This is a genomic window from Arthrobacter sp. ISL-85, from assembly GCF_018613675.1.
Lineage (GTDB): Bacteria > Actinomycetota > Actinomycetes > Actinomycetales > Micrococcaceae > Arthrobacter.
On the sequence record NZ_JAGGPQ010000004.1, the window covers coordinates 1 to 53957 of the forward strand.

At 67.1% G+C, this 53957-nt stretch carries 65 protein-coding genes, 1 pseudogene and 1 riboswitch (1 of these 67 running past the window's edge); of the genes and pseudogenes, 31 read left to right on the forward strand and 35 right to left on the reverse strand.

Annotated features, from left to right (window positions below; all coding sequences use genetic code 11):
* The 6 genes from J7I84_RS01965 to J7I84_RS01990 all read right to left on the reverse strand — a co-directional run.
* Positions 1-1126, reverse strand: a 1126-nt coding sequence (locus J7I84_RS01965) for an FAD-binding oxidoreductase (protein ID WP_214939946.1), incomplete at its 3' end; no start/stop codon positions are given.
* Positions 1127-1134: 8 nt separating this feature from the next.
* Positions 1135-1656: a 1,2-phenylacetyl-CoA epoxidase subunit PaaD gene (gene paaD, locus J7I84_RS01970; RefSeq protein WP_214939949.1), complete on the reverse strand. Its 522-nt coding sequence runs from the start codon at positions 1654-1656 to the stop codon at positions 1135-1137.
* A gap of 5 nt (positions 1657-1661) precedes the next feature.
* Positions 1662-2522 (reverse strand): 1,2-phenylacetyl-CoA epoxidase subunit PaaC, encoded by an 861-nt coding sequence (gene paaC, locus J7I84_RS01975; protein ID WP_214939952.1) that lies wholly within the window; start codon positions 2520-2522, stop codon positions 1662-1664.
* Positions 2519-2914 carry a 1,2-phenylacetyl-CoA epoxidase subunit PaaB gene (gene paaB, locus J7I84_RS01980; RefSeq protein ID WP_214939955.1) on the reverse strand — a complete coding sequence of 132 codons (396 nt, stop codon included), beginning with the start codon at positions 2912-2914 and terminating at the stop codon, positions 2519-2521. Before paaB ends, paaC begins: the two co-directional genes overlap by 4 nt.
* Positions 2911-3906 (reverse strand): 1,2-phenylacetyl-CoA epoxidase subunit PaaA, encoded by a 996-nt coding sequence (gene paaA / locus J7I84_RS01985; RefSeq protein WP_214939957.1) that lies wholly within the window; start codon positions 3904-3906, stop codon positions 2911-2913. The genes paaB and paaA overlap by 4 nt, the downstream gene beginning before the upstream one ends.
* Before the next feature lie 181 nt (positions 3907-4087).
* Positions 4088-4402, reverse strand: coding sequence for a hypothetical protein (locus J7I84_RS01990; RefSeq protein ID WP_214939960.1), 315 nt, complete (start codon positions 4400-4402; stop codon positions 4088-4090).
* On the opposite strand from J7I84_RS01990, the gene J7I84_RS01995 reads away from it, so the two are divergent.
* Entirely contained in the window at positions 4401-5420 is a 1020-nt protein-coding gene (locus tag J7I84_RS01995; RefSeq protein WP_214939963.1) for a hypothetical protein, read from the forward strand. The genes J7I84_RS01990 and J7I84_RS01995 overlap by 2 nt on opposite strands.
* Positions 5421-5445: 25 nt before the next feature.
* On the opposite strand, the gene J7I84_RS02000 is transcribed toward J7I84_RS01995, so the two are convergent.
* Positions 5446-6675, reverse strand: coding sequence for a glutamate--cysteine ligase (locus tag J7I84_RS02000; RefSeq protein WP_311381041.1), 1230 nt, complete (start codon positions 6673-6675; stop codon positions 5446-5448).
* Positions 6676-7050: 375 nt separating this feature from the next.
* On the opposite strand from J7I84_RS02000, the gene J7I84_RS02005 reads away from it, so the two are divergent.
* The 10 genes from J7I84_RS02005 (at position 7051) to J7I84_RS02050 (ending at position 14267) form a co-directional block, all read left to right on the forward strand.
* Positions 7051-7779, forward strand: coding sequence for a GAF and ANTAR domain-containing protein (locus J7I84_RS02005; RefSeq protein ID WP_214939966.1), 729 nt, complete (start codon positions 7051-7053; stop codon positions 7777-7779).
* Positions 7780-7874: 95 nt separating this feature from the next.
* Entirely contained in the window at positions 7875-8591 is a 717-nt protein-coding gene (locus J7I84_RS02010; protein WP_214939969.1) for a GAF and ANTAR domain-containing protein, read from the forward strand.
* 9 nt (positions 8592-8600) lie between these two features.
* The gene (locus tag J7I84_RS02015) at positions 8601-8906 is read left to right on the forward strand and encodes a hypothetical protein (protein WP_311381042.1); all 306 of its coding nucleotides are present in this window, start codon (positions 8601-8603) and stop codon (positions 8904-8906) included.
* Between the two features lie 96 nt (positions 8907-9002).
* Positions 9003-9764, forward strand: a complete 762-nt coding sequence (locus tag J7I84_RS02020; RefSeq protein ID WP_214939972.1) for a phosphatase PAP2 family protein — start codon at positions 9003-9005, stop codon at positions 9762-9764.
* Positions 9765-9773: 9 nt separating this feature from the next.
* Positions 9774-10544 carry a VTT domain-containing protein gene (locus J7I84_RS02025; RefSeq protein ID WP_311381043.1) on the forward strand — a complete coding sequence of 257 codons (771 nt, stop codon included), beginning with the start codon at positions 9774-9776 and terminating at the stop codon, positions 10542-10544.
* 5 nt (positions 10545-10549) lie between these two features.
* Complete coding sequence (locus J7I84_RS02030) at positions 10550-11221, forward strand: response regulator transcription factor (protein WP_214939975.1); 672 nt, start codon at positions 10550-10552, stop codon at positions 11219-11221.
* Positions 11218-12222: a HAMP domain-containing sensor histidine kinase gene (locus tag J7I84_RS02035; protein WP_214939978.1), complete on the forward strand. Its 1005-nt coding sequence runs from the start codon at positions 11218-11220 to the stop codon at positions 12220-12222. Before J7I84_RS02030 ends, J7I84_RS02035 begins: the two co-directional genes overlap by 4 nt.
* A gap of 73 nt (positions 12223-12295) precedes the next feature.
* Entirely contained in the window at positions 12296-12730 is a 435-nt protein-coding gene (locus J7I84_RS02040) for a VOC family protein (protein ID WP_214939981.1), read from the forward strand.
* A gap of 5 nt (positions 12731-12735) precedes the next feature.
* The gene (locus tag J7I84_RS02045; RefSeq protein ID WP_214939984.1) at positions 12736-13377 is read left to right on the forward strand and encodes a helix-turn-helix domain-containing protein; all 642 of its coding nucleotides are present in this window, start codon (positions 12736-12738) and stop codon (positions 13375-13377) included.
* Between the two features lie 68 nt (positions 13378-13445).
* Complete coding sequence (locus tag J7I84_RS02050; protein ID WP_214939987.1) at positions 13446-14267, forward strand: alpha/beta fold hydrolase; 822 nt, start codon at positions 13446-13448, stop codon at positions 14265-14267.
* 53 nt (positions 14268-14320) lie between these two features.
* On the opposite strand, the gene J7I84_RS02055 is transcribed toward J7I84_RS02050, so the two are convergent.
* Positions 14321-15325, reverse strand: coding sequence for an MIP/aquaporin family protein (locus tag J7I84_RS02055; RefSeq protein WP_214939990.1), 1005 nt, complete (start codon positions 15323-15325; stop codon positions 14321-14323).
* A 116-nt stretch (positions 15326-15441) separates the two neighbouring features.
* Here J7I84_RS02055 and J7I84_RS02060 point away from each other — a divergent pair, with 116 nt between their 5' ends.
* The 3 genes from J7I84_RS02060 to J7I84_RS02070 all read left to right on the forward strand — a co-directional run bounded on the left by J7I84_RS02060 (position 15442) and on the right by J7I84_RS02070 (position 17747).
* Complete coding sequence (locus tag J7I84_RS02060) at positions 15442-15837, forward strand: hypothetical protein (RefSeq protein ID WP_214939993.1); 396 nt, start codon at positions 15442-15444, stop codon at positions 15835-15837.
* A 377-nt stretch (positions 15838-16214) separates the two neighbouring features.
* Positions 16215-16592 carry an STAS/SEC14 domain-containing protein gene (locus J7I84_RS02065; RefSeq protein ID WP_214939996.1) on the forward strand — a complete coding sequence of 126 codons (378 nt, stop codon included), beginning with the start codon at positions 16215-16217 and terminating at the stop codon, positions 16590-16592.
* A 180-nt stretch (positions 16593-16772) separates the two neighbouring features.
* Positions 16773-17747, forward strand: coding sequence for a type IV toxin-antitoxin system AbiEi family antitoxin domain-containing protein (locus J7I84_RS02070; protein ID WP_214939998.1), 975 nt, complete (start codon positions 16773-16775; stop codon positions 17745-17747).
* Between the two features lie 369 nt (positions 17748-18116).
* On the opposite strand, the gene J7I84_RS02075 is transcribed toward J7I84_RS02070, so the two are convergent.
* From J7I84_RS02075 to J7I84_RS02085, 3 genes are all read right to left on the reverse strand, one after another.
* Positions 18117-19403, reverse strand: coding sequence for an ABC transporter permease (locus J7I84_RS02075; protein WP_214940000.1), 1287 nt, complete (start codon positions 19401-19403; stop codon positions 18117-18119).
* Positions 19400-20098, reverse strand: coding sequence for an ABC transporter ATP-binding protein (locus J7I84_RS02080; RefSeq protein ID WP_214940002.1), 699 nt, complete (start codon positions 20096-20098; stop codon positions 19400-19402). The genes J7I84_RS02075 and J7I84_RS02080 overlap by 4 nt, the downstream gene beginning before the upstream one ends.
* Positions 20099-20168: 70 nt before the next feature.
* Positions 20169-20759: a TetR/AcrR family transcriptional regulator gene (locus tag J7I84_RS02085; protein WP_214940004.1), complete on the reverse strand. Its 591-nt coding sequence runs from the start codon at positions 20757-20759 to the stop codon at positions 20169-20171.
* 189 nt (positions 20760-20948) lie between these two features.
* Here J7I84_RS02085 and J7I84_RS02090 point away from each other — a divergent pair, with 189 nt between their 5' ends.
* From J7I84_RS02090 to J7I84_RS02115, 6 genes are all read left to right on the forward strand, one after another.
* Positions 20949-21500: a hypothetical protein gene (locus tag J7I84_RS02090; RefSeq protein ID WP_214940006.1), complete on the forward strand. Its 552-nt coding sequence runs from the start codon at positions 20949-20951 to the stop codon at positions 21498-21500.
* Positions 21501-21510: 10 nt separating this feature from the next.
* A complete protein-coding gene (locus J7I84_RS02095; RefSeq protein WP_311381044.1) occupies positions 21511-22383 on the forward strand; it encodes a serine hydrolase in 873 nt (290 codons plus the stop codon).
* A gap of 74 nt (positions 22384-22457) precedes the next feature.
* A complete protein-coding gene (locus tag J7I84_RS02100; RefSeq protein WP_214940376.1) occupies positions 22458-23339 on the forward strand; it encodes an aldo/keto reductase in 882 nt (293 codons plus the stop codon).
* Positions 23340-23366: 27 nt separating this feature from the next.
* Entirely contained in the window at positions 23367-24395 is a 1029-nt protein-coding gene (locus J7I84_RS02105) for an aldo/keto reductase (protein WP_214940009.1), read from the forward strand.
* A gap of 40 nt (positions 24396-24435) precedes the next feature.
* Positions 24436-25266, forward strand: coding sequence for an oxidoreductase (locus J7I84_RS02110; protein WP_214940011.1), 831 nt, complete (start codon positions 24436-24438; stop codon positions 25264-25266).
* A gap of 233 nt (positions 25267-25499) precedes the next feature.
* Positions 25500-25934, forward strand: coding sequence for a hypothetical protein (locus J7I84_RS02115; RefSeq protein WP_214940014.1), 435 nt, complete (start codon positions 25500-25502; stop codon positions 25932-25934).
* A 7-nt stretch (positions 25935-25941) separates the two neighbouring features.
* Here J7I84_RS02115 and J7I84_RS02120 read toward each other — a convergent pair whose 3' ends face one another.
* From J7I84_RS02120 to J7I84_RS02135, 4 genes are read right to left on the reverse strand one after another with little or no spacing between them, the layout of a single operon-like run.
* Positions 25942-27309 carry an FAD-dependent oxidoreductase gene (locus J7I84_RS02120; RefSeq protein WP_214940017.1) on the reverse strand — a complete coding sequence of 456 codons (1368 nt, stop codon included), beginning with the start codon at positions 27307-27309 and terminating at the stop codon, positions 25942-25944.
* A 14-nt stretch (positions 27310-27323) separates the two neighbouring features.
* Positions 27324-27734 carry an arsenate reductase ArsC gene (locus J7I84_RS02125; protein ID WP_214940020.1) on the reverse strand — a complete coding sequence of 137 codons (411 nt, stop codon included), beginning with the start codon at positions 27732-27734 and terminating at the stop codon, positions 27324-27326.
* Positions 27731-28432 carry an aquaporin gene (locus tag J7I84_RS02130; RefSeq protein ID WP_214940023.1) on the reverse strand — a complete coding sequence of 234 codons (702 nt, stop codon included), beginning with the start codon at positions 28430-28432 and terminating at the stop codon, positions 27731-27733. The genes J7I84_RS02125 and J7I84_RS02130 overlap by 4 nt, the downstream gene beginning before the upstream one ends.
* Positions 28429-28800, reverse strand: coding sequence for a metalloregulator ArsR/SmtB family transcription factor (locus J7I84_RS02135; RefSeq protein ID WP_311381045.1), 372 nt, complete (start codon positions 28798-28800; stop codon positions 28429-28431). Before J7I84_RS02135 ends, J7I84_RS02130 begins: the two co-directional genes overlap by 4 nt.
* 120 nt (positions 28801-28920) lie before the next feature.
* Between J7I84_RS02135 and map the strand changes: the two genes are divergently transcribed.
* Positions 28921-29694 (forward strand): type I methionyl aminopeptidase, encoded by a 774-nt coding sequence (map, locus tag J7I84_RS02140; protein ID WP_214940026.1) that lies wholly within the window; start codon positions 28921-28923, stop codon positions 29692-29694.
* Positions 29695-29742: 48 nt separating this feature from the next.
* Here map and J7I84_RS02145 read toward each other — a convergent pair whose 3' ends face one another.
* Both J7I84_RS02145 and J7I84_RS02150 read right to left on the reverse strand, forming a co-directional pair.
* Positions 29743-30111 carry a hypothetical protein gene (locus tag J7I84_RS02145; RefSeq protein WP_214940029.1) on the reverse strand — a complete coding sequence of 123 codons (369 nt, stop codon included), beginning with the start codon at positions 30109-30111 and terminating at the stop codon, positions 29743-29745.
* Positions 30112-30192: 81 nt separating this feature from the next.
* The gene (locus J7I84_RS02150) at positions 30193-30711 is read right to left on the reverse strand and encodes a GNAT family N-acetyltransferase (protein ID WP_214940032.1); all 519 of its coding nucleotides are present in this window, start codon (positions 30709-30711) and stop codon (positions 30193-30195) included.
* Between the two features lie 71 nt (positions 30712-30782).
* Between J7I84_RS02150 and J7I84_RS21720 the strand changes: the two genes are divergently transcribed.
* From J7I84_RS21720 to J7I84_RS02160, 3 genes are all read left to right on the forward strand, one after another.
* Complete coding sequence (locus J7I84_RS21720; RefSeq protein WP_285291167.1) at positions 30783-30917, forward strand: hypothetical protein; 135 nt, start codon at positions 30783-30785, stop codon at positions 30915-30917.
* Between the two features lie 9 nt (positions 30918-30926).
* Positions 30927-31790, forward strand: coding sequence for an alpha/beta fold hydrolase (locus J7I84_RS02155; RefSeq protein WP_285291170.1), 864 nt, complete (start codon positions 30927-30929; stop codon positions 31788-31790).
* A 93-nt stretch (positions 31791-31883) separates the two neighbouring features.
* On the forward strand, positions 31884-32294 hold the full coding sequence (locus tag J7I84_RS02160; protein ID WP_214940038.1) for a hypothetical protein: 411 nt from the start codon (positions 31884-31886) through the stop codon (positions 32292-32294).
* Here J7I84_RS02160 and J7I84_RS02165 read toward each other — a convergent pair.
* The 4 genes from J7I84_RS02165 to J7I84_RS02180 form a co-directional block, all read right to left on the reverse strand.
* Positions 32263-34239 (reverse strand): amino acid transporter, encoded by a 1977-nt coding sequence (locus J7I84_RS02165; RefSeq protein ID WP_214940041.1) that lies wholly within the window; start codon positions 34237-34239, stop codon positions 32263-32265. The genes J7I84_RS02160 and J7I84_RS02165 overlap by 32 nt on opposite strands.
* A gap of 154 nt (positions 34240-34393) precedes the next feature.
* Entirely contained in the window at positions 34394-35077 is a 684-nt protein-coding gene (locus J7I84_RS02170; RefSeq protein ID WP_214940043.1) for a response regulator, read from the reverse strand.
* A complete protein-coding gene (locus J7I84_RS02175) occupies positions 35074-37650 on the reverse strand; it encodes a DUF4118 domain-containing protein (protein ID WP_214940047.1) in 2577 nt (858 codons plus the stop codon). Before J7I84_RS02175 ends, J7I84_RS02170 begins: the two co-directional genes overlap by 4 nt.
* Before the next feature lie 147 nt (positions 37651-37797).
* Entirely contained in the window at positions 37798-38052 is a 255-nt protein-coding gene (locus J7I84_RS02180; RefSeq protein ID WP_214940051.1) for a hypothetical protein, read from the reverse strand.
* Between the two features lie 537 nt (positions 38053-38589).
* Here J7I84_RS02180 and J7I84_RS02185 point away from each other — a divergent pair.
* Both J7I84_RS02185 and J7I84_RS02190 read left to right on the forward strand, forming a co-directional pair.
* Positions 38590-39171: a TetR/AcrR family transcriptional regulator C-terminal domain-containing protein gene (locus J7I84_RS02185; RefSeq protein ID WP_251045942.1), complete on the forward strand. Its 582-nt coding sequence runs from the start codon at positions 38590-38592 to the stop codon at positions 39169-39171.
* Positions 39172-39237: 66 nt separating this feature from the next.
* Positions 39238-39984, forward strand: a complete 747-nt coding sequence (locus J7I84_RS02190) for an ABC transporter permease (protein WP_214940054.1) — start codon at positions 39238-39240, stop codon at positions 39982-39984.
* A 118-nt stretch (positions 39985-40102) separates the two neighbouring features.
* On the opposite strand, the gene J7I84_RS02195 is transcribed toward J7I84_RS02190, so the two are convergent.
* Entirely contained in the window at positions 40103-40648 is a 546-nt protein-coding gene (locus J7I84_RS02195; protein WP_214940058.1) for a YceI family protein, read from the reverse strand.
* A 145-nt stretch (positions 40649-40793) separates the two neighbouring features.
* Between J7I84_RS02195 and J7I84_RS02200 the strand changes: the two genes are divergently transcribed.
* Positions 40794-41222 carry a hypothetical protein gene (locus J7I84_RS02200; protein ID WP_311381046.1) on the forward strand — a complete coding sequence of 143 codons (429 nt, stop codon included), beginning with the start codon at positions 40794-40796 and terminating at the stop codon, positions 41220-41222.
* Between the two features lie 42 nt (positions 41223-41264).
* Positions 41265-41999: a CDP-alcohol phosphatidyltransferase family protein gene (locus tag J7I84_RS02205; protein WP_214940061.1), complete on the forward strand. Its 735-nt coding sequence runs from the start codon at positions 41265-41267 to the stop codon at positions 41997-41999.
* A gap of 32 nt (positions 42000-42031) precedes the next feature.
* Here the strand turns inward: J7I84_RS02205 and crcB are convergent, their stop codons facing one another.
* The 4 genes from crcB to J7I84_RS02225 form a co-directional block, all read right to left on the reverse strand.
* On the reverse strand, positions 42032-42409 hold the full coding sequence (gene crcB / locus J7I84_RS02210) for a fluoride efflux transporter CrcB (RefSeq protein ID WP_214940064.1): 378 nt from the start codon (positions 42407-42409) through the stop codon (positions 42032-42034).
* Entirely contained in the window at positions 42406-42933 is a 528-nt protein-coding gene (locus J7I84_RS02215) for a CrcB family protein (protein WP_214940067.1), read from the reverse strand. The genes crcB and J7I84_RS02215 overlap by 4 nt, the downstream gene beginning before the upstream one ends.
* Positions 42933-43481: a universal stress protein gene (locus J7I84_RS02220; RefSeq protein ID WP_311381047.1), complete on the reverse strand. Its 549-nt coding sequence runs from the start codon at positions 43479-43481 to the stop codon at positions 42933-42935. The genes J7I84_RS02215 and J7I84_RS02220 overlap by 1 nt, the downstream gene beginning before the upstream one ends.
* Before the next feature lie 70 nt (positions 43482-43551).
* Positions 43552-43638: riboswitch (Fluoride riboswitch) on the reverse strand.
* A gap of 55 nt (positions 43639-43693) precedes the next feature.
* Entirely contained in the window at positions 43694-44365 is a 672-nt protein-coding gene (locus J7I84_RS02225; RefSeq protein WP_214940070.1) for a haloacid dehalogenase type II, read from the reverse strand.
* A 63-nt stretch (positions 44366-44428) separates the two neighbouring features.
* On the opposite strand from J7I84_RS02225, the gene J7I84_RS02230 reads away from it, so the two are divergent.
* Positions 44429-44602 carry a hypothetical protein gene (locus J7I84_RS02230; protein ID WP_214940419.1) on the forward strand — a complete coding sequence of 58 codons (174 nt, stop codon included), beginning with the start codon at positions 44429-44431 and terminating at the stop codon, positions 44600-44602.
* Positions 44603-44611: 9 nt separating this feature from the next.
* Here J7I84_RS02230 and J7I84_RS02235 read toward each other — a convergent pair whose 3' ends face one another.
* From J7I84_RS02235 to J7I84_RS02275, 9 genes and pseudogenes are all read right to left on the reverse strand, one after another.
* Positions 44612-45589 (reverse strand): alpha/beta fold hydrolase, encoded by a 978-nt coding sequence (locus J7I84_RS02235; protein WP_214940073.1) that lies wholly within the window; start codon positions 45587-45589, stop codon positions 44612-44614.
* On the reverse strand, positions 45586-45828 hold the full coding sequence (locus J7I84_RS02240; protein WP_214940076.1) for a phosphopantetheine-binding protein: 243 nt from the start codon (positions 45826-45828) through the stop codon (positions 45586-45588). The genes J7I84_RS02235 and J7I84_RS02240 overlap by 4 nt, the downstream gene beginning before the upstream one ends.
* A gap of 37 nt (positions 45829-45865) precedes the next feature.
* Entirely contained in the window at positions 45866-47380 is a 1515-nt protein-coding gene (locus tag J7I84_RS02245) for a 2-oxo acid dehydrogenase subunit E2 (protein ID WP_214940078.1), read from the reverse strand.
* On the reverse strand, positions 47373-48365 hold the full coding sequence (locus J7I84_RS02250) for an alpha-ketoacid dehydrogenase subunit beta (RefSeq protein ID WP_214940081.1): 993 nt from the start codon (positions 48363-48365) through the stop codon (positions 47373-47375). Before J7I84_RS02250 ends, J7I84_RS02245 begins: the two co-directional genes overlap by 8 nt.
* Complete coding sequence (pdhA, locus tag J7I84_RS02255) at positions 48362-49423, reverse strand: pyruvate dehydrogenase (acetyl-transferring) E1 component subunit alpha (RefSeq protein ID WP_214940083.1); 1062 nt, start codon at positions 49421-49423, stop codon at positions 48362-48364. Before pdhA ends, J7I84_RS02250 begins: the two co-directional genes overlap by 4 nt.
* Positions 49420-49815 (reverse strand): annotated as a pseudogene (locus tag J7I84_RS02260) (acetate--CoA ligase); the annotation flags it as partial. The pseudogene J7I84_RS02260 and the gene pdhA, both read right to left, overlap by 4 nt.
* Positions 49816-49877: 62 nt before the next feature.
* A complete protein-coding gene (locus J7I84_RS02265) occupies positions 49878-51218 on the reverse strand; it encodes a phosphoribosyltransferase (protein ID WP_214940086.1) in 1341 nt (446 codons plus the stop codon).
* 5 nt (positions 51219-51223) lie between these two features.
* Positions 51224-51571 carry a CU044_2847 family protein gene (locus J7I84_RS02270; RefSeq protein ID WP_214940088.1) on the reverse strand — a complete coding sequence of 116 codons (348 nt, stop codon included), beginning with the start codon at positions 51569-51571 and terminating at the stop codon, positions 51224-51226.
* Positions 51572-51586: 15 nt separating this feature from the next.
* Positions 51587-51943 (reverse strand): SPW repeat protein, encoded by a 357-nt coding sequence (locus tag J7I84_RS02275; protein ID WP_214940091.1) that lies wholly within the window; start codon positions 51941-51943, stop codon positions 51587-51589.
* A gap of 302 nt (positions 51944-52245) precedes the next feature.
* Here J7I84_RS02275 and J7I84_RS02280 point away from each other — a divergent pair, with 302 nt between their 5' ends.
* Both J7I84_RS02280 and J7I84_RS02285 read left to right on the forward strand, forming a co-directional pair.
* Positions 52246-53463, forward strand: coding sequence for an alkaline phosphatase family protein (locus J7I84_RS02280; protein ID WP_214940094.1), 1218 nt, complete (start codon positions 52246-52248; stop codon positions 53461-53463).
* Positions 53464-53479: 16 nt separating this feature from the next.
* Positions 53480-53957, forward strand: partial view of an alkaline phosphatase family protein gene (locus tag J7I84_RS02285; protein ID WP_214940097.1) — the beginning only. 1154 nt of this gene lie beyond the right edge of the window; 478 of the gene's 1632 nt are visible here — the first part of the coding sequence; the start codon lies at positions 53480-53482; its stop codon lies beyond the right edge, outside the window.

Sequence of the window (53957 nt, forward strand, 5' to 3'; positions counted from 1 at the left end):
CGTCCATGGTCACGCTGCCGGTCACCACCTTGGCCCGGCAGGTGCCGCACACTCCCCCGGCGCACGCGAACGGCACATCCGGACGCACCCGCAGCGCCGCGTTCAGGATGGACTCCCTGGCATGCGTGGGGCTGGCCACCTCACCCTGCAGTCCGTCCAGCTTGAACGTGATCTTGTACGTCTCCTTGGACTCGTCCACCACCACGCGACGGCCCGCATGCCCCTCCGGGCGGTCCGGCTTGCCGGACGTGAACAGCTCGAACCGGACGTTCTCCGGCTTCACCCCACGCTCTGCCAAGGTGTCCCGGCACAGCTGCATCAGCTCGAACGGCCCGCACAGGAACCACTCGTCCACATCGTCCGCGTGCAGGGCGGTGCCCAGCAGCTGCTGCAGCTTCTCCGAATCGATCCGGCCGCTCAACAGCGGCGCGATCCGCTGCTCGCGGCTCAGCACGTGGTGGATGGCGAGGCGCTGCGGGTACTTGTCCTTCAGGTCCGCCAACTCCTCCAGGAACATCACGTCCATGGCGGCCTTGTTGGCGTAGATCAGGTCGAACCGGGTGTCCGGGTTGGCGGCCAGCAGCGTCCGGGCGATGGCGATCACCGGGGTGATGCCGGACCCCGCCGCGATGGCCACGAAGTTCCCCGCCTCCCCCGCCAGGTCCTCCGGGTGGTTCATGGAGTTCATGACGTTCTGCTCCACGTCCTGCCCGTCCCGGCCGTGCTTGGACACGAACGCACCCATGGGGCTCATCACGTCCAGGGTGTCCCCCGCCTTCAGCTCGGCGTTGGCCCACGTGGAGAACAGCCCGCCCAGGTCCTTCTTGATGGCCACGCGGATCTCGCTGGTGCCGTCCGCGAAGCTGCGCGGCTCGGCGCAGATGGAGTAGCTGCGCCGGATTTCCTTCGGCTCGCCGTCCGCATCCGGCAGCGTGGTGCGCAAGGCCACGTACTGGCCGGGCAGGTAGTCGAACTTGCCGGCGAGCTCCGCCGGCACATGGAAGCTGACCTCGATGGCATCGTCGGTGAGCCGGCGCACCTCCTTCACGGCCAGGGTATGGAAGGACGGACGACGGCGGCCGGTCACCTCAGCCTCTTCGGCGGCGGTCTGGCGGACAACAGGCATGGGGTTCCTTACAGGACTTTGAAGTAGTCGAACGGTTCCTTGCAGTCCTGGCACACATACAGCGCCTTGCAGGACGTGGATCCGAAGCGGGTGAGTTCCTTGGTGTTGAGGCTGTTGCACTGCGGGCACTTCACGGCCAGGCTCAGCCGGATGGGGCCGGAGTGGCCACCGGCCCGGGAGTTTCCGCTGGGCGGGGCGATGCCGTACTGCTGCAGCTTCTGCTTGCCGGCCTCGGTCATCCAGTCCGTGGTCCATGCCGGGGCCAGGACCAGGTCCACGTGCACGTCCTCATAGCCCTCTTTTTTGAAGGCGGTGTAGAGGTCGTCCCGGATGGCGTCCATGGCCGGGCAGCCCGAGTACGTGGGCGTGATGGTGACGGTGACCTGGTTGTCTGCCACGCGCACGTCCCGCAGGATGCCCAGGTCCGCGATGCTGAGCACCGGGATCTCCGGATCCACCACGGTGGCGGCGACGTCCCACGCCTTCTGCTTCGGGGTGCGGGTCCGGGTTTCGAAGTCCGAGATGTACACGGCCGTCACCAGCTGGCGCCGGGATGCTCGCGGGCCAGCACCTGCATCTCCGCGAGGATGTAGCCCAGGTGCTCCGAGTGCCTGCCCTGCCGGCCGCCGCCCGGGGCTGCGGGCACGTCCGGAACCTCAAGCTCCGCCTCGGTGAGGACGCCGGCTACCAGGCGGTCAAAGTCTTCCTTCAGGCTGGAAGGCGCGACGGCGGCACCCGCCTCAGCGAGCCTTTGCGTCAGCTCGTCGTCCTGGAACAGTTCGTTCACGTACGGCCACATGGTGCGCAGGCCGTGGATCATCCTGGTGCGGGATTCCTCCGTGCCGCCGGCGAGGCGCAGGACCCACTGGGTGCTGTGGTCCCGGTGGTAGTCCACTTCCTTCACTGCCTTGGCGGCGATGGCGGCAAGGGTGGCGTCCGTGGACTCGGTGAGGCGGCGGTAGAGCTCGTACTGGTAGTAGCTCACCACGAACTGGCGGGCGATGGTCTCCGCGAAGTCCCCGTTGGGCTGCTCGAACAGCTGGACACTGCGGAACTCGTGCTCGCGGCGGAAGTAGGCCAGGTCATCCTCGGACTTTGCCGTGCCGTCTTCGTTGAGCATGCCCGCTCCGGCGTAGGTGAGGAAGCTGCGGGCGTGGCCCAGCTGGTCCAGGGCGATGTTGCCCAGCGCGATGTCCTCCTCCAGCTCGGGGGCACGGGAAATCCAGTGGCCCAGGCGCTGCGCGAGGATCAGGGCGTCATCGCCCAGGCGCAGTGCGTATTCGGCCACGTCCTCGGACGGCTTGACCAGGCCGGTGCGGACTTCGAGGGCGATGTCCTCGGGGCGGAGCGCGTTGCCGGGGGTGATTCTTGTAGCGCTTGCGTTGGCTTCGCTCACAGGTGCTTCACCCCTTCACTCTTGGTGTAGTACGTGGCGTGCCGGTAGTCCTTGCCCTGGGGCGACTCGAAGAAGGAGCCCTTGGAGTCGGGGTCGCTGGCGGCGATGGCGTCCGCCGGGACAACCCAGATGGAGACGCCCTCGTTGCGGCGGGTGTAGAGGTCGCGCGCGTTGCGGAGGGCCATGGCGGCGTCCGGGGCGTGCAGGGATCCGGCGTGGACATGGCTCAGGCCGCGGCTCGACCGGACGAAGACCTCCCAGAGGCCCCAGGCGCCGCGGTCGTGGTGCTCCGGCTGGGCTGACTGCTCCAGAGCCGGGGACGCTTTGGGGGCTTCGCGGTTGATCTCTACGGCCCCGCTTGCGGGGGTTTCCGGGTTGCCGTGCGGGCTCATGCTGCGTATTCCTTCTGCTGCTTTGCTGACTGTTTTGCTGCGTAAGCCGCCGCTGCCTCCCGGACCCAGGCGCCGTCGTCGTGCGCTGCCCTCCGCCGCTCAAGGCGCTGGGCGTTACAGGGACCGCGGCCGGCCAGGACTTCCTGGAACTCGTGCCAGTCCAGCGGGCCGTGCTCCCACTTCCTGGTGTCCTCGTTGAAGCGGATCTGGTCATCCGGGAGGGTGAGGCCCAGCACCCGGACCTGCTCCACCATCATGCCGACGAACCGGCTGCGGAGCTCGTCATTGCTGAACCGCTTGATGTTCCAGGCCATGGACTGCTTGGAGTTGGGCGAATCATCATCCGGCGGCCCGAACATCATCAGGGCAGGGGCGTACCAGCGGTTCACGGCGTCCTGGGCCATCTGCTTCTGCGCGGGGGTGCCGTTGGAAAGTTCAAGGAGGATCTCGAAGCCCTGGCGCTGGTGGAAGGACTCTTCCTTGCAGACGCGCACCATGGCCCGGCCATAGGGACCGTACGACGCGCGGCACAGCGGGACCTGGTTGCAGATGGCTGCGCCGTCCACCAGCCAGCCAATGGCACCCATGTCCGCCCAGGTGAGCGCCGGGTAGTTGAAGATGCTGGAGTAGCGGGCCTTGCCGGCGATGAGGTCGTCCATCATCTTGTCCCGGCTCTGGCCCAGGGTCTCTGCAGCACTGTAGAGGTAGAGCCCGTGGCCGGCCTCGTCCTGGACCTTGGCCATGAGGATGGCCTTGCGCTTCAGGCTCGGGGCGCGGGAGATCCAGTTGGCCTCCGGCTGCATGCCGATGATCTCGGAGTGCGCGTGCTGGGAAACCTGGCGCAGCAGGGTCCTGCGGTAAGCCGCCGGCATCCAGTAGCGGGGCTCGATCCGGGAGTCCTCGGCGATGATCCGGTCGAAGTGGGCCTGGCCTGCGGCGTCCTCTTCCGGGGTTAGCTCAGCCGGCACTGACTGCAAGTTCTGCGCTGCCATGGTTGCTCCTATGCAAAGACCTGTCGGGCGTCTCGGAATTATTTACCGACCGTTCGTTCAGGATATGCGGGAGCCTGCGGGGGCGTCAAGCGTGGTGCCCCCTCTCCCAACGCCCGCTCACCTCCTGCAGCCTTCCCCCCAACGCCCGCTCACCTCCTGCAGCCTTCCCGCCAACGCCCGCTCACCTCCTGCAGCCTTCCCACCAACGCCCGCTCACGTCCTGCGGAAGGTGCGTGCCGCCGTCGTGCATTTCTGCAACTCTGGCCTGCCACATATCCCAGGCATATACTGTCCCCGCCTTATTCGGCCCAAATGACAGCGAGAATTCCGTGGTCCGGCGTTTCGACGCCGGCGACAGGCGCAGCGCAGGCGTGCAGCTTTCCCGATCGACAGAAACCGGCCCACCGGCGCAGAACCCGGACGGTGCCGAGGCCTCCCTGGACCGGGCCGTCACGGTGCCGGGAATCTGACGGCGGCCTGGAAGATGGATGGTCATGAGACGGTTCCTGGCACTGGTAATTGCTGTTGCGTTGTCCTTGGCCGTCCCGCCTGCACTGGGTTCCAGTCCTGCACGTGCTGCGGCCGGACCGTGCATGGGCGCACCTGCCGCGGACAGCACCGTCTACGCGGAGAGCCGACAGTTCGTGGATACCCAGTCGTGGTGGATGCCGGGCACCGGCCAGGCCGACACCCCTATCACCAACACCGGCCATGTCCACCTGGGGGCGTGCATTCCCGAACGCGAAACGATCAGTTCGGGCAACCTCACCGTGAATGTGCGGGTGGTCCTGCACGACAATCCCGGCCAGGCCAATTACGTCTCAATGGTGTTCATAACCTCCGACGCCGAAACCGCCGTCCAGAAGTGCTACCTGCGGGCTGCTGCAGCGAATTTCACCTGCCCCGGCCCGTCCAGCACGGGCAAAGGCGACTTCGTGTGTACCGGAACCTGCGAGCGCTGGCTGACGTTCTCCCGCCCCATATCGGCGTTCAAACATTCTGGCCTGCAGGAGGTCCATTTTCGCGCGTTTGTCCCGGAACCGGGCGGCAACGAAATGAGGGCGAGCTTCAACTGGCAGGCTCACATCCAAAACGGAAAGTCCCAGTCCGACGCCTCACGGTACCCGTTCCTGCGTGGCAAGGGCTGGTACACCCACGCCGCGTACTGTGAGGCGTCCGTCCGTAGCGTTCCCCTTCCCGATGGTCCGGTGTCAGGCATCTGGACCCCGGCCGTGGGCCTGACCACCCACCCCGATGCCTCACTCCCGGCCACCCACTCATTCATCTCGATCGACGCCGATTTCCATGCCGTTCCGCCAAACCCCGGAAGGGTCCTTTGGGACGCTGCAGGCCCCTACGGGTCCGCGCCCTTCGGGTCCGCGCCCATCTCGATCGACACCCGGACCCTGGCCAACGGCGTCCACAAACTGCACCTGCGGACGTCATGCCGGGACAACAAACTGGGTTCCACAAACTCCGGGGTAACGGTGGTCCCGTTCATTGTCGCCAACTGACTGGCGTTAGCCCTGCACTGGACCATCAACCCTGGCCGGGGCGGAGGGCGGACGGCCGCGCCTTGCCGCGGGGTTTCCGTCCCGTCGGCTTTGCGCTGCCATGGGTACGTTCGACGGCGTCAAGCACCACAGCGGACAGGCTCTGGCTGTCCATCATCACCTGGCGCTGCCGACGGGCCCCGGAGCCGAACGCGATGATCCGCGCCAACTCGGCGGTCACCTGCTCCTCGTCGCCCATGGCGGCCAGGACCGGGCGCACGTGGGCCAGCAAGGCCTGCACGGCTTCGGTGGCCGGGCAAGGGGTGTTGGTGAGAGGGTCCAGGAGCGAGCCTTCCACTCCTGACTGGCTGGCCTGCCAGGCAGCGAGGCGGAGTTCCGGGGCGGACACCTGCGGCGCCGGGACGCGGTCCGCCCATTCCTGCGCACCCCGTTCAACGAGGGCCCGGACAATGGCAGCGATCGCTGCGGCGTGAGCGGACTCCATGCAGACGTCGGCGATGCGCACCTCCACGGTGGGATGGGTGCGGGAGAGGCGGGCGTCAAAGTACACCATGCCCTCGTCGAGGAGTACACCGGTGGCCAACAGCGAGCCGACGTGGGCGCGGTAGGCCCGTTCGGACCCGAACAGTTCGGTGGGTCCGGAGGTGGGCCATCTGCTCCATGCCTGATAGCGGAAACTGGCGTAGCCGCTGTCCGCGCCCTGCCAGAACGGGGAATTGGCGCTCAGGGCCAGGAGTACGGGAAGCCAGACCCGGATCCGGTTCAGGGCGCCCACCCCTTCATCTCCAGACTCCACCCGGACATGGACGTGGAAGCCACAGGTGAGCTGCTCCTTGAGGGTCAGCCCGAACCGGGTTGCCATGTGCAGATACCGGGGACTTGGCACAAGCGTGGAGGCAACGGGCAGCGGACTGGTGGCCAGCGCCACCGCCCGCGCTCCCACGGACCGGGCCGCATCATCCGCCAGGGACCGGCCGGCAAGGATGGCACTGGTCAACTCCCCAAGGGTGGAGCAGACAGGGCCAACGGCTTCCAACTGCTCTTCTTTGACCTCCAGCGTCAGGGCCGGGCCGTCGCCAACAGAAGGGCGGATATCCGGGGACGGAACCCCGTCCGGGCCGTTCAGTGACAGTTCGGCACGGGGCAGCGTTTGCCCGGTCCCGGGGTCCACGAGCAGGAATTCCTCCTCGACACCAAAGGTCCTGGCACGGTGGCCGGTCAGCCCCGCATGTGGCATGTTTCCTGATTTATTCACTGCAGTTCCTAAGGCGAAAAGGCATGAGCCCCGCCATGGCTTTCAACCGGCTGCCCACAATAAATGAACCGACCGCCTACATGAGCCACGACCAGGCGCCTGTCCCGAAGAAACAAAGACCCTGATATGGCCAGAGTACCTACCATCCCGGGCCGCCGGAAGAGGAAGACCCGCCCCCGCCACAATCAAAGGAATGGGCCGGAGCTTCCCACGGCCGGGGAGACTAGTATTTTTAGTGGGGGCCCCCAACCCCGCCTGTCCGGCTTGACCGGACTTAGGTATTTCCAGATCCCGTGAGACTTTGGGCCTTTGCCGGGTAAGGAAGTGTTGTACGTCGAGCAAACGGCCGCATGGGGTGGCCCTACGGAGGTCAAGATGAGCGGCAAGCTGACGAACGCTCAGACGGAAGAGCTGATCGACATGCTCTTGCTGACCCCTGACATGGACATCTTCCTGCAGCGCCTGGTGGAAGTTGCCGGCATCGAGTTGGACCACACGGCCACGGACGCGCACTGCAGTGTCACCGTCCTGCGGAGCCGCAAGCCGGTAACCGTGGCCAGCACTGACCCTGAGACGGCTGCCATGGACGAGGTGCAATATGCCTCCCGGCAGGGCCCGTGCATGGAAGCCGTCGTGAAAAAACAGGTGGTGGAGGTGACGGACTTCCGGACCGAAACCAGGTGGCCCAAATACATCGCCGCCATGTCAGGGAGCCCCATGCGCTCAGTCCTCGCCGTTCCCATCCCGATAAAGACCGCAGGTGGGGCGGCACTGAACTGCTACAGCCCGCACGTGGGCCCCGTGCCGGAACAAACGCGCAATAACCTCGTTGATTTCACCGCCGTGGCGGCACAGGCGGTAACCCTGAGCGTCATGCTGCAAACGCAGGCTGACAAGAGCGCCGACCTGGCCGCCGCCTTGGAATCGCGGACCGCGATAGACCTCGCCTCCGGCGTGATGATGGCCCAAACGGGATGCACGCAGCAGGAGGCAGTGGCCATACTCATGAGGGCTTCCAGCAACCGCAACGAAAAGATGCGGGACGTTGCGCTCTCAATCCTGGCCCGCTTCAACGGCACCGTACCCACCACCCACTTCGAGTAGCCAGAAAACCCCAGCGTAAGGCGTTCCCGCAGATGAAACTCCCCCTATCCACCGCAGCCCGGGCCGTAACCCCGGCACCACAGAGGTGAACAGCAATGGATAACTCCCTCCCCCTAACAAACGAGTTCGCCGCGCTGGCGGGAGACCTGACTGCTGGTTTCCTCAGTGAGGAGAGCGCCTCCAAAGCGGTGCAGTCTTTGGCCTACGCCCTCAAGGACTCCGTACCCAACGCAGCAGGGGCGGGTGCATCGCTGATCAACGCCCGCGGACGGCGGGAAAGCGCGGGCGCAACCGATCCCGTGGTGCTGCGGGCGGACAAACTGCAGTACGAGCTCGGCCAAGGCCCGTGCCTGAGTGCCTGGGCTGAACAACGCCCCATCATCATCCAGGACACCAGGCAGGAGACCCGCTGGCCGCAATGGACAGCGGCTGTAGCCGATCTCCCCATCAGGTCTGTCCTGAGCGCGCCCCTGACCACGGAGGGACGACGCATCGGGGCCATCAAGGTCTATTCGCCCTCGCCTCTGGCTTTCGACGATCACTCGGTCTTCCTGATCGAACGGCTGGCCGTTCCGGCCGCGGTGATGCTGGGCAACGTCCGGGACCGGGAGGCAATGCAGCGGACGAGCTCCCAACTGGCGGACGCCCTGGCCCACAGGGACGTGATTTCCCGGGCGCAAGGGGTACTTATTGAGAGGAAGCACATCAGCTCAAGCGAAGCGTTGAACTCAATGTTGTCGGCATCCCGCAAAGAAGAAAAGCCACTCCATGTTGTGGCAAGGGAAATCGTCAGCGGAACGACCAACAAGTAGGAGCCCCCTGTGGAGGCCTTCCAAGAGCCTGATGGACAAGCACAAGCAACCCGGGAAGCCATGGAAGAGGCCGGGCTTCCGCTTCATACCGTGTGGATGCGCTACTTCAGCTTCACCGGCACGGCCGGAGAGTACGAGATCGACGCCTACCTGAATGGGTCACTGCAACTCCCAACCCACGAGCGCGACCTCGTGGCCCATGCCGTCAATGAACTCATCAAAGAGCTCCCGCCGCCCCGGATGGCGCCCTACAGCAAAAACGGTAGAAGGCCGGCCCAGGATCTTGACCCATCCCGGGAGGACAACAACCGGTAGGAGGACCCACACCTTCTTAAGCCTTTCTTAAGGGCGCCGCGGGAGGGTTAAAGCACGGGCCGAACAGTGCCCCGATCCCCTCTCCGCAAGGAAACCATGCACGGGCCAAACCCTGACAACAGTCTGCAACAGCACAACGCACCCGCGGCACCCCCGGCCGCCGGCACCCAGTTCAGTGCGCTCCCCCAGCCCCGTCACTGGCTGGTGCTTGGGTCGTTGCTGTGCGCCGCCGTCGTCGCGCTTGGCCTGACCGTGCAGGTGGTGCCTGGCGACACCGCGGCGGAGCTGGGCGTGGACCAAAGCCTCAGCCTACACCACGCCGCCGCGCTGACCGCCGTGGCGATGGGAGTCAACCTGTTGTTCGGCCCGGTTGCGGGCCTGTGTATCGTCGCGGCCATTGCGCTGGGCGTCTGGCTCTTCCGGCGCGACCTGGTCAAAGCCGTGGCGTTTGGCCTGACGGCATGCTCAGGATGGGTGGCCAGCGAAGTCTTCAAGCTCATCATCGCCCGGCAGCGCCCCAACCCGGCCCTGCTCTTCGACCCCCTGGCCCCGGAAACGGGATCCAACAGCTTTCCCAGCGGACACGTGTCCTTCGCCGTGGCCCTGGCCTTTGCCCTCTACTTCCTGAGCCGCGGCACCCCCTGGTCCAGGCCGGTGGCAGCAGCCGGCGCAGCCATGGCCGTGATTGTGGGCTGGTCCAGGGTATATGTAGGGGTGCACTACCCCACCGATGTGCTTGCCTCCTTCCTGGCCGCAAGCGCCGCGGTGGTCCTGCTCGCCGGACTCTGGAACCGGTTCGCTCCCCGGCTCCTGGACCGCCTGCCCGCAGCTCTTACCGCCCCCGCCAGCCGACACTAAGGACCCGCCGTGCACACCCTCCTTGCCCCTGACATGGTCTCCGCCATGGCCAGCGCCGGCGGCACGCCCTCCCTGCTTGACCCCGCCAGCCTGCTGGAAGGGTTCGGCCCGGCCGCGCTGGGCGTGATCGCCGTCATGGTGTTCATCGAATCCGGCGTCCTTTTCCCGTTCCTGCCCGGGGATTCGTTGCTCTTCACCGCCGGGCTCCTGCACCAGCAACTGAACCTGGCCCTGCCCGTGCTGATCGGTGTGGTCACTGCGGCCGCCATCGCCGGCGACCAGGTGGGCTACTTCCTGGGCCGCAGGTTTGGCCGTCGCTGGTTCAAGGACGACGCCCGCATACTGAAAACGGCCCACCTCACCGCCACGGAGAACTTCTTCCACCGGCACGGAGGCGCCGCCGTCGTCCTGGCCCGCTTCGTCCCCATCATCAGGACCTTCGCCCCGCTGACCGCCGGGACCGCCCGCTACGGGTACAGGGCCTTCACGCTGTGGAACATCGTGGGCGCCGCGGCATGGGCCACGTCGGTGATCCTGCTGGGCACCTGGCTGGGACACTACGAGATCATCGCCAAGAACATCGACGTCATCGCCGTGCTCATGGTCCTGGTTTCCGTGGTGCCATGGGCCATCGAATACCTGAAGCACAGGCGCAGGAACCGGCGGGCGGCCGGGGAGCAGGCCGTTGACGACGACGGCACGGACTTTGCTGCCGGCGCCGCACATGAGTTCGACACGGCAGCCGGCACATCCCAGCGGGATGGGTCCACGAAAGAATAGGCTGCATGACAACTGCGGACCGGCTCTCCCTGCTGCTCGCCGAGGACGATCCCGCGCTGGGGCCGCTGATCGCCGAACTGCTGGAGCCGGATTACCGGGTCCGGCTGGCGGTCAACGGGCAGGAAGCCCTGCACCTGGGGCTGACGCAGCCCTGGGACGTGATGGTCATTGACCGCGGCCTCCCGGTCATGGACGGGATCAGCGTCATCGCGGCCCTCCGGACCAAGGGCATCGCCACCCCCATCCTGGTCCTCACAGCGCTGGGAGCAACGAATGAGAAGGTCCGCGGGCTGGACGCCGGCGCCAATGACTACGTGGCAAAACCGTTCGACGCCGGCGAGCTGGCTGCGCGCCTGCGCGCGCTGACCCGGACCTTCCCTTCGCCCGCAGGACCGGTGAGCATCGGCACCTGGGAATTCGACCCGGCGTCGCGCTCTGTCCGTTCGGCCTACGGCGACCTGGTGACGCTGGCGGCCAAGGAAGCCGAGCTCCTGGAGGCGCTCGCGGCCGAACCCGCCAGGGTGTTCACCCGCGATGAGCTGCTCGCCGCGCACTTCCAGTCCACGGACCAGCCAGGCGTCATCGACACCTACGTCCACCACCTGCGCCGGAAGATTTCCCGGACCGTGATCCGCACGGTCCACGGCGTGGGCTACCAGATCGGCGACGCATCATGACCCCACCCCCTGCCGCCGTCGACCCGGACCGGGAAACCCTCCGCCGCGCGTCGCTCAAAATCGCCCTGCGGATCAGCGCCGGGGTGGCCGTGCTGGTCCTGCTCCTGCTCGCCGCCGCCACCGTGTTCCTGATGAACAAGCTGGCGCATCCCTCGCTGCCGGATTCCTCCGCGGCGGGGAACTCTTACACCTACCTCGATTCGAAGGATCTGATCGAGGGAATGATCCTCGCCGGCTTTGCGGGCGTTGTGCTGGCCGGCGTGGTGGGGTGGGTCAGCGCGCGCAGCGCCATCCGGCCCCTGGGAGACGCCCTTGCCCGGCAACGGCGCTTTGTGCAGGACGCCAGCCACGAGCTCCGCACTCCCCTGGCCATCCTTGATACCCGCATCCAGCTCGCGCAGCGCAAAGCGGAGCCGGGGTCTGAACCTGCGCTGGCCCTGGCCAGGATCCGGGAAGACACCGCCACCTTGACCGGGATCGTCAACGAACTGCTGCTGGCCGCCACCGAGTCCCCTGGGGATGCACCCGTGGAACCGGCGGACGCGGCGGAAGTTGCCGGGGCGGTTGCCGCAAGCCTGCAGGACCTGGCCCGGCAGCAAGGCGTCCAGGTGCTGTCCACCGGACGCGGCCCGGCCATGGTGCGGATCGACCCCAGTTCGCTGCGGCGCGCGGTGCTTGCCCTCACGGACAACGCGCTGGCCCACACGCCTCCCGGCGGCAGCATCACCATCAGCACCGCTGCTGAAGGTTCCCGGGCAATGATCCAGGTGGTGGATACCGGATCCGGGATCACCGGCGTGGACCCCGAGCGGATCTTTGACCGCTTTGTCCGCGCCCCGGACCTGCGCGACCCGGCCGGCCGGCGGAGCTTCGGTATTGGCCTGGCCCTGGTCCGCGACATCGCAACCGCGGCCGGCGGAACCGTGGAGGTGGTCCGCAGCGGTCCTCAAGGAACCACCATGCGGCTTGCCCTACCGCTGGCACGGGCTGAGGCGGGTTAATTGGGTCTTGACGGTCCACTTGTTTTTTGCAAGTATCAGGACTATCAACACCATATTGGGAAAAGAGACCGTGATGACCGCAATGTTCGTCAACCTGCCGGTGACCGACCTGGAGCGCGCCAAAGCGTTCTACACGGCGGTGGGATTCACCATCAACCCGCTCTTCACCGACCACAACGCGGCCTGCGTAGTGGTGGAGGAAGACCACAGCTACTTCATGCTCCTTGTCCGCGAGTACTTCCAGACCTTCAGCGACCGGCCCATCGGGGACCCCGCCGTCAACGTGTCCGCCTCCACCGCGATCTTCCTCGACAGCCGGGAGGCAGTGGATGCCAGCATGGCCAGCGGGCTCGGTGCAGGCGGGTCGGAGGCGCAGCCGGCATCCGATTACGGCTTCATGTACCAGCGCCAGTTGACCGACCCCGACGGCAACATCCTGGAGTTCGGCTACATGGAACCTGCCGCCGCCCAGCAGGGTCCGGAAGCCTTCATGAACCAGCAGGCCTGAGGTTCATGGCCGCACGCGACTATGGGCAGTACTCGGGCATCACGCGGGCCATGGAGCTGGTGGGCGAGCGGTGGGCCCTCCTGATCGTCCGCGACCTGCTGGTGGGGCCGCGCCGCTACGGAGAGCTCGCCAATGGCCTGCCCCGCATCCCGAGCAACATCCTGGCCGCCCGGCTCAAGGAACTGCAGGCGGCCGGAGTGATCCGCCGGGCGCCGCGCTCACGCGTGATCGTCTACGAACTGACACCGTATGGCCGCGAGCTGGAACCCGTCATCCTCGCGCTGGGCGCCTGGGGCTTCAAGGCCATGGGTGACCCGCGCGGGGAACAGATCATCACCCCCGATTCCATGACCATCGACCTGCGCACCGCGTTCCGGCCGGCGGTGGCGGCCACCCTCCCATCCACTGCCTACGCGGCGCACTTCGGTTCCGCTGACCTGTTGATCCGGGTGGACGGCCCGACCCTGGACGTGCGGCGGGGCGAGGGATCGGCCGACCTCACGTTCGCCGCCGGCCCGGACATCCACCGGCTGATCTCCGGTGAAGTCGCCCCCGACTACGCGATCGAGAGCGGCGTAGTGCAGGTGCTGGGTGGGCGGGGGAACCTGCTCCACCGCTTCGCGGACACCTTCCATCTGGCGGCCTGATCCCTCAAGCAGCCTTCCACCCCCTTGGCTTTTATCACCTTGACCCCGCCACTGAACGGAGCATCACGATGACCAAAACACAGGAAAAGGGCACCGTCCTCAGCATCCTGTCGCCCGACGGCACCACCCTCAGCGTCGAGCGGATGGGGACCGGACCCAGCCTGGTCCTGGTGGACGGCGCCTTCTGCGGCCGGAACTTCGGGCCGGCCCGTGCCTTGGCGAATGAACTGAAGGATTCCTTCACCGTCTATTTCTACGACCGCCGCGGGCGCGGTGACAGCAGCGAAACAATGCCCTACGCCGTGGAACGCGAAATCGAGGATCTCCAGGCCGTCCTGGACGAGGCCGGCGGGGACCCGTACGTTTACGGGATCTCCTCCGGCGCCGCCCTGGCCCTCGAAGCCGCAGCAGCGGGTGTTCCCATGCGGCGGCTGGCCACCTACGAGGCGCCCTATACCGGTGTCCAGGGTGCCGACGGAACACCCGGGAGCCACCGCGAACATCTGGAGGCCCTGCTCAGGGAAGGCAAGCGCGGCGCTGCCGTGTCCTACTTCCTGGTCAAGATGGTGGGGGCGCCGGCGTTCCTCCCGTACATGCTGCGGCTGATGCCGGGCGTGTGGAAGAAGCAGACCGCGGCGGCCAACACCCTGCCCTACGAGACCCGGGTGACCAACAACTTCGTGGCACCGCTGGAACGGCTGCGGCAGGTCACAGTGCCCACCCTCGTGATGGTGGGCGGAAAGGCGGGGGCGCCCATGGCTGAAGGACAGAAGGCCATCGCCGGGGCCGTCCAGGGCAGCGAACACCGCGTCCTGGACGGCCAAACCCACCAAGTCTCCCCGGCTGCCATAGCCACCCAGCTCCGGGCCTTTTTCGCGGCCGGGAGCTGAGTGGCGCCGTCGCGCTTTCCTGCTTGTCGTGCCTGCTTGTGCCGCCGCGCGTGCTAGGCAGCCGTCCTCTTTGGAGGCACCTGAGTCTTTGGCGCCATCTCAGCCTCGGTGGCCGGTGGCGTTTCGCCGCCGGCGCGGCCCGGAGGCGTGGATTCCTGCAGCCGGGCCTTGGCGTGCAGGACGTCACCGATAAACCAGTCGTAAATCAGGACGCCGATCACGCCGCCGACCACCGGGCCGACAATCGGCACCCAGAAGTACCAGCTGAACGCGCCGTCGACTGTGCCAGGCAGCGCCGTTTGGCCCCATCCGGCCAGCCACGCGAAGAGCCGTGGGCCGAAGTCACGGGCAGGGTTGATGGCGTAGCCCGCATTCGCGCCAAGCGACATGCCGATGGCGGCGACGGCGAGCCCGATCATGAACGGGCCCAGGTTTGCCTGGACGGCGGTGTTGCGGATATCGATGATGGCCACCACGAACATGACCAGGAAGGCCGTGCCCACAATTTGGTCGATCAACGGGCCTGTCGGGTTCCCACTAAAGTAGGGCGCCGGGAAGGTGGCGAAAATGGAGTAGGTGGCCAGCCCCTTGGGGTCGGTGCGGCCCGTGCCGACGGCTTTGTTGTAGGCGTCGATAGCATCGTGATACAGCAGATAGACCATGGCGGCCCCGGCGAAAGCGCCCACCACCTGCGCAACGATGTATGGACCAACTTTGTGCCAGGGGAACTTCCGGCGGACCGCGAAAGCAACGGTCACGGCCGGGTTGATGTGGGCGCCGCTGACACCGCCGGCCACGTAGACGGCCAGCGTCACCGCCAGGGCCCATCCCCAGGTGATCAGCAGCCAGTCGCCCGCTGCCATGAAGATGGTGGTTGATGTTGCGGCACGGCCAGATCCCGGCAAGGCGGCGACGGCCATGGCCACCACGCCGTCGCCGAACGCGATCAGCACAAACGTACCTAGGAACTCCGCAAGCAGCTCGCCCCAGGTGCCACCCAATTGCTTGAGCCCGCTGCCATTGCGGACCGCATTCCTCAGTGGACTGATATCACTCATCGCAGTACCTTCTTTGCGATTTTTGGTTTTTTTGGCTTAACTTCCGGACCGATTGACAATCCGTGTACTTTTATGCTACGCCGAAAGTGTCCCTAGGCAACAGTTGAGGCAAGACCATGAACAACAACGGCAGCATCGAAAACACCCCGGCCCCGGACGAGACACCAGAGGAACCCGACCTGCGCGGCCGGTACGTGAAAGGCGACTTTGGCAAAGCAGGCGCCCAGCGCGGCCGCCATGCTGAAGACGACGAAGGCCAGTACGTCGAAGGGGACTATGGTCCGGCGGGCAGTGAAGGCGGGCTGCCCGAACCCCTGGGCGACAGGACCGTGGGAGCCGGACGCTACGTCAAAGCCGACTACGGTGAGGCCGGAGCAACCCCCGGCAGGACGGCCGCCTCCGAAACCGGCCGCTACCCGAAAGGCGATTACGGGAAGGGCGGCACCGTGGATCCGACACGCAAGCCGGGCGACACCGGCGCGGCCAGTTCCGACACCGCCGCCGAACGCTAACCCCTGGCTCCGGCCCAGCGGCCTGCCTGCCTTCATCGGCGGGCACGCCGCTTTGGCGCGTGCCGCCGTCGTGCTCTCGACGCGCAGATGCGTTCACGCTGCTGATGGTCCGTTCCGCAGCCCTAATACGCGGCGCGAAACGGACGGTGCGGGTCGGTGGGGAATGTGCGCATCGCAGGCGGCTCTCGTCCCGAGGAGCGCCTAACCGGAGCGATTCTCCCCGATATTGGTGAGGGTTCCTGGCGCAGGAACGGATGGGAGGGTGCAGCGCCGTCCCATCCCCGTCCGGTTCATCCAGTCCTGGCAACCGGCGCGGCCTGCCATCCCCCGGCTGCCGCTATTGGTGAATTACGGGAAATAGCAGCACAGTAGAAGGCATGGAAGACCAAGGGGATCAAGATGTCACCGGAACCATGGAGCTCTCCGGAAACGTGCTGCACCTCAAGTGGGCACACGGCGATGTGGTCACGGAGCGAGACGCGGTGGCGCTGATGCAGCGGGCCAGGATCCTGAGCGCGGGCCGCGTTCTCCCAATGCTGGTCGAGATGACGGGGGTGGAGTGGATTGACCAAGGCGCCCTGAAGGCCTTCGCCGGGACCTGGCCGGTGACGCGTGCAGCCGTTGTGGGCACCTCCCCCGTGGACCAGACCATTGCCCACTTTTACACGGGGCGGCACAAGCCGGTGCACCCCACCCGGTTCTTCACGTCCATGGACCAGGCGATGGCCTGGCTAATGGAGGACTCGGCCACGTAAGTTGCGTTGGCTCCCGACGCGGAGGTTCGTTTTCGACGCGGACGTTCCTCTGCGCGGGCCGCATTTGGGGCGCGATGTGAAACACGCGAATCGAGTGCGGTTATGCGCGTCGCAGAAGCTTTTCCACATAGCAGCGGACTCCCCTTTTGGCGGAAGTCCCCCGAGGGCACCGTGGAGTGTATGACAGACCTTCCGCCGTTTTTGTTGTCCCGCAACCGCGAGCTGCATGGGTTGAGTGCCAACGATCTTGCCAAGCGCGTGAGGGCAGGGACGCTGGTTCGCGTCCGGCACGGCGTGTACATCGAAGGCCCCGCCTGGAGGGCACTCCAGCCTTGGGACCAGTACCGAATCCGCGTTCAGGCCGCTTCGGAGACCTTTGAGAAGCCCACGGTTTTCGCCCGGCATTCCTCGGCCAGTGTGTGGGGAATCCCCTTCATCGGGCTGAATCACCCGGTGCGGGCGCTGACATTCAAGAACGACGGCGGCCGGTCGCGTGCGGGGGTCAGCCGCCACTTCGCTGCCCGGGCGAACTTGGAGGTGGTCCAACTGGAAGGGCTCCTGGTCACCGGGCGCGTACGGACGGTCCTGGACCTGGCGGCGTTCAGCCTATTCGCAGAGGCGGTAGTGCCACTGGACCATGTGCTGCGGCCGGACCAAGACCGGAGGCTGCCCGCCCTCACCAAAGCTGAGCTTGAGGCCGGAATCGATGGCATCTACTCGGCTGCGGCGGCGCGAAGAATCCGAGCCGCAATTGCCTTTGCAGATCCATCTTCGGGTTCAGCCGGTGAGTCCTGGAGCCGGGCACTGATCCATGTGGCCGGGTTCGAGCCGCCGATCCTCCAGCAGCGGTTCTCCGATGCGGGCGGCCTGGTGGGCTACACGGACTTCTATTGGAAGGAGTCCGCAGTGGTGGGCGAATTCGACGGTGAGGAGAAGTACGTCAAAGCCAAGTTTCTGGACGGCCGTTCCTCTTCGCAGGTGGTGGTGGCGGAGAAGAACCGCGAAAACCGGATCCGCGCCGTGGGCATCAACGTGGTGCGGTGGGACTGGGCCGACCTCGCGGTGCCGGGGACGCTGGAACGGAAGCTGGCCGCTGCAGGTGTGGGCCGCCGTCGTACGCGTTCTGCCGTTCTCGACAGGCAAAACCGCCTGTGACCCTGGTATTCCCCTACGAGTCCTCTATGTGGGGAGCGCCCAGGAATCTGCGCCGGGGGACGGAACCTGCGCGTCGAATTCCAGGGCGAGACTTGTCCCCCGGCCAGCGCATACATCTGGTGTCCTGCCTGGTGGTCTCACAGCTCTGTTGGTGGACGGCGATCATCATCGGATTCATCAACGCGGAGTCCTGACCCAGCCGGCTTGGCGCCGTATCCGGGGTGCCGTTTTCGACACGCAAAACCGCCTGCGACGCGCGCGTTCCACATCGCGGCTGAAATATGGGCAGCGGCAGGAAATGTGCGCGTCGAAAATGAATATGCGCCGCGCTGGCAGTACCCGGAAGACCGGATACTGCCAGGGATCCACCTATTCGTAGCGCAGGGAGTCGATCGGGTTCTGGCGCGCGGCCCGCCACGCCGGAAGTGTTCCGGCGATGAAGGCAATGGCCATCACCAGGACTATGACCACTGCGACCGGTCCTGGGGCGAAACTGAGGATCTGCAGGCCGGCGAGGTCGCTCAGGGGGCCGCGGGCCAGGGCATGGCTGACAACCGTACCCAGAGCTATCGCCGCGGCGGACCCGATCAGGCTCCCAAGCAGGCCGATGAACGCGGCTTCGGTGCTGAAGAGGGCGAATACGGATCCGCTGCCCATGCCCATGGCTTTCATCAGCCCGATTTCACGCGTGCGTTCCTGCACGGACATCAGCAGTGTGTTCACGATGCCGAACCCTGCGGCCACCAGGGCGATCACCGCGAACGCGTCGAGGACCCCGATGATGCCGTTGATGACCGTTCTGACGGTGCCGATCCGGTCATCCAATGTTTGCGCGGTATAGCCCGCTGCGGAGAGCTGGTTCTTCATCTCGGCAATCTGGGCTGCCGATGAAGGAGCGAAGGCGGCGGTGGCGCTGGTGTACACCTGGGCTGTTGTGCTCGGTGTCCCCGTTGCCTGCGCCTGGGCAAGGCCGCTTGAGAGTGCCTTGTTGATGAACGCCCCGCCCGAGCTGAGCAGCGCATTCTGTTCAATGCCGTTGATTTTAGCGGTGACGGTCCGCATGGTGCCCGTCGCATCCAGGATGCCGATGGTGGCGTCCTGGCCTACTGCCTGCGCGCTGTCACTGAACCCCAGTGGAGCCACGTAGCTGGAGGGGAGGATGATCTGCGGCGCCTGGGAGCCGTCGTCGAGGTTCTGGCCCGCGTCCAGCTGCGGCTGGGCACCCGCGAGCACGCTCACGGACAACTGGTACTTGTCCTGATTGTTCCCCTGGATGTAGGCCGTGTTCAGCCGCGTTACCGGGGACACTCCCGTGATTCCGGGGACAGCCGCAACCTTGTCCAGGTCAGCCTGGGTGAGGGCCACCTGGGTGGAGCCGGGCCGACCGCCGGCTGCGAGCACCCTGGTGTTGGGATCGTATTTCTGCGGCCCGGACCCCAGACCGGAACTGGTATCCGTCCTGGTCACTGTGAAGGCATTGCTTGCCCCGACGGCGGCCACCTGGCTGTCGATGTAGTTGGAGATACCCGTGCCCAGCCCGTTGGTGATGGTGAGGGTGAAGGCTCCGACGAAGATGGCCAGCACGGTCAGGGTGGTACGCAGCTTACTGCGGAAGCTGTTGGCGATGGCGGTTTTCAGGGTTTCAAGCGGATTCATGCCGCGTGCTCCTCGTCCGTGGTGATGAGCTGCCCGTCGCGGATGTAGAGGCGGCGGTTGAACCGGGCGGCCAGGTCGTGGTCGTGGGTGACCGTAATCAGGGTGATCCCGTGGTTTTGGTTGAGGTCGAAGAGGATGTCCTCCACGATGCGGCCCGTGGCGGAATCCAGGTTCCCGGTTGGTTCATCCGCGAAAAGAACGCGCGGGTTGTTGGCGAGGGCGCGCGCGATGACGACGCGCTGCTTCTGCCCGCCGGAGAGGTTCCCGGCTTTGTTGCGTGCTTTGTCCGCGAGTTCCAGCTGCTCCAGGACGGCCATGCCGCGGGTCCGGCGTTCCCGTGCACCCACGCCGGCGATCTTTAGCGGGAGCACGACGTTGTCCAGCACGGTGGTGGCGTGGTTGAGGAAGAACTGCTGGAAAACGAAACCGAACATCTGGTTGCGCAGGGCGTTCAGCCTGCGGCCGTTCAGGCTCCGGGCATCGGTTCCTTCCACATGGACGGAACCGGCGCCGGGGGTATCCAGGAGCGCCAGCAGGTGCATCAAGGTGGACTTGCCGGACCCGCTTTTACCCACGATTGCCACGGAGTCGCCGCGGTCGATATCCAGGGAGACGCCGCGGAGGGCGTCGAAGCGGTCGGGGCCGCGACCGTACGTTTTCGTCAGGTCGCGGGTGGACAGGATTGGCACAGGCATTTGGAGTTCCCATCAGGAATTACGGAATCGGACATGCAGGACGGGGAGGGTGCGGGGAGTCGTGGAAAAGTTAGAATCCGGGTGGCAGCAGGCCTGCCGAAATCCGTGCGGCCGCCTCAAGGATCTCGTCCTCGTCGGCGTCGAGGTCCTTGGCGGCCATGCCCAGCATGTTGATGGTGAGCAGCGCGAAGCGGACGCGCAGCCGGTCCTCCACGCTGGCCTCGGGTGGGGTGACGATGGAGAACAGCTCGGACACGGCGGCAGCCATTCCTCCTCGCTGGCCGGGCGCTGACTTGATGTCCCTGACCAGCCGGTAGTTCGACCCCAGGAAGCGGAACATCCGCAGGCCCTGGGCCTGGACTATTTCGGTCCACCGGTCGATCACGTTTCTCCGGAGTTCCGGCCCGGGTTCCTGGGTGCGCGCCCAGTCAAGCAGTTCCGTGACCTGGGACCTCATAGCCTCCATCAAAGCGCGGACAATGTCTTCCTTGCTGTTGAAGTGGTAGTACAGGGCCGCCTTCGTGAAGCCAAGCTCCTCGGCGATCTGGCGCATCGACGTCGATTCGTACCCTTGCTCGGCAAAGAGGCGCAGGGCGACGGCCTGGATATTCTCCCGTGTGCCGCCCTCGCCCGGTGCAGGGCCATCACTGGTGGAATCCATCTGCCGCTTCCTTCTCGGCCGGCCCTCGGTGACGCGCTGTTGTTGCTAACTAACCGGCCGGTAAGTACCATGCTAACCGTGCGGTAAGCAAAGCCCAAGCCCGTGATTCGCGGGCAGGCAGCCGCACTTGCCCAGTCAGCCGAACAGACGGCTGAAGAGCTGGCAATCTGACAGGAAGGTGGCCAGCCTGTGATTGCTTCGATGGCCGGAGTGGCCGCTTGGCCTGCTGTCCGGGATCCTGCCTGGACGGCCGGGCCCCATTTTGTCGGACTCAAGATAGCGTTGGTCCTTTTGGCCATCGCGGTCATCCTGCGTGTCCGCAGGCGGATCCTGGTCCGGCTCCGGGGACTGGGATGGCGGCGGACGGCGATCGCCTGCGCTGCTGCGGCAGTGCTGTTCTACGCGGCATGGATTTTCTACTTGAGCGGCACGATGCCTTCGGTGACGGTTGCCTACAACTGGAATATGGCCTGGCTCGCCCTGGACGGCTTCGAAGCCCTCGCTGCGCTGCTGACAGCGGTCTTCCTCTTCAGGAACAGTGTCTACGCGGCGCTCACTGCATCGGCCTTCTCCACGAGCTTGTGCATTGATGCCCTCTTCGACGTGGCGACAGCAGCCCAGGGGACGCCGCTGGTCACTGCCGTCCTTGAAGCTGCCCTGGTTGAACTGCCTTTCGCCGCCATCTCGGGCATGCTGGCCGTCAAGCTGATTTCACAGCGGATGCATAGGACGCCTTGGTAGCTTCCTGCTTGTGATCAAGCCCCGTTACCCCAGCCGCCTCTTCCGCCGGGCAAGGGCGCTGGTCCTGGTGGCCATCCTCGCCACAACGGTGCTCATATTGCTCCAGCTGGCGCCTCAGCGAAGCTCAGCGGTCAAAGGCGGCACGGCAACACCCGTTTCTCCTTCCGCGCCTGCTTCAGTTTCCACTCCCCCTGCTGGCGGCAACTCCCTCGACGCCTCCATCGACGGGGTGCTCGCCGCCAACAGCCAGTACCAGGTGGGGGTTGCGCTCCTGGACCTGGGTTCCGGGTCAGTCCAGCAGTACGGCGTAGAGGCGCCCTTCGAGGCAGCGAGCACCGCAAAGGTCCTGACTGCAGTGGCCTACTACAAGATGGTGGAGGCCGGCGAAGTCTCCCTAGACGATCCCATGGGCGAGTACCCGGCCGGATTCCAGCTCCAGGAGATGATCCAGGACAGCGACAACGATTCCTGGGCCCTCCTCGCGGACGCGGTGGGGCACGATACGCTGCGCGATGACGCGGCGGCGATGGGTGTGTCCTACGACCCGGAGGCGAACACCCTCACCACCGCGGGCATGGCCCGGATCCTGGCCGACCTGTATGAGGGGAAGCTGCTCAATCAGGAGCACACCCAGCAGCTGCTTTCCTACATGCAGGACACCAATGATGAGGACCTGATTCCTGCCGCCCTTCCGGCTGGAGTATCCGTCTTCCACAAGTACGGGCTGCTCAATGGCGAACTGCATGACGCCGCCATTTTGGCCACGGCCACCCGCAGCGTGGTCCTGGTGATCTATACCAAAGGCAGCGACCTCTCGGACGTCCCGCAGCGGACTGATGTGATTCACCAGATTACTGCCGCCGTCGCCCGGACTTTGACCTGACCAAGGCCTCCCAAAGGGGGGACTGACAAGCCCTCCCACAAATCCGCATACCCACATAGCGTGAGGGCATGGTTATGGAACTGAAACTCAACAACGGCGTCACCATGCCCGCACTCGGCCTGGGCGTTTTCCAAAGTCCCCCGGAAGAGACGACGGCGGCCGTCCAGACAGCGCTGGAGGTGGGCTACCGGCACATCGACACCGCCGCCGCGTACGGCAACGAGCGCGAGGTGGGCGAAGGCATCCGCCGCTCCGGGCTGGACCGGGGCGACGTCTTCATCGAGACGAAGGTCTGGGTCAGCGACTACGGCTATGACGAGGCGCTGCACGCGTGGGACAAGGCGGTGGGCAAACTGGGAGTGGCGCAGCTGGACCTGCTCATCCTGCACCAGCCTGCCCCGGACCGGTTCGACAAGACCATCGCAGCGTACAAGGCCCTGGAGACCCTGCATAAGGACGGGCGGGTGCGGGCCATCGGCGTCAGCAACTTCATGCCGCACCACCTGCAGCAACTGCTCGAGGCAACGGACGTGGTCCCGGCCGTCAACCAGATCGAGCTGCACCCGTACTTCCAGCAGCCGGAGGTGCAGGCGGCGGACGCAGCCAGCGGCATCCTCACCCAGGCGTGGTCCCCCATCGGCGGCATCACCTTCTACCCCGGCTGGGGTGAGAACCGCCGGAACGTCATGCGCGATCCGGCGATTGCCGGCGTCGCGCAGGCCCACGGCAAGACCCCCGCCCAGGTGATGCTGCGCTGGCACCTGCAGCAGGGCCGCTCCGCCATCCCCAAATCCACCAACCCGGCGCGCATCGCGGAGAACTTCGACGTGTTCGACTTCGAGCTTTCCGCGGACCAGCTCGCCGCCATTGACGCCCTGGACTCAGGTGTCCGCAGCGGCCCGGACCCGGATGTGGCCCGCCCGGAGCGGTTCGCCCTGGTCATCCCCGAAGCCTAAGCACGCCCGGAAAGAGCAGGAACCAGCATGGAATACCGCCCGCTTGGCCGCACCGGGGTACACGTCAGCCCCCTCTGCCTCGGCGCCATGATGTTCGGCCCGTGGGGCAACAATGACCGCGCCGACGCCACCCGCATCATCCACCGCGCCCTGGGCGCCGGCATCAACTTCATCGACACCGCTGATGTCTACTCCGGCGGCGCCTCCGAGGAGATCGTCGGCGAGGCCCTGGCCGGCCGCCGTGACGACGCCTTCCTGGCCACCAAGTTCTTCATGCCCATGGACGAGAAGGACCCCAACCAGCGCGGCGGCTCCCGCCGCTGGATCATGCGCGAGGTGGAGAATTCGCTGCGCCGGCTGAACACCGACTACATCGACCTCTACCAGGTGCACCGGCCCAGCCCTGACACGGACGTTGAGGAAACCCTCGGCGCACTCACCGACCTGGTCCGGCAGGGCAAGGTGCGCTACCTCGGTTCCTCGTCCTACTCCGGCTCCCAGATTGTGGAGGCGCAGTGGGCGTCCCGCGAGCGCAACCTGGAACGGTTCGTCACCGAACAGCCGCCCTACTCCATCCTGGTCCGCGGCATCGAGGAGGACGTCCTGCCCACTCTGCAGCGGCACGGGATGGGCACCCTCACCTACAGCCCGCTGGCCGGCGGCTGGCTCTCCGGCCGGTGGCGGAAAGACTCGGCGTCCCGCCCCACCTCAAGCGCCCGCCCCAGTGCCCGGTTCGACATGACCCAGCCTGCCAACCAGCGCAAGCTGGACATCGTGGAGGAGTTGGCCCAGGTTGCGGAGTGGGCTGGCGTCACGCTGATCGAGCTGGCCATCGCGTTCGTCGTCAACCACCCCGGCGTCACCTCGGCCATCGTGGGTCCGCGCACCATGGAGCAGCTTGAGTCCTACCTCCCCGCCGCGGACACCAAGCTGGCCCCCGAGGTGCTGGACCGCATCGACCAGCTGGTGGCTCCCGGCGTCACGGTCAACCCGGACGACAACAGCTACGGCGCCCACGAACTGACAGCCAAAGCACGACGGCGGCAGCGGGCCTAAGTGCCGGCCCCCGCCTTACTCCCCTACGAAAGGAAATCCCATGGCAACGTGGCTCATCACAGGCTGCTCCACCGGACTTGGCCGGGCACTCGCGGAGGCCGTGCTCGCATCCGGGCACAACGCCGTCGTCACCGCCCGGAATGTTGATGCGGTCCAGGACATCACGGCGGGCTTCCCGGACACCGCGCTCCCCCTGGCCCTGGACGTCACCGACACGGCGCAGATCAGCGCGGCAGTCAAGGCGGCGGAGGACAGGTTCGGCAGCATCGACGTGCTGGTGAACAACGCCGGCTACGGCTACCGCGCCGCCGTGGAGGAAGCGGACGACGGCGACATCCGGCGCCTGTTCGACACGAACTTTTTCGGCGCGGTGGACATGATCAAGGCAGTGGTGCCGGGCATGCGCGCCAGCAAGTCCGGCTCCATCCTGAATATCTCCTCCATCGGCGCGCGGATCACGCCGCCCGGCTCCGGCTACTACGCGGCCACCAAGGCGGCGCTGGAGGGCATGTCCGGATCGCTCCGCAACGAGCTGAAGCCGCTGGGCATCAACGTCACCGCCATCGAACCCGGCGGCTTCCGGACAGACTTCGCCGGCCGCTCGCTCACGCAGTCAGCGACGGCGATCGGAGACTACGCGGACACCGCCGGCAAGCGCCGCAAGGAAGTGGACACTGCCCACGGCAACCAGCCCGGGGACCCGGACAAGGCCGCCCGGGCGATCATCGCCGTCGTCGAATCCGCCAACCCGCCGGGCCTGCTGGTCCTGGGGACTGACGCGTTCGGCGCCTTCGGCATGGTGGCCGACGCCCAGCGCGCGGAACTGGACCAGTGGCAGGAGCTGAGCACCAGCACCGACATCACCGACTGACCCGACGGGCTGGCGGCCTGGTGACTCGCAGATGCATTCCCGCCGCCCAAATTCCACCGCGCGGCCCAAATTTGCGTAGCGGTGCTGAAGATGCGCGTCGGGAATGGAGAGGCGCATCGGGATGGTGAGGGCCCGATACGGCGCCAAAATCGAGTACTAAGTACTCATGACATGACGCGTACCGGGTGCGAGAGTGATTCCTAAAGTTCCGTCACTCCGCAAGAGGAACCATCATGGCTGCAAAACGGCGGCGCTCGGGCAGCAAGGGCGGCGGCACCGTCGGGTGCGCCCCCTTCCTCGTCCTGATCGTCATAGCCCTCATCATTAAGTTCTGGTGGGTTATCCTCATCGCCCTGGGCGTGGTGGCAGTGACAGCGGCGCTGGTCCGCACCGCGAAGGCCCCTCCCCGTCCGGCCCGGGTGCCCCCGCCCAAGCCGCAACCCGTCATGGTCCCGCCACGCCCGGTCCTTGCCGGCGACGACCTGACAGCCCACATGCGGACCCAAAAACGGATTGGCCGCGAACGGGACATGCAGGAGTGGGACTACGAGTGGATCCGGCTGACCTACCCGGGGAAGAGTGCCCGCGAAATAAATGAGATCGCGAACGCCCATTTCGCCCGGGGCCGTTCCATCGGCATCAACTGGGGCGACCCGTCCGCGCCATGAGTCCGGCCTAAACGCCGGCTGACTCGTTGCTGCGGCCGTGCTGGAGGCCCGTGGCGAACCCAATCGTTACCGGCACCGGGGCGGGATTTCCGCAGCAGGAGTCCCCAGCAGCATCACCGGCATCCTCGGGGACGCTGGTAGAGCAGACGCCGGTTTCCGGGAGTTGAAGTTCGACGGCGTCCGCGGCTGCGGTGTCGCCGGCCAGAGCCGCGGCGATGGACCGGACCTGCTCGTAGCCGGTGGCCATGAGGAAGGTGGGCGCCCGGCCGTAGGACTTCATCCCGGCCAGGTAGAAGTCCTTCTCCGGCTGGGCCAGGATCGAGGCGCCGTGGGCCGGGACGGTACCGCAGCTGTGGAAGTCCGGGTCGATCAGCGGGCCCAATGCCTTCGGCGCCTCGACGGCCGGGTCGAGGTCCAGCCGCAGTTCGGAGAGCATGTCCAGGTCCGGGCGGAATCCTGTCGCGGGGATGACCCGGTCCACCGAAACGCTGCGCCCGTCCGCGGCGTGCACGGTCACGGTGCCGCCGCGGGTTTCAACGCGGGCAGTGTGGAAACCGGTCAGGAGCTGGACGGCACCGGTCTCGACGGCGGTGCGGAGCCTGGCCCCGAGCTGGCCGCGGGCGGGCAGTTGGTCGGCGTCCCCGCCGCCATAGGCCCGGGCGGGGGTTGCGGCGCGGATGGCCCAAACGACTTCGGTTCCGGGGTTGGCGCGGGCCACGCGGGCCAGGTCAAGGACCATGTTGGCAGCCGAGTGACCGGAGCCGATAACCAGGGTGCGGCGGCCGGCGAAACCCCCGCCGGCAACATCGGGCAGCGGGCCGGTGACCAGTCCGGCAGCGCGCGCCTCGACCTCACCAGGATCCGCCAGCCCGGAGGACCCCAGGGGCGCCGGGCTGCTCCACGTTCCCGAGGTGTCGATGACGGCGCGGGCAAGCACCTCGGTGACCTTGCCGCCGTCGTGCTCTATGCGCAGGAGGAACGGGGCACTGTCCCGGCCCTGGCTCCGCCCCTTGTCCATGCCCTGCCGGGTGACGGCCACAACCCGGGATCCCGTCCTGATCCGGTCCCTCAGTTCCGGCGTGGCGGCCAGGGGCTCCAGGTAGCCGGAGACGATCTGGGCGCCGTAGGGCAGGGCGGTGGGACGGGGCGCTTCCCAGCCGTTGCGTGCCAACAGCCGCACCGACGCGGCGTCCAGGTTGTACTTCCAGGTGGAGAACACGCGAACGTGCCCCCACTGCCGGACGGCGGCTCCGACGGTTGGCCCGGCTTCGAGGACGAGCGGTTCCAAACCGCGTTCGAGCAGGTGCGCGGCGGCAGCCAGGCCGACGGGCCCCGCGCCGATCACGGCAACCGGCAGGGACTCCCGGGACGTCATGATGTTCTCCGGATTCAGATCTGCGCAGGAATAAGGGAGGCGATCAGGGCTTCGACTCGGGTCCTGATCTCGTCGCGGATGGGCCGGACCGAGTCCACGCCTTTGCCTGCCGGATCCTCCAGGACCCAGTCCTCGTAGCGTTTTCCCGGGAAATAGGGGCATTCGTCGCCGCAGCCCATGGTGATCACCACGTCTGAATCCTGCACGGCCTCGGTGGTGAGGACCTTGGGGATCTCCGCGGACATGTCGATACCAACCTCGGCCATGGCCTGGACGGCGGACGGGTTGACCTTCTCCGCCGGCTGCGATCCCGCCGAGCGGACCTCGATGGCGCCCTGCGACAGCGAGGTGAGGAACGCGGCGGCCATCTGGGAGCGGCCGGCGTTGTGGACGCAAACGAACAGGACGGAGGGCTTGTGGCTCATGAGAGCACCTTTCGGTCAGCCGTGACGACGGCGGGAGTTGCGAGGGGTGGGTAAAGGAACCGGACCAGGACGTACCCGGCGGCGCCGCCCAGCAGTTGGGCGAGGATGAAGGCAGGGGCCGACGCCGGTGCGATGCCGGCGAAGGTGTCCGTGACAGTCCGGGCGATGGTCACCGCCGGGTTGGCGAAGCTCGTGGAACTGGTGAACCAGTACGCGGCCGTGATGTACCCACCCACGGCGAACGCCACCCTGTCCGCCCGGCCGGACCGGACCGTGCCGAAGATGACAACCAGCAGCCCAATGGTGGCGATGACTTCGCCCAGCCAGAGCGCAGGGCCGGTGCGGACGTGAGTGGAAAAAGCAACCGCATCCAGCCCGAACATCAGGTTCGCCGCCACGGCGCCGGCCAGGCCGCCCAGGACCTGCCCGCCGATCAGGGCAGCCGCTGCCCTGTTGTCGATCATCCCCAGCGCACGCTCCACGAGGGTCACCACGGGATTGAACGACGCCGACACGGGCTGCAGTGCCACAATCAGCGCCACAAGCGCGGCGCCGGTGGCGAGGCTGTTCTGTAAAAGCTGCAGCCCGGCGTCGTCCGGTGACAGCCTGGACGCCATCACGCCGGAGCCCACGACGGCCATGACAAGGAACGCGGTGCCGATGAATTCTGCGGCGGCACGGCGGGCCAGGACGGTCACGCGGCCTGCCCGCCGATCAGGGCCGCCAGGTTCTGCAGCGCCTCGGCGCGGGCGCGGTAGTAGACCCAAACCCCCCGCTTCTCCCGGTCCAGCAAACCCGCCTCATGCAGGATCTTCAAGTGGTGGCTGATGGTGGGCTGGGACAACTCAAAGGCATCGTTAAGGTCGCAGACGCAGGCTTCACCGCCCTCATGCGAGGCGACCAGGGACATCAGCCGCAGCCGGACCGGATCGGCCAGCGCCTTCAACAGCGGGACGATCCCCTCGGCTTCCTGTTCAGACAACGGCTCACGGGCCAGGGGTGCGCAGCAGGCGGCGGCCTGGACCGGGGTCAGCTCAAAGACATAGACACATATGAATATTGACACTCATCTATGTCGTTGGCAACCCACACAAATCCCGCCGCCTTCAGCGGTCTCTTGCAATCGCCCATCTACGGACAAATAGGATGGCCACTACAGGTACTGGCCGCAGATGAAGGGCGCCCCATGATCGAGATCCTGAACCCAGCTGAAGTGGCGCGCGCCCGGGAGACAGGCGCCCTGGTGGCGGACATCCTGCAGGCCATGAAGAGCCGGGCCACCGTGGGCACCAATCTCCTGGACATCGACCAGTGGACCAAGGAGATGATCACCGCGGCCGGGGCCGAGTCCTGCTATGTGGACTACGCGCCGTCGTTCGGCCGCGGCCCCTTTGGCCACTACATCTGCACGGGCGTCAATGATGCCGTGCTGCACGGGCTGCCCCACAACTACGAACTGGCCGACGGCGACCTGCTGACCCTGGACCTCGCCGTCGTCAAGAACGGGGTGGCCGGGGACGCCGCCATCAGCTTCGTCGTGGGCGAATCACAGCCGCCGGAGAGCGTGGCCATGATCGAAACCACCGAGCGGGCACTGGCTGCCGGGATCGCCGCGGCCGGGCCGGCTGCCAAGATCGGCGACATCTCCTATGCCATCGGCCGCGTCCTCACCGACGCCGGCTACCCCATCAACACCCAGTTCGGCGGCCACGGCATCGGCTCCACGATGCACCAGGACCCGCACGTGCCCAACATGGGCCGGCCCGGTCGCGGCTACAAGCTGCGGCCGGGGCTGCTGCTGGCGCTGGAGCCATGGATCATGGCGGACACAGCCGAGTTGGTGACGGACGACGACGGGTGGACCCTAAGGAGCGCCACCGGCTGCCGGACGGCGCACACGGAGCACACCATCGCAATAACCGACGACGGCGCCGAGATCCTGACGCTGCCCTCACGGTAGGTGCGGGGCGGCGAAGCCCGGTGTGCTGCGGCTCCGTAGGTGCGCCCGTCAGTACAGGTAGACGTCCACAAGCAGGGCAACGAGCGCAGTGAGGGCCGCCGTGCCTGCAACGCTGCCGGCTGCGTCCCGCCTGCAGGGACCGGCCATCAGGGCGACGGCAGCTCCGGCGAGGGTAAAAACGCCGGTTCCCGCGTCCTGCCAGCTGACCGGGAACGGCGGGAACGGGAGGTCGTGGGAGAACAGTCCGATAGCTCCGGTCAGGTTGAGGACCGAATTCCAGGCCATCGGCATCAGGAGCGCTGCGCCTGCTGCGGTGGCCACAACTCCGGCGCGCCGTTCCCTCCGCACCAGCAGGAGCAGGAGCAGCGCAACGACGGCGGACAACAGGGCGCCCACGAACAAGGCTTGAAGGCTCACCCGGAGCTCCAGGGGTTCAATACCCGCATATGTCCAGTCTAGGCACCGGATGCGTGCCCCGGCCGGCGCCGGGAGGTTCTTCTACTCGCTCCCCGCCGTGTGGCTGCGGCGTTCCAGGAGCAGCGTGTCCTGCCAGTGCCCGGCCTTGGGCCCGTGGCTGATCCGGGCAATCCGCTCCCGGGTTCCCACCACCCGGAAGCCAAGCTTCCGGTGCAGCGCCAGGCTGGCGGTGTTCTCCGGAAAAATGCTGGACTGGATGGTCCAGATGCCCGCCGCCTCCGTGGACCCGATCAGGGCGTCCAGGAGCAGCCGGCCCACCCCGCGGCCGTGCGTTTCCGGGGCGACATAGATGGAGTGTTCCACGACGCCCCGGTACACCTCCCGGGAGGAAACCCGGGAAACCGCGGCCCATCCCAAAACCCGTCCCGCATCCTCGGCGATGAGCCGGTGCTCCGCCAACCTGCCGCCGTCGAACGCTTCCCAGGTGGGCGGCTCGCTCTCAAAGGTCGCCTCACCCGTGGCGATGCCGGCCGCGTAAATTGCGTGGACGGCGTCCCAGTCGTCGGGGCACATCGGGCGGATGGTTATGGAGCCACTCATGCACCTCATTATGGTTGCCGCGTGCCGGCCGGGGCATTGTCCGCGCCTGTGCCTGCTGTGACACTTGCCATATGGCTACTTCTTTCGACGTTTCCTGGGAGTTGGACGGCATCCGCATGGAAGGAACGGTCGTCCGGCCCGACGGCCCCGGGCCGTTTCCGGCAGTGGCCATCGTGGCAGGAAGCGGACCTACGGACCGTAACTGATGCTCGCCCCTGTTACCGGGCACCAACGGCAGCGGAGGTTTGTTTGCCGAAGCCTTTGCCAGTGCCGGCATCGCGTCCATCCGCTACGACAAGCGGGCATCGGGACCCCATGCGATGGACAATGTCGGAAAGCTCATCGGGAAAATGAGCATGCAGTCCCATCTGGACGAACTAGTGGCAGCTGTTCACGCGCTTGCCGCACTGGATTTCGTGGACCCACGGCACATTTTCGGGGTTGGCAACAGTGAGGGTGCCATCCATGTGCTCCACTACGCCACCACCAGCCAGGACGTCCCGTTCGCGGGCCTCGTGCTGGCCGCACCTCCCGGGCGGCCTATACAGACGGTGCTGCTGTCCCAGCTGACCCTGCAGGCGGCCCAGATCGCGGGCGGCGCCGAGCTCATGCCGAAGGTCGAGGAAGCCGCCGCCCGTTATGCGGCCGGACAGCCAATGGACCCGGATCCCGCCCTGCCAGAGAGTGTCAGAATGGTGCTGGGCAGTTTTGAGGCCCCGGCAAATCTCCCCTTTGCCCGCGAATTGTGGGTCGAGTCATCGTGCGACTCCCTGCGGCAGGTGCGCATCCCCACGCTGGTGCTGATAGGCGGAAAGGACATCCAGATCGATGCACACGCTGACGGCGGTCCCCTCCAAGAGGCCGCCGCCGGAATGGAAAACGTGGCTTTCGCCTTCCCGCCAAACGCAAACCACGTCTTCAAGGAGGACTTCCGGGATGCAGCCCAGGTCGCAGCATCTCCGGGAAACGGATACAACGCGCCGGGGACCCGCCTTGACCCGGAAAGCCTTGACATCATCCTCACCTGGCTGAAGGCCCGGATTCCGGTTGCACAGGCACCGAAACAGGACCGCGTGTAAAAAATCCGTCAATAAAACACCCCGGCCGCCCCGCGTGTGGCCGGGCGGCCGTTTGATGGAGACATAGGCAGCGTGTGAAGGCAGGGAACGCAGATGCGCTGGGACGAGAACCCCGAGGACCGCGGAAGGGTCAAATTCGCCGCGGCAGCCGGGGCCGTGGAAGGCTACGGCGGCCGTGGATTGAACGGCCACGCCCTCCAGCACGCCACGGGCTATCTCTTCCCCGACCAGGATGGCGAGGAGTGGTGGGTCATCTTCCAGCCCTGGCCGTCAACGGGACCGCAGGGGCATAAAGTTCCCGGCGACATCCTGGCTTGCAACGAATCCCGGGGCGATATGGTGCACGTTGTGGTGCTGGCCGTGGGCGTCTGGGAGGACGACGCCGAGGCCGCCTTCCGCGCAAATGTCCCGTCACGCCTCGAAGACGCCGCCCGGGTTGCGGCCACCATGGCGCACGTCGCCGCAACGGCGCTCAGCCGACGTGGACCCAAGGCCGCTGGGTAACATCCGGGACGGCCTCGCGCAGCACCTCCCTGGTCACGGGGGCGATTTCGCCCTCGCCGAGGAACAGGAACCGCAGGAGGTTGGTGATGGGGTTGCCCTCCGTCCAGCGGAAGTAGATGTGCGGCATGAGCCCGGTGACGTCGCGGATGTGCAGCAGCACCGACGCGATGGTGTTGGGAATCACCGGCCCGTGGACTTCCAGGATGCGGTAGCCGTGGCGGTTCACGCCGCGGACGAACAGTTCGGTTTCGAAGTCCGACGAGTCGTCCACCACCACTTCCAGGAACAGGGCATCCTCCTCCAGGGGCAGGTGGCTTACCTCCATGGCGGAGTCGAGTTTGTCCCGGTAGGCCTCCGCCGTCATCCGCAGCGGCTCGTGCGCGATGATGCTGATGGGCCCGTCCAGGGTGTTGGACATGAACTCCAGGGCCTGCACGTCCAGGTGCACCCGGGTGGCATGCAGTTCGAAGGAACGCCGGACCCGGGACAGCAGTGAGATGACGATGATGCCGAGGATGAAGATGGCTGCGATCCGGATGCCTTCCGGCCGTTCGAAGATGTTGGCCACCGTGGTGTACGCGAACACCACGGAAATGGCGCCGAAACCCACGGTGAGGTTCCGCTGGTTGCGCCGCCGGGCGGACAGCGTGACGGCCACCGCCGCGGAGGTCATCAGCACCAGCACGCCGGTGGCGTAGGCACCGCCCTGCGCATCGACGTCGGCATCAAAAATGAAGGTGATCAGGAACCCGATCAGCGTGAAGACGAGCACCAGGGGACGCACGGCCCGGGCCCAGGCCGGGGCCATCCCGTAGCGCGGCAGGTACCGGGGAACCAGGTTCAGCAGTCCGGCCATCGCCGACGCACCGGCGAACCAGAGGATGCCGATGGTGCTGATGTCATAGACGGTGCCGAAGCCCACGCCGAGGTATTCGTGTGCCAGGTAGGCCAGGGCGCGGCCGTTCGCCTGGCCGTCCGGCTGGAACTCCTGCTCCGGGATGAGCACCACGGTGATGAAGCTCGAGGTCAGCAGGAAGACGCTCATGATCACCGCTGCGGTGGTGAGCATGCGCCGGGCGCCGCGGATGCGGCCGGCAGGGTTCTCTTCCGTATCGCTGTCCGCCCCGCGCACCTGCGGCATGACGGCGACGCCTGTTTCGAAGCCGGACAGGCCCAGGGCCAGCTTGGGGAACACCAGCAGCGCGATGGCCACCGCCATCAGCGGGTTGCCGTGCGAGACCCACAGGTTGGTCCACCAGTCCCCCATGGCCACGGGATGGGCCAGTACCTGCATCAGGGTGGCACCCACCACTACGGCGTTAAGTCCCAGATACAGGACCACCAGGACGACGGCGACGCCGATGGCTTCCTTGAAGCCGCGCAGGAACACTGCCGCCAGCAATGCCAGCAGGATCAGGGTGACCGGGACATTCTGGCCCTGCAGCCACCCTGGGGCAACGGGATTGTGAATCAGGTGTGCGGTGGCGTCCGCGGCCGAGAGGGTCATGGTGATCATGAAGTCGGTGGCAGCGAATCCCAGGAGGACCAGCACCAGGAGTTTGCCGCCCCAGCGGGGCAGCAGCCGTTCCAGCATGGCGATGGAGCCTTCGCCCCGGGGGCTTTCGCCCGCCACGTGGCGGTACACGGGCAGGGCGCCCAGCAGGGTCACTGCCACCAGCACCAGGGTGGCAAGCGGGGAGATGACGCCGGCGGCCAGCGCCGCAATGGCGGGTTGGTAGCCCAGGGTGGAGAAGTAGTCCACGCCGGTAAGGCACATGACCTGCCACCACGCATGCTTCTTTTCATGGCTGGTGGGCACGCCGCCGGGGCCCTGATGGGTACCCTTGCTGTCCTGCAGCCCGAACAACAGCCAGTCCCTCAGCGCTTTCCGGCTGCGCGGGTGCAGCGCGGAGGGGTCGGCCGGGGGCCTGCTCAACGTAGTCATGTCTGCCTTTCCGCGCTGCCCTCTGCAGCGCGACCACTGCGAAGCTAGCACCGGCCAAAACAGCCCACCCGCGAAAACGCCCTTTCTTGACGAATCCTTTACGCGCAGGATTTACGACGGCGGCCCGCGTTTCAGGTGCCCCCCGGTGGACCCGTCACGGCTCGAAGCGGTAGCCCATCCCGGCTTCCGTGAGCAGGTGGCGGGGCCGGGCCGGGTCTGCCTCGAGCTTGCGGCGCAGCTGGCCCATGTAGACGCGCAGGTAGTGGGTCTCATTGTCGTAGCCGGGGCCCCAGATCTTCGCAAGCATCTGCTGCTGGGTGATCAGCCGTCCCGGGTTCCGGACCAGCAACTGGAGGATGGCCCATTCGCGCGGGGTAAGTCGGACCGGGGCGCCGTCGCGCATTACCTTCCGGTTGGCCAGGTCCACCTCGAAATCCCCGGCATCGATGGCGGGGCCGCTGTCCGCTGCCTCCGGCGTCACACTTCGCCGCCCCGCCACGCGCAGCCTGGCCAGCAATTCATCCAGGCCAAACGGCTTGGTCACGTAATCGTCCGCGCCGGCGTCCAGTGCCCGGACCTTGTCCACGGATCCGTGCCGGGCTGAGAGCACGATGATCGGCGTGCTGCTGGTGCGGCGGATCCTGGTGATCACGTCCACGCCATTGATGTCCGGCAGGCCAAGGTCCAGGACGATCACATCGGGATGGCCGCCCTCCGCGTGCTTGAGAGCCGACGTACCGTCCAGGGCCGTGAGCACCTGGTACCCCTCCGCCTGCAGGTTGACCTGGAGGGCGCGCAGGAGCTGCGGCTCGTCATCGACGATCAGTACGGTCCTCATGGGGCGCTGGTCCCTGCTTCCCTTCGAAGGTTTGGAACGGAGTGCCCGGTGGACAGGGGCAGGCGGATCACCATGGTCAATCCTCCGCCGGGAGTTGGTTCGGGCGCGAGCTGGCCGCCCATCGCCTCGGTGAAACCCTTTGCGACGGCGAGGCCGAGCCCGATGCCGAGCCCCTCCGGCGCGTCATCGAGCCGCTGGAACGGCTGGAACATTTCCACGACGGCGGCAGCGGGCACACCCCGCCCGTGATCGACGATGCGCAACTCACCAAAGGGCGTGCCGCCGTCGTCCGCTGCGTTCGCAACCCCCGAAACGCCCACAATGGCGATGTCGGATCCGGGCGCGTATTTCAGCGCGTTTTCCACGATGTTGGCGATGACCCGCTCCAGCATCCCCAGGTCCGCGTCGACGGCGGGCATATTGGCGGCAAGCTCGATCCGGATGTGCTCGGTCGGGATGCCGCGCAGCGCATCCTCGATGGCGTCACGCCACGTGACCGGCGCCGCATGCGGTGCAGCCGACCCGCTGGAGATGCGAGACATGTCCAGGAGATTGGAGATGAGGGCGTCCAGGCGCTCAGTGTAGGACTCGATGGTGGCCAGCATCTCGGCCTGCACCTCCTCCGGCAACCTGCGGCCTTGCCGGAGGAGGGCAGTGACAGCCAGCTTGATTCCGGCCAGCGGGGTCCGCAGGTCGTGGCTGACGGCGCGCAGGATGGCGGTGCGCACGCTGTTGCCTTCGGCCAGCTTCGTGGTGCTTCGCAGGGTCCGCTGCAGGGCATGGTGCTGCCGCAGCAGGAGGAGGTGGGCTCCGTGTGCCGTCAGCAGGAGCCGGTCACCCGCTGTCAGGGTCCGGCCGGAAAGGACCAGGGCGCTCCGCGGGTCTGCCAGTTCCACGCTGTCCGTCATTGCGGTGGCCGCATCCGGGGACGGCGGCGCCGCGTTCCCGGAAAAAGCCTGGAGTTCCCATGCCGCCTGCCTGTCCCCGGAACGGGTGTAGAGGCCCGCGGCCTGGACCTGGAAGGTTTCGCGGACCTTGTCCAGGAACCCGGCAACGGTATCGTCCGCAAGGAGGGCGTCCCTCGCGAGGTCCGCGAGGGTGGCCGCTTCCGCGCGTGCCCGGACGGCTTCCCGTGCCCGCCGTTCCGAAAGGCCCACCACCAATGACACGGCCACCGCCGCGCCGAGGAAGACCAGCAGCGCGAACACGTTCTGCGGATCGCTAATACTGAAAGTGCCGACGGGGTCCGTTTCAAAGTAGTTGAGCAGCAGTGAACCCAGGACTGCCGCGAGCACGGCCGGCCACAGCCCCCCGATGAACGCCACCGCCAGCACCCCTGTCAGGTGGACCAGGGCCTGGGTGGCGAGGTTCAGGTCCGGACTGAGCGACAGCACCGCGGTTGCCAGGACGGGCAAGACCACGGCCAGCAGGTAACCGGCCGTGGTCCGCGCACGGCTGAGGGGGGCGGGCGCAGTCCGGGGCAGTCCACGGCGGGCCGGCGGGTGGGAAACAAGGTGCACATCGATGTCACCCGACTCCCGGACAATCCTGGACGCCGCGCCCATTCCCAGGACGCGGCTCCAGAAGCGCCCCGGTGACGCGCCGATGACGATTTGCGTGGCGTTGACGCTCCGGGCAAACTCCAGGAGGGACTGGGCCGGGTCATCCCCGGAGACCGTATGGCAGGTGCCGCCGAGGTCCAGGACAAGCCGCCGCTGCACGTCCAGTGCCTGCCCGGAAGCCTCCGTCCGTGAACCGGTCCCGCGCACATGGACCGCCAGCAGCTCACCGCCGTTGACCCTGGACAGGATCCGGGCCGCCCTCCTGACCAGCACTTCGTCCCCGGGCCCGCCCGTAAGCCCCACCACCACCCGTTCCCGCGCCGGCCACGTGGCGGTGATCCCCTGGCTTTCCCGGTACTCTGCCAGGCCTTCATCCACTCTGTCTGCGAGCCAGATCAGGGCGATCTCCCGCAGGGCGAAGAGGTTGCCCAGCCGGTATTCGTTGGCCAGGGCGGCATCCACCCTGGCGTCGGGGACGATCCTGCCGTCCGCGACCCGTTGACGCAGGAGCACCGGGGAGATGTCCACCAACTCAATGTGGTCCGCCTTCCGCACGACCTCATCCGGGATCTTTGCCTGCCTGGGTCCATCGGTGATCGCCGCCACCGCGTCCGTGAGGGAAGCCAACTGTTGGACGTTCAGCGTCGAAAGCACGTCAATCCCTGCCGCGAGCAGCTCCTCGATGTCCTGCCAGCGCCGTTCATTCCTGCTTCCCGGGGCGTTGAGGTGCGCATAGTCGTCGACGACGGCCATATCCGGCTGCCGGTCCAGCAGCGCCTCGACGTCGAGCTCGGGTACCTGCACACCCCCGGGGTCCTTGACGAGGCGCGGCGGGACGGCATCGAGCCCATCAAGCAACTGCTGCGTTTCCTGCCTGCCATGCGTGGCGGCGATGCCGATGGCAACGTCCCCGCCCTCACCCAGGAGACGGCGGGCTTCCCGCAGCGCGGAGTACGTGGTGCCCGCCCCGGGCGCCGCACCCAGAAAGATCCGAAGGGTTCCCCGTGCCATATGCACAGTCTTATCTTCTCCGGCCACGGCGACAAACCGGGGGCCACCACTGACCCAGCAGAGCGGGCGGCGACGGCATTACGCAACTCCTAGTCCGGCTCCCGAGCAGCCGTTTCCGCCCCGGGGGAAACTCCGGGCCGCGGCCTCTCAGACCATCGCGGGGTAGCTGGCGAGGATGTAATCGACGGCTGCGGGGCACCTCTTCATGTGGAGGCATTCCCCTGGGCTGAGCCGCTCACGCATTGCGGTCCAGAAGACGTGCTCTGCCTGCGGCTTCTGCCCGGTCACACAGCACCAGCTGGTGTACAGGCCATAGAGGGAGTCCCGGTCCAGGTGCTTTCCCGGCTCGCGGTCGCGGTAGGTGGCTTCATCAAGGAACTGGTCGAACTGTGTCTGTGCCATCGTGGCTCTTTTCAACAGGTGCAGTTGTCCACCATCAGGCTCGGGGCCTCAGATCCAGTTCCCTGCACGGGAACATGGTCAGGCTGACTAACGTATGAGGGGAGAATTCAGGGCGGCATCCTTGCTGGGAATCCTGCACCTGAAGTGTTCCATTCCTGGCCTGGGAGCCAGGAGAGCGGCTAGGGGTGGCTGGTGAGGACGCGGCGGCCGGGTTGTTGAATCAGGTTTCGAGTAGTCATGGGTTTCTCCTAAAGGTGAGTGGGCAGCCGGACGACTACGCAACTTTGATCCCTTGGCTCGAAACCATGTTGGCAACTTCTCTACAATGTAGACTTTACGCGTAGACTAGACCGTAAGCAAGCTTACGTAGACGCGCCGCCTCCCAAGCCCGGCGCAACGAACAGGACGATTTAGCCATGGCCACCCCCCAAAAGCACCCCCCGCAGCGAAGGCTCCCGGAAAGTTCCCCTGAGCAGGGACGTTGTACTTTCCACCGCGCTGGAACTCATCGATGCCGAAGGCCTGGACGCCCTGACCATGCGCCGGCTCGGCCAGGAACTGGGGCGGGACCCCATGAGTCTCTACCGCTACGCAGCGAACCGGGCGGATGTGCTGGACGGGGTGACCGAAATCGTCCTGGATGAACTCGCGATCTTCGCCGATGAGCCGGACTGGCAGGCACAGCTGCGACGGATCGCGCACGACCTACGGCTCCTGGCCCTCCGGCACCCCAACGTCGTACCCCTGCTGGTCACCAGGCCCCTGTCCACCCCCTTAGGCCTACGCCCCCTTGGCACCCTGCGCCCCCTCGAACAAATCCTGGGACTGTTTATACGTGCCGGCTTCTCCCCCACCGACGCCCTTCACGTCTACCGGGCCTATTACGGCTTCCTCTACGGCCACATCCTCAACGAACTCCAGGAATACATCGTGGACCCGGAAGAAAACGAAGCACTCCTCCGCCTCGGATTGCACCGGCTACCCGCGAAGGCATTCCCCCACCTCCGGGCGCTGGGTCCAGTCCTGGCAGACTACGACGGCGACGCCGAGCTTGACCAAGGACTCACCATCCTGTTGTCTGGCCTCGCTGGCCAGCTCTCGGGACCACCACAGCCCTAAGAAGACCAGCGGCCCCTCCGGCTGCGGAGGAACAGATTGGACCTGGCTCCTCAGTAAGCTGGCGGCATGCCCGAACTTGCCGCCCTGCTGCCCACCCTCGTGGCCGTTGCCATCCTTGCGGCACTCACCGTGGGCATCCTGTGGGGCTCGCGGACGCCGTCGTACCTCTCCCCCGCCCTGGCTATCCTCCGCGGTGCAGCCCAGCTTGCCGCCATCAGCCTGATCCTGGGCGGCGTCATCAGCAGCCCGATCTGGGTGGGAGCCGCTCTACTGGTCATGTTCACGGTGGCGTCCATCACCGCAACGCGGCGGCTCACCTGGTCCTGGCCGCGCTTCGCCCTGGTGGCCGCCACAATGGCCGCCGGCATCCTGGTGACGCTCAGCATCGTGTTCGGGACAGGGGCCATTGAGTTCTCGCCGCGGTATGTGCTGGCGGTGGGCGGGATCGTGGTGGGCAACTCCATGACCATCGCCACCCTGGCCGGACGCCGTTTCTTTGAGGCGGTCCTCGAACAGTGGGACCAGGTGGAGGGGTGGCTGGCGCTGGGCGCGGCCTCCCGCCAGGCAACCCTTGTCCAGGCCCGGCGTGCAGTGCACTCGGCCCTGATCCCGTCCACCGACCAGACCAAAACCACTGGCCTGGTCACCCTGCCGGGCGCGTTCGTTGGCGCTATTTTCGGTGGTGCGTCGCCCCTGGAAGCGGGCCGTTTCCAGGTGGTGGTGCTGGCATCGATCATGGCGGCCGGGTCCATCACTGCCGTAGCGCTGATCCGCTCGCTGGGCAACGTGAAGCTGCGGCCGGAACCGCTGTAGCGAGATCCCGCTGCACCAAACCATCCCCGCGGCGCAAAAACGCCGGCGCTACGCATATTCCGGTAGCGCCGGCGTTTTTCCGCCGCGAAAAGTAACGCCAGCCGCGGGAACCCGCAGGTCAGCCCTGCTTGACGAGCGCTGCCTCGAGGTTGATCTTCACCTTGTCGCTGACCAGGAGGCCGCCGGCTTCCAGCGCCGCGTTCCAGGTGAGGCCGAATTCCTTGCGGCTGATCTCGGTCTCGGCTGAGAAACCGGCCCGCGTGGCGCCGAACGGGTCCACGGCAACGCCGGTGAACTCAACCTCAAGCTCGATGGGCCTGGTGACGCCCTTGATGGTGAGGTCCCCGGTCAAGGTGTAATCCTCACCGTCCCCTTCAATGGAGGTGCCGCGGAAGGTCATCTCGGGGAACTTCTCGACGTCGAAGAAGTCTGCACCGCGTACGTGCGCGTCCCGGTTGGCGTCGCCGGAATTGAAGCTGGCAGTGGATACCGTGGCGTGCACCGATGAGTCCGCCAGGGACTGGCCCACCCTGGCCTCGGCCTGGGCCTCGGTGAAGCGGCCGCGGACCTTGCTGATCCCGGCATGGCGGACGCTGAAGCCGATCTCGCTGTGGGCCATGTCCAGGGTCCATGTTCCCGGCGTGATTTCCTTGGGAAGGGTCATGGTCGTTCTCCTTACTCGTAGGGCCGCAGGCTCAGCCGCCCGCTACAGGCGCAAGACTGCGGATGCCCCTAAATATTCCCCAAGAAACCCACATAAAGAACAGGGCCATATGAACCGGGAAGGAACTTCCGGCGTATACATAAGCGTGGCTCTACGATTATTGACCGCCCTGGCGCTGTTCATCGATGCCGGCGTCCACCTTTTCCTGGCCCCGGGGTACCAGAACGCGCAGCCCGGCACTGTCAGCCAGGGCACCCTGTTCCTGCTCGAAGCCGCCGCGGCGCTGGTGGCCGGCATTTACGTCCTGGTCCGCGGCAGCAGGGCCGCCTATGCCGTGGCCCTGGTGGTGGCCCTCAGCGCGTTCGCCGCCGTCGTGCTGTACAGGTACGTGGACATCCCGGCCATCGGACCGATCCCGGCGATGTACGACCCCGTATGGTTCTTCTCGAAGTCCCTCAGCGCCGTTGCCGAGGGAACCGGGGCCCTGCTGGCACTGGCCGGCCTGGTCCGGGCTCGCCGCAGGGGAAAGTCCGACGACGGCGCCAGGCTCCCGGCCCGGCGCCGCCGGCCGTGACCATCACCCCGACCGTTGCTAGCATGCGGAGGGAGGTGGCACATGAGCGGGGATGAGCGGGCGGTGCCGGACGCGTTCGGCACCGTTTCTGTCTATGTGGTGTCTGCGCTCTGGCTCACCTCCCTGTCCCCGTCCGGGCTGGTCCTCCAACTGGCCGGCCTGTCTGCCGGCGCGCTGGTGACCGCGGCCGCCGTCGGGTCCGTCCTGCGGCGGATCCCGCGGTTCTCGACACCGGCAGACCGGGTCACCCTGCTGCGTGCCATCCTGGTGGCCCTTTGCGCGGTGCTGGCGGTTCCGCAACTCTTCACGGGCCTGCGCACGGACCTGTTCCTGCCGCTCCTGGGCGGGGCTGCGTTCCTCCTGGACGGACTGGACGGCGTGGTGGCGCGGCGCACCGGAACGTCATCGGCGGCCGGGGCGCGGTTCGATTCCGCCACGGACGCCGCCCTGGTGCTTGTGCTGTCCGTCGCCGCCGCTCCCGTTGCCGGGCCGTGGACGCTCGGCATCGGGGCCATGTACTACGCCTTCGTGGCCGCCGGGCTTCTCCGGCCGCACCTTCGCGTGGCGCTGCCGCCCAGCGCATCCCGCAGGGCCATCGGGGCCTTCCAGCCGTTCGCACTGCTGGTGGCGCTCCTCCCCGGCGTCCCTCCGGTTGCCGCCGCTTCAGCTCCGGCGTTGGCCCTTGGATTGCTCGCGGTGTCCTTCATGCGCGACGTGGTCCAGCTGGAGCACCTGCACCGTGCCGGGCTCCGGGAAATGTCCGCGCGGGTGGCCTAGGAACCCGGTGGCCTAGGAGCGCGGCGGGGGGCTCACAGCAGCCCCGCGACGGCAAGGCCGCCGGCAGCTGCACCCACCGATGCCGCAGCCGTGCCGAGCGCGTTGAGGAGCGCCAGCCCGGTGCGGCGGGACTGGACCAGGCGGACAGTTTCGAAGCTTGCGGTGCTGAAAGTGGTGTAGCCGCCCAGGAACCCGGTGCCGGCAATGGCCTGCAGCACGGGCGGTGCCGCATGCACGATCACGGCGCCGGCGAGAAGGCCCAGCAGGAACGATCCGGTGACGTTGATGGCGATGGTGCCTAGGGGCAGGGCAGTCCTGATCCTGGAACGCACCAGGCCGTCGACGACGAAGCGGGACGCAGCTCCCAGCCCGCCGGCGAGTCCCAGCAGGATGATGGTCACGGGGCTCACCGGTTTCCCTCCGTCGGCGAGCCGGCCTTCCCCGGCCGGGAGGTGGTCCGGGCATGGTGGGCTGCTGCCAGCCGGATGCCGGCCACGGTTGCCACGGCGCCTGCCACCACGGAGGCTCCGACATAGATGAAGGCGTCTGCGCCGCGGCCGGCGCTGAACAACGTGGTGGCTTCCACGGCCAGGGTGCTGTAGGTGGTGAAGGCGCCCATGAACCCGGTGCCCACCAGCAGCCGGACCACCCGGAGCCGGCCTGCATCAGGGCCCCGGCGGACCAGGGCTTCGAGCAGGGCGCCGAGCATGAAAGCCCCGGCCAGGTTGATCACCAGGGTGGGTAGCGGCCAGCCGCCCGGTGCGGGCAGGATGCTGCCCAGGCCGTACCGGGCCAGGGCACCGAACGTGCCGCCAACAATGACCACCAGGACAAACCCGGGATGCAGGTGGACCGGCCGGTGGACGCGCACCGCCCCCAGCGTTTCCCAGTCTGTTTCGTCGGATGCCTGGGCCTCCGGGAAAGGCCGCTCCATCAGTGGCCCGCCTTCGGCTGGTGCCGGGGGTGTGGGGCCAGCGGGACAACCAGGACGGGCCGGTGCTGGCGGTGGGTGAGATGGACCGCAACGGATCCCACAAGCAGCTCCTCGAACCTGGCCCCGAGCCCGCGTTCCCGGGTGCCCACTACGATGACGGACGCATCAGTGCTTTCCGCCAGCCGTCCCAGCGCCCTGGCCGGATCCCCGGCCAGGGTCACGAAGGACCAGGCGATCCCGGTGCCGCCCAGGGCGTCGCGGAGATGGCCGGCGATGGAGGCAGTGATCTCTTCGATGTCATCGTCGATCCCGTCCGGATCGATGGGGCGGGCTTCCAGCCGGCCGTCAGGCTCTTCAGCCAGATAGGTGGTGACGTCCACGTAGGCGCAGACCAGTTTCACGCCCAGGCTGTGCGCCAGTTCGGCGGCACGGTGGGCTACGGCCAACGGCTGGCCCGGGACCACGCCCATGAGCACCGGGCCGATGATTTTCCGCGGTGCGTACGGAACGCCGCCGGTGGACGCGCTTGCTTTATCGGGCTCAGCCACATGCTCTCCTGTATGGGTGGGGCAGGAAGACTGGGCCGGGTGCGGGCACGGGCCACCTACCTTCGTATCAGCAAAGGCAGGAACCATCAGCCAGGCGGCGGTTCGAAGACAGCGCACCTGCGCAGATCTTCCGGCGGGATCCATCACCGTGAACAGAGACTACAGGTATTCCCGCGGCGTCCGCCACCACGCCTGCAGCCCGGGTCACCAGCCTATGCAGCGAGGGCCGCCGGCAGCTCAGTCAGGGCCGCGATGGCGATGTCCGGGGATTGGAAATAGGAGGGGTACCGGGAGCCGGTCCGGTTGATCCACGCCGTCCGCAGTCCGGCCCTGGCTGCCCCGTGGATGTCCCAGGGGTGCACGGCGACGAGCAGCATCCCGGAAGGATCCGTTCCCGCCGATGCCCCCGCATACTCATACGCGGCCTTGGCCGGCTTCCAGGCAGGCGCGTCCTCCACGGACAGGAGCAGCTCGAATTCGTCCCGGATGCCGCCGGCCACCAGCAGCTTGTCCGCATTGGCGGCCGCACCGTTGGTCAGGGTGACCAGCCGGTGCCCGGCGGCGGCGAGGGCGCGGACGCCGGCAGGGACATCCGGGTGAAGGGGAAGGCTCTTCATGGCGGCCATGACGCGTTCGACGGCGGTGTCCAGGTTTCCGGAGATCCCTTCGGCTCCCAGCAGGGTGCGGAGGGCATCGGCGCCGATGGTGGCGAAGGACTCCTTGTCTCCGCTGGCCGCGAGCGCGAACCCGTCCCGCAGGAGCGTGGCGAACCATAGATTGGCCAGTTCCCGGGGCGCGCCGGACTGCACGAATGCATCCCCGAGCGGGGCCATGTCCGAGAGCGTCTCGTTGACGTCAAAAACGATGACCAGTGGTTCCGCCATGATCTTCCTTTTCGTTCCAGGTCTGCCGCATGCATGCTACCTTGCCGGGCACTACCCGTCCGCTTGGCCCAGGCTGGCGAGGGCCTTGCGCAGGCGAGTGCCGGCGTCGTCCTGGGCCTCGGTACCGCACTGGTCTACCCCACCCTGCTGGCCGCCGTCGGCGACGTTGCGCACCCGGCCTGGCGCGCCCACTCTGTGGGGGTCTACTTAGGGGGCAACGACCACGTGGCGGGATGAACAGGCGGTTCAGCCCGGGGCAACGAACCTGCGGATCTCCTCGGCCATCCGCCTGGACTGCGTCCAGTGCAGGTAGTGATGACCCTCAAGCGGGAGCACCTGGTGCCGGGCAACATTCCTGAGAAGATCCTCGGCCGCGGCCGTCTTGGCAGCCACCCTGCCATCCTTTTCGTCCGCAATGAACGCCAGGACGGGCAGGTCGTCGGGATACCGGGCTCCCCGAAGCGCTGCCGAGTTGTTCGCGATGAGCGCGGTTTCATCGGCCACCGCGGAGTTGCCGAAGTTCCACATCATCATGGTGCGCATTTGCTTCAGCTCTTCGGCCGAATAGGCGTTGCTGTCCGGATCGACTACACCCGGCGCCACCGTGGCCACCGCGCGGACCAACCCGGTGGCGGCCACCACCTTCGCCCAGTTGATCCCTGGCTGCGGCTCCGCCACCGGCTGGTCCCCCGGCTTCGGTATGGTCGCGTCGATGCCCACCACTGCGGAAACCTCCGCCCGGTACCGGTTGGCGTAGTCCAGCAGGTAGAACCCCGCGATGGAGTGGCCGGCCAGGACATATGGCTGCCGGACCCCGAGTTTGGCCAGCACCTCGTGAAGCTCGTTGCTGATGTGCTCATTGGTCCGCGCACTGGCCTCCATGTCGCTGTAGCCATAGCCGAAGCCTTCCACCACAATCACGTCGAAGTCGCCGAGTTCGCGGATCAACGGGGCGAAGTCCAGGCCGGGTGCAGCGGTCCCCAGGCCGCTGAGCAGGATAATCGGCGGCCCCTGGCCGCCATTGTCGGTCCGGACCACGTTCACCGAGCCCCCGGTTATGGCAACGCGCTGCCCATAGGGCGCGGCAGCGGCCTTCTCCTGGGACTCCAGGGCCACGTTGGCCACCGCCGAGACCAGGACCAGGCCCAGGACAACCAGCGCTGCGACGCCAAGGCGGCGGAGCCAGCGTCGGTGACTCCGCCACGGCTTTGCCCCGGGTTTCATCCGTGCCCGGCCAGGTACCTGACCAGCCCGTCCACGGTGCCCACCGCCGGGTAATCGACCTCCGGGATGTCCACGCCCGTAGATTCCGCGATGACTTCCACCAAGCGGAGGAAATCCAGCGAGTCCAATTCCAGGTCCTGCCGCAGCCGTGCGCCGCCTTCCAGGTCGTCAGGCCCGACGTCGGGCGCTACTTTGCCGATCGCCGCCTCCACTGCCCGGCGAGCTTCCTGTTCGTTCACGGCTCCTCCTCGCTCACGTCCAACAGCTCCCCGGGGTTCACAGTTCCCCCGGCTTCTGCAGTAGCTCGTCGATTCGGGCCAGGAAACGGCCCCCGCGGAGCCCGTCGCTCACCCTGTGGTCTGCGGACAGCGTGGCGATGGCGGCGTGCCGGATGCCCAGCATGCCGTTGTGTGCCCACGGCTGCTCCAGGACCTTGCCGAAGCCCACCATGGCCACCTGCGGCGGGTAGATCACGCCGTACACACTTTCGACCCCGAGATCGCCCAGGTTGGTCACCGTGATGGTGGGATCGGCCATCTCGGCGCGCTGCAGCCGCCCCGCCCTGGCGCGGCTCACCAGGTCCCGCAGCTGGTCCATGAGCTCGTCCAACGTCAACGTGTCGGCGTCGTGCAGGGCGGGGGCCACCAGCCCACCATGCCGCAGGGCCACCGCCACTCCCAGGTGCACTGCGCCGCTGGGCTGGAAGGCGCCCCGGGTGAAGAACCCGTTCATGTCCGGTGCTTCCTTGGCCGCGAGCGCCGTTGCCTTCAACAGCAGGGCCGACGGCACCAGCCGGGATGAAACCGGCCGCTGCTGGTTTGCCGCCTGCATCCACGCCGTCGCCGCCGCGAGATCCAGGGTGGTGGAGAGGTAGTAGTGCGGGATCTCCTTCTTGGACCGGGACATTAGCGCGCCCACCGCCTGCCGCAGGCTTTCCGCCTTGCCGCCGGCCGCCGTCTTGACGCGCTGGGGCGCCTCCTCCACGGCTTCGTGCAACGCTTCCGGCGGTGCTTCCGCCGGTTCAGCGTCCGACGCCGGAGCTTCCGACGACGGCGCTTCCGCCGGCTTTGCCGCACCGGGCCCCTTGGCTGATCGTCCCCTGGGCGGGACAGCGGAGAGCACATCATCCTCCGTCACGGCACCGCCGGGACCCGTGCCCGCGATCCCTTGCAGGTTGACGCCAAGCTCTGCGGCCAGCCGCCGGGCCAGCGGTGACGAACGCACCCGCCGGGTTTCGGCGCGCTCCGGCGGCACCTCTGCAACCGCTTCCGGAGCAGGCCCCGCTTTGGTGCCGGAGGCAGCCGCGGCGCGTTCGACGTCGGCCCTGGTCACCTCGCCGCCGGGACCGCTCCCGCTGATGCGTCCGACGTCGACCCCCAGCGTGTGCGCCAGGTGCCGGACCGGCGGGGAGGCTTTTCCGCCCTCGTCCGGGCGCCCCGCAGGGCCGCCCGGGTGAGCGGGCGTTGCCTCTTTGGCTGCCAAAGGTGAGCGGGCGTCGGGGGAAAGGGTGCCAGACGTGAGCGGGGGTGCGGGTTGGGGCGGCGGGAGTTCGGCGGGGGTGGCGGTGATCCGGGCGATGGGGGTGCCCACATCCACGGTGTCGCCGATGTCCACCAGGAATTCGGCCACCACGCCTTCCTGGAACGACTCGATGTCCATGACCGTCTTGTCCGTGTCCACGGCCGCCACGAGATCGCCCTTGTGGACGTAGTCCCCCGGTTTGACCAGCCACTCCACCACCTTGCCGTGTTCCATGTCCGCGCCCAGGGACGGCATCCGGAATTCAGCCACCGGCGCCCACGGCCCTTCGCGCGGCGGCCATGACCCGCTCCACCGACGGCAGCGCCGCCTCCTCCAGGTGCTTGGCGTAGGGGACAGGCACCTCCAGGCTGCACACCCTTTCCACGGGGGCGTCCAGGTCGAAGAAGGCCTGTTCACAGATCCGGGCCGCGATCTCGGCGGAGATGCTGCCGCTGCGCCAGCCCTCGTCCACCACCACCGCCCGGTGCGTCCTGGCCACGCTGTCCACGATGGTGTGCGAATCGAGCGGGCGGAGGGTGCGGAGGTCGATGACGTCGGCGCCGATGCCTTCCCCGGCCAGCTGGTCCGCGGCGTCCAGCACCATGGGAAGGGTACCGCCGTAGGTGATGAGGGTCAGGCGGTCCCCGTCGCCGTCCCCCTGGCGCAGGAGCGCTGCCTTGTCGATGTCCACGGCGCCGGCACCGTCGTCGAGCTCCCCCGCAACGTTGTACAGCGAGCCATGCTCGAAGATCAGCACCGGGTCCGGATCCTGCAGCGCGGTCCACAGCATGCCGCGGGCGTCCCGCAGGGTGGCGGGGGCCAGGATGCGCAGCCCAGGGATGTGCGCGTACCAGCCCTCCAGGCTGTGCGAGTGCTGTGCACCGAGCTGGCGGCCGGCGCCGGTGGTCATCCGGATGACAATGGGCACGTTGAACTGGCCACCGGACATGTGCAGCAGGGTGGCCGCGTTGTTGATGATCTGGTCCAGCGCCAGCAGGCTGAAGTTGACGGTCATGATTTCGACGACGGGCCGCATCCCGCCCAGCGCCGCGCCGATCCCCGCTCCGACGAACCCGGACTCGGAGAGCGGCGTATCGCGGATCCGGTCCGGCCCGAATTCCTCCAGCAGGCCCAGGCTCACGGCGAAGCTGCCGCCGTACCGGCCCACGTCCTCGCCCATGAGGAACACCCGGTCGTCGCGCTGCATGGCGTCGCGGAGGGCCGCGCGCATGGCTTCCCGGTACGTGGTTTTCATCCTGCAGCCCCGCCTTTCCCTGCTGTCGTATCCCACTCGGCCGTCCCGCCGCCGCCCGCGCTGCCGTCGTCCGGCCGGTCGCTGTAGACAAACCGGCTGAGCTCGGACACCGGCTCCGGCGTGCCGTTCTCCGCGAATCCCACGGCGGTGCTGATCTCCGCGTCCACGTCGGCCTGCAGCGCGGCCCACTGCTCCTCCGGCAACTTCCCTGCCGCCTGCATGGCGCCCTGCAGCAGGCTGATGGGGTCCCGTTCCATCCACTGGACCACCTCGGATTTCTCCCGGTACAGCTCCGGATCAAACATGGAGTGGGCGCGGAACCGGTAGGTGCGCAGCTCCAGGAAATGCGGACCGCTGCCGGACCTCACCGCGTCCACGGCGCGCCGGGCGGCTTCCTCAACGGCCAGCACATCCATGCCATCCACCGCCCAGGCGGAGATCTCGTACCCCGCGGCCTTGAGGGCAATATCTGTCTGGGATTCGGAGCGGCCCAGCGCCGTGCCCATGGCGTAAAGGTTGTTTTCGCAGCAGAACAGCACCGGCAGCTGCCACAGCGCGGCCAGGTTCATGCTTTCGTGGAACTCGCCTTCGGCCACCGCGCCTTCGCCGAAGAAGCACGCCGTCACCTGCTGGCGGCCGGCCATCCGGTCCGCGAGTGCCAGGCCGACCGCGAGCGGCAGCCCTCCGGCCACGATCGCGTTTCCGCCGTAGAAGCGGGTTTCGGCGTCGAAGAGGTGCATGGAACCGCCCCGGCCACGGCAGCAGCCCTCGGCACGGCCGTACATTTCCGCGAGGATGGCCCCGGCGGAAACGCCGCGCAGGAGCGCGTGCCCGTGTTCGCGGTAGGTGGCCACCACGGCGTCCTCCGGCGCCAGGGCTTCCATCACCCCGGCGGCCACAGCCTCTTCTCCGATGTAGACGTGCAGGAAGCCGCGGATCTTGGCCTCGCTGTAGAGCTCGATGCATTTTTCCTCGAGCCGGCGCACCCGCAGCATCTGCCGGAGCAGGTGCACGGCATGCTCCGCGTCCGGAACGCCGTGGTTCTTGAGCGTGGTCATGGCTGGTCTTTCGGCGTCATGGCCGGCCCTGCCGGGGATTCGAGCGTTGAGGTGTCCCCTTCGGGCAGCCCCAGCTCGCGGGATTTCAGGAGCCGGCGGAGGATCTTGCCGCTGCGCGTCTTGGGCAGGGTGGTGGTGAAGTCCAGCAGCCGTGGTGCCACGGCCATGAGGCAGCTTTCCACCTCGAAGGGGCCAATCAGGTGGCCGGAGGATTTGATCACGTCGTCGCTGCGGCCAACGAACCAGAAGTAGCCGTCGCCGTCGCGCTTTGCCAGGTCCCCCGTGAGGTACCAGCCGCCGGCGAAGCAGCGCCGGTACCGCTCCTCTTCGTTGAGGTAGCCGCGGAACATGGACGGCCAGCCGGGACGCAGCGCCAGCTCGCTCATGGTGTCGGCCGCACGTTCCGCCCCGCGTTCCTCCCAGCGCCCGGCGCCGGTGTTGCCGGCGGAAGTATTCATTCCCTGGCCTCCGGCGCGGACCGCCCCACCGGCGAGGGCAGGAGGTAGTGCCGGAACCAGTCCGCGGCCAGGGTGGCCGCCATGGCAAGGGTGCCGGGTTCCTCAAAGAGATGGGTGGCTGCGGGGACGATCTCCAGCCGGGTGGGGGCCTGCATGCGCGCCATGGCCTGCCGGTTGAGGGCCAGCACCGTGGTATCGGCGCCGCCAACAATCAGGAGGGTGTGGGCTTTCACGGCCGCGAGCCGGGAACCGGCCAGGTCTGGCCTGCCGCCCCGGGAAACGACGGCGGCAACCTGGGCGCCGGGCTCGGCCGCGGCCCACAATGCAGCGGCCGCGCCGGTGCTCGCCCCGAAGTAGCCGATCCGCCCGGCGGAGCCGTCATGCCGGGCCTCCAGCCAGTGGGTGGCGCAGGAGAGGCGGCGGGCCAACAGGGCGATGTCGAACACGTTGGCCCGGTTGACCTCCTCCTCGGGTGTCAGCAGGTCCAGCAGCAATGTGCCCAGGCCGGCCCCGTGCAGCACCGAGGCGGCGAAGCGGTTGCGGGGGCTGTGCCTGCTGCTGCCGCTGCCGTGCGCGAAAAGGACCGTGCCGTCACACCTGGCCGGCAGGTAGAGGCTGCCGCGCAGCACCACCCTTCCGTCGGGGATTTCGACGTCGTCCTCCAGGCTGCCGTCTCCCCCGTACCCGTCGTGGAGGCGCGGCGGGGACGCAGCGGCGTCCAGCAGCTGCACCACCTCGCCATCTTCGGTGGGCGAGAAGTCGTGGTAGTAGTAGCCCACGGCCTGGAAGTCCTGGGGCGAAAGCAGGCAGACGACGTCGTCCGGTTCCTTGAGCTCCACAATGGCGCGGGCCGGGGCAACAGGAACGGCAAGGATGACTCTTGCTGCGCCGTGTTGCCGGGCCACCTGACAGGCCGCCCTGGCGGTTGAACCGGTGGCCATGCCGTCGTCGACAATGATCACCGTGCGCCCGGTGAGGTCCAGGCGCCGGCGCCCCTGGCGGAACCGCTCCACCCTGCTTTCAAGCAGTGCGCGTTCCCGCCGCTCCACCTGCTGCAGGTCTTCCTGCGAGACCCGTGCCATGGAAATGGTGCGCGGGTCCAGGACACGGACGTTGCCCTCCCCGATGGCTCCCATGGCCACCTCGGGCTGGAACGGAACCCCCAGTTTCCGCACCACGATCACATCCAAGGGAGCTTCGAGGGCCTTGGCGACCTCAAACGCAACAGGGACGCCGCCCCGGGGCAGGCCCAGCACCACGAGTTCCCGGCCGCGCAGGCCGGCCAACCGCTTGCCCAGCCGCCGCCCGGCGTCGGACCTGTCATGAAATGCAACCATCACCGTCACCCGTTATGTGTGGTTTCTTCCCCGGGCAGCACTGCTGCCATAGGGGTCCAGGACATCCGGAGGACGAAGTGGGCGTCGGAACTGCTCTTGGCAATCACCGCCCCTGCGTCCCCTGCGAGCTTCACGCCGAACTCAATCTGGATCTGTTCGGGAATGAGTTCCGCCATGGCCTCCAGTGCTGCGCGGGCGGCCGGGCGGACGCTGGCCAGCGCATCTTCCAGGCGCCTGCCCGTGTCCAGGATCCCCTGCTCGTTGCGCGCGGGATGATCCACGCCGTAGGTGTTGTCCGCAGCCTCAACGAGCACGGTTCCGGATCCCACTTCGTAGCGCAGCACTTCAGTCATGGCGGATTCCTCTTGCTAATGCGAGACGCGGTAGGTGTGGCGGACGTCGGTGCTGGGCTTAATGGCCACTGCTGTTACCACCAGTGCCACTGCCCCTGCGATCCATGACGTCCAGGCTGCGCCCGTCGCGCCCGTGTATGTCCCGAGCCATGGCGAGAGGACCAGTCCTGCGGCGAGGACGGCCTGCACGTATTCCATGGCCGGAGTTCCCGGCATGGCCAGGTTGATGATGCCGCTGACCACCAGGAGCCCGCCGAAGACGAGCATCAGGGTGGTGGACATGCTTTGCTGCCGCGTGAACAGGACCGCCACCGCGGTGAAGAGTCCGGCGGCGACCGCTACATAGTCCTGCCACCGATACCACTTTTTCACTGAACTTTCCTTTCTGTTTGGGCGGACGCCGTGTGCCTTTCCGCCCCGCGGGCCTCAGCTTCCCGCGATTCAAGTCAACGCCTGCCGGTCACCCCCTTCTAGGGCAGAAAGACCTAGGGCCGGGGCGGCAGCAGCCGGGCCACAAGGGGCGTGGGGATTCACCGGCAACTCACAGCAATTGCCCGTATAAAACGCCGATTCCGTGTGCAAGAGTGTCCGCATCGCTGGGGTGCCAATACCTACCGGCCGGACTGCAGGACGGTCCGGCCGGCGGGACACAACTACGAACAAGGAGGCCGGGCATGAAACCTGGTTCAGCTCCCCGAAAGAGGGCGGGTCGGTGGCGGGCCCCGGGCCTGCTCCTGGCGCCGGCCCTTTTGGTATCCGTCTTGGTGGGGTGCCAGCCCGCCACCCCCGCGCCTGCTCCTGCGCAAAGCCCCAAAACGGCACCAGCCCAGAGCCCAACAACCACGGCAGGCGCCACCCCCACAGCGAGCCCGACCACCCCCGACCCGGGCACAACCACCGAGGCCGCGAAACCAAAGGGCAGCCCCGGGCATGTATTCGTCATCAACCTCGAGAACAAGGGCTATGACACGGTGTGGGGTGACAACTCCGCCGACCCGTACCTGTCCGGAACACTCCGGAAGCAGGGCGTGCTGTTGCAGAACTACTACGCCATAGCCCACAACTCGCTGCCCAACTACCTTGCCCAAATCTCTGGACAGCCGCCAAACGACAGCACAAGGCAGGACTGCCGCACCTACACCGAGTTCAAGGCAACCGGCACCGGCCCGGAAGGCACGCTGCAGGGCAACGGTTGCGTCTACCCGGAGGACACCCAAACCGTGGCCGGGCAGCTGGCCGCGCAAGGCAAGACGTGGAAGGGCTACATGGAGGACATGCAGCAGCCCTGTGAGCACCCGGCCGTCGGCGAAGCCGATGACCACGTCAAGGCCACACCGTATGAGATGTACTCCACCCACCACGATCCCTTTGTCTATTTCCGCTCCATCATTTCGTCCCCTGACTGCGCCAAGAATGTGGTCAACTATTCTGCGCTTGCCAACGACCTGAAATCCGTTGGCACCACGCCGAACCTTGCCTACATCACCCCCAACCTCTGCCACGACGGGCATGATGCTTCCTGCGCCGACGGCTCCGGCGGGGGCATGGGGACGGTGGACAACTGGCTCAAGGACCAGGTCCCGGCCATCCTCTCCTCCTCGGCGTACAAACAGGACGGCATGCTGGTGATTACCTTCGACGAGGCCGAGACTGACTCCGTCGGCCCCTCTGAGGGAGACGCTGGCAGCCCCGCCGGCGGTGCCGCCGGGGGCAGGGTGGGAGCGCTGGTCCTCTCCCCGTTCAGCACCGCAGGGACCTCATCGGACCAGGCATACAACCACTACAGCCTGCTGGCCACCGTCGAGGACCTTTTCCACCTCCCCCGGCTGGGACTGGCCGGCGACCCCGGCGTGAAGACCTTCGGTAAAGACGTCCTGCAGCAGGCGTCCTGACGTGAAGCTTCCACGGATGAGGTTCTTGCGGACGGGACGACGGCGGGCCGTCCTGGCGGGTGCAGCAGCTCTCGCTTTGGTGATCCTCGCCGTCGCCATTCCCCCAGCCATCCGGACGGGAACGCCGTCCGGGCCCGAAACCGGTATCTCCAAAATCAAGCACGTGGTGATCATCACCCAGGAAAACAGGTCCTTCGACAGCTACTTCGGCACCTACCCGGGCGCCGACGGGATCCCCATGAAGGACGGCAAACCCACCGCCTGCCTCCCGGATCCTGCCAAGGGCGGCTGCGTGGCGCCTTTCTACAGCACCGCGGACGTCAATGCCGGCGGCCCGCACAGCCCCGACGACGCCAGTGCCGACATCAACAGCGGGGCGATGGACGGGTTCGTGGCCCAGGCGGAAAAAGGCGTTGCCCACTGTGAGCCCACTGCCACTGACTGCAAGTACAAGTCGAAGGCCACCGATGTAATGGGCTACCACGACCGGGCCC

What these genes read in the sequence shown, in the direction of transcription:
- J7I84_RS02265 (WP_214940086.1), bottom strand. Translation starts at nt 51,218, where the DNA reads ATGGTTGCATTTCATGACAGGTCCGACGCCGGGCGGCGGCTGGGCAAG.
- J7I84_RS02195 (WP_214940058.1), bottom strand. Translation starts at nt 40,648, where the DNA reads ATGACCCTTCCCAAGGAAATCACGCCGGGAACATGGACCCTGGACATG.
- J7I84_RS02175 (WP_214940047.1), bottom strand. Translation starts at nt 37,650, where the DNA reads ATGGCACGGGGAACCCTTCGGATCTTTCTGGGTGCGGCGCCCGGGGCG.
- J7I84_RS02270 (WP_214940088.1), bottom strand. Translation starts at nt 51,571, where the DNA reads ATGACTGAAGTGCTGCGCTACGAAGTGGGATCCGGAACCGTGCTCGTT.
- J7I84_RS21720 (WP_285291167.1), top strand. Translation starts at nt 30,783, where the DNA reads ATGGCTACTTCTTTCGACGTTTCCTGGGAGTTGGACGGCATCCGCATG.
- J7I84_RS02085 (WP_214940004.1), bottom strand. Translation starts at nt 20,759, where the DNA reads ATGGATTCCACCAGTGATGGCCCTGCACCGGGCGAGGGCGGCACACGG.
- J7I84_RS02120 (WP_214940017.1), bottom strand. Translation starts at nt 27,309, where the DNA reads ATGACGTCCCGGGAGTCCCTGCCGGTTGCCGTGATCGGCGCGGGGCCC.
- J7I84_RS02235 (WP_214940073.1), bottom strand. Translation starts at nt 45,589, where the DNA reads ATGAAACCCGGGGCAAAGCCGTGGCGGAGTCACCGACGCTGGCTCCGC.
- J7I84_RS02225 (WP_214940070.1), bottom strand. Translation starts at nt 44,365, where the DNA reads ATGGCGGAACCACTGGTCATCGTTTTTGACGTCAACGAGACGCTCTCG.
- J7I84_RS02115 (WP_214940014.1), top strand. Translation starts at nt 25,500, where the DNA reads ATGGCTGCAAAACGGCGGCGCTCGGGCAGCAAGGGCGGCGGCACCGTC.
- J7I84_RS02005 (WP_214939966.1), top strand. Translation starts at nt 7,051, where the DNA reads ATGAGCGGCAAGCTGACGAACGCTCAGACGGAAGAGCTGATCGACATG.
- J7I84_RS02280 (WP_214940094.1), top strand. Translation starts at nt 52,246, where the DNA reads ATGAAACCTGGTTCAGCTCCCCGAAAGAGGGCGGGTCGGTGGCGGGCC.
- J7I84_RS02040 (WP_214939981.1), top strand. Translation starts at nt 12,296, where the DNA reads ATGACCGCAATGTTCGTCAACCTGCCGGTGACCGACCTGGAGCGCGCC.
- map (WP_214940026.1), top strand. Translation starts at nt 28,921, where the DNA reads ATGATCGAGATCCTGAACCCAGCTGAAGTGGCGCGCGCCCGGGAGACA.
- J7I84_RS02050 (WP_214939987.1), top strand. Translation starts at nt 13,446, where the DNA reads ATGACCAAAACACAGGAAAAGGGCACCGTCCTCAGCATCCTGTCGCCC.
- J7I84_RS02080 (WP_214940002.1), bottom strand. Translation starts at nt 20,098, where the DNA reads ATGCCTGTGCCAATCCTGTCCACCCGCGACCTGACGAAAACGTACGGT.
- J7I84_RS02185 (WP_251045942.1), top strand. Translation starts at nt 38,590, where the DNA reads ATGCGCCGGCTCGGCCAGGAACTGGGGCGGGACCCCATGAGTCTCTAC.
- J7I84_RS02075 (WP_214940000.1), bottom strand. Translation starts at nt 19,403, where the DNA reads ATGAATCCGCTTGAAACCCTGAAAACCGCCATCGCCAACAGCTTCCGC.
- J7I84_RS02020 (WP_214939972.1), top strand. Translation starts at nt 9,003, where the DNA reads ATGCACGGGCCAAACCCTGACAACAGTCTGCAACAGCACAACGCACCC.
- paaA (WP_214939957.1), bottom strand. Translation starts at nt 3,906, where the DNA reads ATGGCAGCGCAGAACTTGCAGTCAGTGCCGGCTGAGCTAACCCCGGAA.
- J7I84_RS02030 (WP_214939975.1), top strand. Translation starts at nt 10,550, where the DNA reads ATGACAACTGCGGACCGGCTCTCCCTGCTGCTCGCCGAGGACGATCCC.
- paaB (WP_214939955.1), bottom strand. Translation starts at nt 2,914, where the DNA reads ATGAGCCCGCACGGCAACCCGGAAACCCCCGCAAGCGGGGCCGTAGAG.
- J7I84_RS02190 (WP_214940054.1), top strand. Translation starts at nt 39,238, where the DNA reads ATGCCCGAACTTGCCGCCCTGCTGCCCACCCTCGTGGCCGTTGCCATC.
- J7I84_RS02100 (WP_214940376.1), top strand. Translation starts at nt 22,458, where the DNA reads ATGGAACTGAAACTCAACAACGGCGTCACCATGCCCGCACTCGGCCTG.
- J7I84_RS02125 (WP_214940020.1), bottom strand. Translation starts at nt 27,734, where the DNA reads ATGAGCCACAAGCCCTCCGTCCTGTTCGTTTGCGTCCACAACGCCGGC.
- J7I84_RS02150 (WP_214940032.1), bottom strand. Translation starts at nt 30,711, where the DNA reads ATGAGTGGCTCCATAACCATCCGCCCGATGTGCCCCGACGACTGGGAC.
- J7I84_RS02215 (WP_214940067.1), bottom strand. Translation starts at nt 42,933, where the DNA reads ATGGAGCGGCCTTTCCCGGAGGCCCAGGCATCCGACGAAACAGACTGG.
- J7I84_RS02170 (WP_214940043.1), bottom strand. Translation starts at nt 35,077, where the DNA reads ATGAGGACCGTACTGATCGTCGATGACGAGCCGCAGCTCCTGCGCGCC.
- J7I84_RS01990 (WP_214939960.1), bottom strand. Translation starts at nt 4,402, where the DNA reads ATGACCATCCATCTTCCAGGCCGCCGTCAGATTCCCGGCACCGTGACG.
- J7I84_RS02180 (WP_214940051.1), bottom strand. Translation starts at nt 38,052, where the DNA reads ATGGCACAGACACAGTTCGACCAGTTCCTTGATGAAGCCACCTACCGC.
- J7I84_RS02105 (WP_214940009.1), top strand. Translation starts at nt 23,367, where the DNA reads ATGGAATACCGCCCGCTTGGCCGCACCGGGGTACACGTCAGCCCCCTC.
- J7I84_RS02035 (WP_214939978.1), top strand. Translation starts at nt 11,218, where the DNA reads ATGACCCCACCCCCTGCCGCCGTCGACCCGGACCGGGAAACCCTCCGC.
- J7I84_RS02250 (WP_214940081.1), bottom strand. Translation starts at nt 48,365, where the DNA reads ATGAAAACCACGTACCGGGAAGCCATGCGCGCGGCCCTCCGCGACGCC.
- J7I84_RS01995 (WP_214939963.1), top strand. Translation starts at nt 4,401, where the DNA reads ATGAGACGGTTCCTGGCACTGGTAATTGCTGTTGCGTTGTCCTTGGCC.
- J7I84_RS02010 (WP_214939969.1), top strand. Translation starts at nt 7,875, where the DNA reads ATGGATAACTCCCTCCCCCTAACAAACGAGTTCGCCGCGCTGGCGGGA.
- J7I84_RS02205 (WP_214940061.1), top strand. Translation starts at nt 41,265, where the DNA reads ATGAGCGGGGATGAGCGGGCGGTGCCGGACGCGTTCGGCACCGTTTCT.
- J7I84_RS02165 (WP_214940041.1), bottom strand. Translation starts at nt 34,239, where the DNA reads ATGACTACGTTGAGCAGGCCCCCGGCCGACCCCTCCGCGCTGCACCCG.
- J7I84_RS02110 (WP_214940011.1), top strand. Translation starts at nt 24,436, where the DNA reads ATGGCAACGTGGCTCATCACAGGCTGCTCCACCGGACTTGGCCGGGCA.
- J7I84_RS02055 (WP_214939990.1), bottom strand. Translation starts at nt 15,325, where the DNA reads ATGAGTGATATCAGTCCACTGAGGAATGCGGTCCGCAATGGCAGCGGG.
- J7I84_RS02045 (WP_214939984.1), top strand. Translation starts at nt 12,736, where the DNA reads ATGGCCGCACGCGACTATGGGCAGTACTCGGGCATCACGCGGGCCATG.
- pdhA (WP_214940083.1), bottom strand. Translation starts at nt 49,423, where the DNA reads ATGACCACGCTCAAGAACCACGGCGTTCCGGACGCGGAGCATGCCGTG.
- J7I84_RS02060 (WP_214939993.1), top strand. Translation starts at nt 15,442, where the DNA reads ATGAACAACAACGGCAGCATCGAAAACACCCCGGCCCCGGACGAGACA.
- J7I84_RS02160 (WP_214940038.1), top strand. Translation starts at nt 31,884, where the DNA reads ATGCGCTGGGACGAGAACCCCGAGGACCGCGGAAGGGTCAAATTCGCC.
- J7I84_RS02070 (WP_214939998.1), top strand. Translation starts at nt 16,773, where the DNA reads ATGACAGACCTTCCGCCGTTTTTGTTGTCCCGCAACCGCGAGCTGCAT.
- J7I84_RS02065 (WP_214939996.1), top strand. Translation starts at nt 16,215, where the DNA reads ATGGAAGACCAAGGGGATCAAGATGTCACCGGAACCATGGAGCTCTCC.